The organism is Paraniabella ginsengisoli (genome assembly GCF_022513635.1).
GTDB classification, from domain to species: domain Bacteria; phylum Bacteroidota; class Bacteroidia; order Chitinophagales; family Chitinophagaceae; genus Niabella; species Niabella ginsengisoli.
Genome location: NZ_JAKWBL010000002.1, coordinates 230,143 through 287,813 on the forward strand (window position 1 = coordinate 230,143; position 57,671 = coordinate 287,813).

The following is a 57,671-nucleotide window of genomic DNA, read 5'->3' on the forward strand; positions in this document are numbered from 1 at the left end:
ATTGCCTGCAACGGTTTGGGGCTTTGCGTTCGGGCGGAAAATCGAAGCCGAACGTTCAGCTAATGTACAAAATTTCAATAGCATTACTGTCGTTGAGTTTTGTACTTCAGCCCGCCTGACGCAAAACCCTTGTTATGCGGTCGGCTTTCATTTACTGACGCAGGTTCATTGATTTTCTAATTGTCGTTTTACGTTATTCAAAGCGGTCTTAGTACAAAAAGTCTGATAGGGAACTGAAAAAAATGGTCCAACCAATTTAGCCAAAATGTTTCCTGGTGTCGAAAAAGTCTGAACCTTAAAAAATATTTTGTTATCAAATTGCTGAACTGTAAAAGTCGAAATGCCTTTCTCGACGTGTCCTTCGAGTGTTTCATAACTAAATCCTTTCTTGTCTGCTTGGTCAATAATTTCGTTTATTCTTACTCCAAAAATTATTTTCTGTGAAAAATTCCTTATCGGTGGAATGTAAACTTGTTGAGCTATGGTGTCGCCAATTTTGATTTTTCTGTTCTCATCTGTCCACTGATTCTTGAAGGTCATAATATTGTCTGGAAAAATTTGATAATTAAACAGAAAGTCAACATTTAGTTGTTCAAGTTTTTTGGTCGTGTCTATGTCAATGGTTGTGATTTTCTCTGTCAGCCGAGATTTGTCATAGTCCATAACTTTCTTGGTCTTTAAAAAGTCAAGGTGTTGTGTGAACTTTTTTTTCTGGTCTGTTAGGTAAATTTTCATTGTTGGTTGTGTCGTTCTTTAAGCTGCCGCATAACGAACAGGTATTTGCGATGAGGCGGCAATCCATGTTCATCAGTTCAGTTTTGTACCAAAGATAAATAGAAATCCGAAGTTGAGCATTTGTTGTCCAGCCGCCTTATTGCAAATACCCCGTTAGCGGCATGTGCCTTTTGTCGTCGTTTCGGTGTCTTTGTCTGCCGAAATCCTTTTCCGAAGCAGATTTGAAGCCGTCAAAGTCAATTGTCTTAAAAGCAAAAGCGGTTGATTTCAATTTCCGATAAAACCGTTTCTCTAAAATTGTCGTTTGTGTTTGTCGGCCGAAACCTTTATGCATAAAGCGTTTGAATGTTTTTTGTTTTTGTCTGCTTTAAAACAATGTGTCAAAATTTACAACGAAAAAAGTCTTGCGCTAAAGTTGAGTCTTGTAAATCGTTGCGGCGTTGTCGTCCGATTGTTCGTTATTGTCGTTCGATTGATAAAATTGTTTTCCGTGTCAAACCGTTAAGAGTTGAACGATTGTCCACCGATAAAGTATTTGTCACCCGAATGAAAATTAAGAATGAAGTTTGAGTTTAGAATTGTCCAAAGTCCAGCGTGGACAGTCGTTCAAGTCTTTAAAAGTCTTGTAATTGAAGTCACTTTATTTGTCTGTCGATGTTAGCGAAACAGTCGGATGGCATTGCCGCTAACGAACAGGTATTTGCGATGAGGCGGAAATACATGCTCGTCTGTTCAGTTTTGCACTAAAGATAAATAGAAATCCGAAGTTAAGCACTTGTTCGTCAGCCCGCCTTATTGCAAATACCCTGTTGCAGGCATGTGCCTTGTTCGTCGTTGTTGGTTCGTGTCAGTCCAAACCTTTATCCGAAGCGGATTTGAAGCCGATAAAAGTTAATTGTCTTAAAAATAGATTTTTTCAGCACGCAAGTTTTTGGCGACTGAAAATTGTCCAATGAAAATGTTTTCTAAAAATAGTCGCTGGTTTGTCGGCTGAAACAGTTGTCTGTAAAGCGTTTGACGAGTTTTTCTTATAGGTCTGCTCTGAAAAATTGTGTCAAGGTTTGCTGCGAAAAAGTCCTGCGTTGAATTTGAGTCTTGCGAATCGTTGCGGTGATGTCGTCCGACTGTTTGTTTGTGTCTGCCGATTGATAAAATTGTTTTCCGTGTCAAACCCATAAGAGTTGAACTACTGTCCACCGAAGCAGCAGTCAAATGTCAAAACGAAAGTTGATAATGAAGTTGAAGTTTGGAGTTGTCCGAAGTCCGGCGTGGGCAGTCGTTCAAGTCTTAAAAGTATTGTGATTGAAGTCGATTTATTTGTCTGTCGATGTTAGCGAAACAGTCGGATGGCATTGCCTGCAACGATCAGGTATTTGCGATGAGGCGGAAATCCGTGTTCGTTAGTTGAATTTTGCACTAAAGATAAACAGAAAATCTAAAGATGAGTTTTGTTCGTCAGCCGCCTTATTGCAAATACCCTGTTGCAGGCATGTGCCTTATTCGTCGTTGCTGGTTCGTGTCAGTCCAAACCTTTACCCGAAGCGGATTTGAAGCCGATAAAAGTCAATTGTCTTAAAAATAGATTTTTTCAGCACGCAAGTTTTTTGGCGACTGAAAATTGTCCAATGAAAATGTTTTCTAAAAATAGTCGCTGGTTTGTCGGCTGAAACAGTTGTCTATAAAGCGTTTGACGAATTTTTCTTATAGGTCTGCTCTGAAAATTGTGTCAAGGTTTGCCGCGAAAAAGTCCTGCGTTGAATTTGAGTCTTGCGAATCGTTGCGGTGATGTCGTCCGACTGTTTGTTGGTGTCTGCCGATTGATAAAATTGTTTTCCGTGTCAAACCCGTAAGACTTGAACGATTGTCCACCGATAAAGTATTTATCACCCGAATGAAAATTGGTAATGAAGTTTGATTTTTGAATTGTCAGAAGTCTGGCGTGGACGGTCGTTCAAGTCTTAAAAGTCTTGTGATTGAAGTCGCTTTATCTGTCTGCTGATGTTAGCGAAACAGTCGGATGGCATTGCCTGCAACGTTTCGGGGCTTTGCGATGGTGGGGCAATCGAAGCACAAAACTTCAATTTTGTACAAAAGTTGAACCGAAGAACTACTGTTGAACTTTGCAGTTTCGCCCCACTATTGCAAAACCCTTGTTAGCTGCTGCTTTTGCTTCTGTCGTTATTACTCGAATTCTATCCATTTTTTCTCAAAATAAATAGTTGTCGAGTTGCTTGTTTTGTCAGTTGCCGTTGCTTTAACAAAGTTTCCAGTTGTGGAGATATATTTTAAAGTCAATTCGTCCATTCCTCCTGTTTCGTAATAAGCACCAAGATTACAACCGAATGGATTGTTTTCAACATCATTTGTAAAAACAGATAAAAGTAAAAGTCGTTCTGATTTGATGTCGGGTTTTGCATAACCAAATATTCTATAGTCTTGTCTGATGTTTGCTGTCAAATTTATTGTGCTGTCGCCGTCTTTTAGAAAAACAAATGCTTTAGTGATGTTGTCCCCAGAAGCAACAACACTTTCATTGTTTTCTTTCTCAATGCTGTCAAGTTTGGTTAATATTTCTGTCACTTGGTTTGTTTTGGTCGTGCCTACAGTTGTAATAGTTTGTTCACTATTTTTCTGATTGTCGGCCTTTGGATTTGTCTGTCCGCAAACACCAATAAGCAAAGTCAATATTAAAATGTAAATGGTCTTTATCATATTCCTGGTGCTGTGTCTAAAGTTGCAGCTAACGATCAGGTATTTGCGATGAGGTGGAAATCTGTGTTCTTCTGTTCAGTTTTGTACCAAAGATAAATATAAGTTCCGAAGTTGAGCCTATGTTGTTCAGCCGCCTTATTGCAAATACCCTGTTGGCGGCATGTGCCTTTTGTCGTAGCTGCTGCTGCGTCTGTGTCCGCCTGAAACCTTTGTCCGAAGCGGTTTTGAAGCCGTTGAAAGCAATTGTCTGAATGGCGGAACTGGTCTAGCGTTTATGTTTTTGTCAGGCTGAATGCTTCCTCAATAAAAATCTAAAAAATTGTCGTTTGTGTCTATCGCCCGAAACCTTTACGCATAAATCGTTTGGACGTTTTGTATTTTGTCTGCTTTAAAAACTGTGTCCAAGTTGCAACGAAAAAAAGTCTTTCCATAAAGTCGGGTCTTGCAAAATCGTTGCGGCGGTGTCGTCCGACTTGTTTGTTATTTTCGTCCGATTGATGAAATTGTTTTCCGTGTCAAACCCGTAAGAGTTGAACGATTGTCCACCGATAAAGTGTTTATCACCCGAATGAAAATTAAGAATGAAGTTTGAGTTTCGAATTGTCCGAAGTCCGCCGTGGACGGTCGTTCAACTCTTAAAAGTCTTGTGATTGAAGTTGTTTTATTTGTCTGTCGATGTAAGCGAAACAGTCGGATGGCATTGCCGCTAACGGTTTGCGGCTTGGCGATGTTTTTTGTGAGGGGAATTAAAGCACAAAAGTTCAATAGAAGCACTATCGTTCATTATTGCACTAATGTTGAATAAAGCACTGTCGCCCCCGAACAAAAAATATAGCCAAACCGCTGTTAGCTGCCGTTTTTTTCTTTGTCGTGGGGGAATAGTGGGGTCATTTTCCGTATTTGTCTTTAAGTTCAAGTTTCTTTATTCGTGAGTTAATTGCTCCTACGTTTCGTCCAAAGATTTCTGCAAGTTCTTTCACTTTCTTGCCTTCACAAAATAGCAATTCAAGTTTGTTGTCGTCTTCTGTTGTCCAAGGTAAATATGCCTGTTGATGTGTTTCTCTGATTTTTTCTACTGAATATGTTTTGCCGTTAGTTTGCCTTGGTTCTTTAAGTTCTTTGAATTTTGTCAGCGATTTTTTTAATGCTTCTACGAAGTCTTTTAAATCTTCGTCAAAAACCTTAAGTCGGTGATGTTCAAAACCGCTTTCAGTTCTCTTGCTTTCCGAAATTTTTAAATACAAGTCGCCTTTCTCACTTTTCTTGATGTCAAAAAAGTAAGTTCGTGAACCTTTGGTTATTTTGTCACTATAAATTTCGTTATCGCTCATCTTTCACAAAATTACAAATTTTACTTTTTGGAACGTAGCGTTGATAGCAATTTTCTAAAGTCAGCGTTAATGCTGTTGTGATTGTTTTTTAAATTCAAAGGCGGATTAAAATGGTTGATTAGTTTTATTTCAATGCTATCAAAGTCTGTTGTTGGCAGAAAAAACATAATCAAATTGTCACACATCCATTTAGTCAATTTTTCTTCGTCAGCTTGTCCGAATTTTGTTTTCCCATTACTTGGGTCTTTATCTCTCGGAATTTGTTTGTAGTCGAACAACACACCTAAACTTTTACGAAGTGTTGAACGTCCTGCATTATTGCCTTTGAAATGTTGGCGGTAATCTCTACTTATTAAACTTCCTCCTGCAATTCCTGTGTAAACGACTTTTAGCTCGTCAAAACTTGTCAAGATTGGAATAACTGAAACGGTCGAAAGGTTTGAATTTGGTTTTAGACACACAATATAGTTGCCTGATTGGTCAGGAATAATTGTTTCGCTGTCGTTAGTCGGGTCAAAACGATTTTGTTTGAAAGTTTGCAACAAGGAAGTTAAGTCAGTTGTCTTTAAACTCGGCAAAACCGTAGTTGTTGCAGGTTTGATGGTTGTTGTTGGTTTTGTTGTTAGTTGCTCTGTTGGCTTGTAGTTGCTTCCAATAACTTTGATTTGTCCCGAACGGATAAGTGCTTCAAAGTCCGCAACTGTGTATCCGTCTTTTTTAGAGCTAAAGTCTGAATAATGAAAACCCAATTTGCGAATTTTAGCTCTAATTCCTTTTTGTTTGTCTGCTGTTGCCCGAACCTTGTCAGCAATTAGTTTCTTAATCTCGTCAATTTGAGAAGTTGTAAATGTGTTTTGTCCTTTCATATTTTGTCCGTTAGTTGAAGTTTGCACGGTCGCCCCAAAATGGCAGCTAACGGTTCGGGTATTGCCGAAGTGGCGGACTTTTAGCACGAAAGTTGAATAGAATTACTGTCTTTCAGTTTTGTACAAATGTTCAATAGAAGCCGTTACCCCGCCATTTTGGCAATACCTTGTTATGCGACCGCCCCTTTTTCGGGCTTGATATGTTTCTTCTTTTTGTCTGTCTTTTTGTGTTGCCTTGGTAGCTCTTTTGCATTTTTGTTTGGATTTGTGCGGTTGGTTAAAATGCAAATGTGCTACCAAATGCGTTGGCTATTTTAGTGCTAAGTCTGTCAATATATGTTTTATGTTTAAATGTTTTGCGTCTTGAATTTTTTTGCGTGTTCGGCTACTAAATCTATCCAATCAAAAAGTTTCGTTTTTTCGGTTGTTTTAGTTTCCCAATATTCCGAAAGTTCAAAGGCTGATGTTTGCATAATCGTTTCAACAATATTTGGAACATTATCAAATAAGTTTAAGAATATTCTCGGCACCTTTTGATATGCCTTTTTTCCAATCACGTAATCACTTTTTCCACCTGCGGTAAATAAATCTCGAACGTTTGGACAAACAACTGCTTCACGAGTTACCAACCAAATCGCCAATCTTCCGAATTTGTCGCTACTATTTCCAAACAGTTCAGGAAAATATACCATTGCACGGTTTTTCAATTCCTGCTTCTCTTTTAAAGCAAGATTGTTCCAAATTCTGATAACTATATTGCTTGCTTTACTGTTGTTTTCGGCATCCATCCACCAAAGCTCTTCACCTTGTTTCAGTTTGCTTTTGTAATAATCAACAATCGGTCTAATCGGATTTTCCTTTTTGCGTAAAGTATCATAAGGCATTTTGATTTTATCGAAAATGGTTTTGCCTTGTTCCAAATTCATATCAATTAGATAACGTGGAGAATGAGTTACCACAACTTCCGACAAAACTTCTTCATAAGGGCGACAACGAAACTCAATTGGACTTGCCAATTTTGCAAAAAGCATAAAAATTCGCTCCACATCATCAACTCTTGTACTTTCTAAAACACTATTTCCTGTGGTTTTCCAATGGTTTTGAGTTGTTGTTTTTACTTCAATGCCGTAATATTTCTTAGCGACAATATCGGGGAATTTTTGTCCTCCGATAAGTTCGATAGAATTTTCAAAATCGGTTCCAACTGCCAAATCTGTCATTACATCTCTTACATACGGCTCAAGATTTCTGCCCAAAAGTGTTGCTACTTTCTTAGAAGATTTTTGTGCGTGAACATTCAACTCGTCAATTGTTGAGCCGAGCAAAGCATTAAATTCACTTCTATTTGGGTCTGGATTTAACCTTTGAAATTATGTTTTAAATGACTTTGCAAAAAATCAATATTGGGGTAAAATTTATCCGGTAAAATGAGTGATTTATTTTCGTGTCTTCCAAATAGAGACGAAAAGGTTTGTTTGTCTTTTGCTAGTTTAAGTCCATCAGAAATCAATATTGAATACTCGGAATTTATTCCAATATACCCTAATTCAAATGCTCGGTCGTGAATGTTACATAAGCAAAGTCCATTTGTTGGATTTAAACGATGTTCTTCATTTTCTGACCACTTTAAAATATGGCTTGCAACTAATAAATTTTGAATATCTAAGCTACAAATTGCACAAGAATTAGAATAATTATTGATAACCACTTTTCTAAACAGGGATTGATTTACTCGTGTTTTTACAACTCTTTCTATATATTTACCCTCTTTTCCGCTTAAAATATCTTTTTCAATTTCTTGAATTTCGTTTTGGTCTAAAGCAATTTCTTCAACTTTTTTGTTTTGATATTTTGCTAATAGAACTTCGCTTTGATATAACATTTCATTCCAATTACTTGAAAATTCATTGTACATTTCAATAGCATTTTTTCCAGGATTTGCCAATCCTTTTACTCTGTCTTTATGCTTTGGATCTTGACGAGATAAATGAACTAATTTAAATGCAACAGCACCTGGTGTTTTGCCAATTAATTCAGCAAGTTTTATTACTTCAATATTTCTATAATTAAATTGACCATAACGAAGTTTTGAGTACAAATTCATTACGAGCATAAATTCGTCTCTTGACCACTTACTCATCTTTTGCAAATTCTTTTAAAGCTGTTTCCAATTGTTCAATTACCAATAAGTATTCGTTTTTAAGGTCATCAAATTCAATATTGTCAAGTTCATTATTTAACAATGAAAGGGCTGATAACAAAGCGGTTTCAATTTTTTCAGAGTTCATTAGTTTAATTGTTTTGGTTTTAATTGGGTGAGGGATAGAAGTGGAAAGCCCACAGCGAGGAACGAGCGAGGACTTGGAACGGATAGCCCGACCCGAAGGGGCACGCCCATAAATTTTGCTTTTGAGTAAAATCTTTGAGATAAATTTTCGGTTTTTTCTGGCTCGTCTAAATGTTTAAAAACATCTTTGAGTTGAACAAAATGTTTTAATTCTTCGCCTTTGTTAGTGTAAGAATGTGTTGGATTTGGATAAGGATTATAACGTTCTGAAATCGTTTCTTTTTCTAATTCAGCCAAAGCTGATTTTTTCAAAGCTGATTTTTTGATGCCGATAAAGATTACTCTTTCTCTTGATTGTGGAACGCCAAAATCTGCTGAATGTAAAACTTGCGGGTCGAGTACGATATATCCGTTACCATTGGCAGATGAAAAATCATTTTGGATGATTGATTTTACATCGCCAAGATTGACTAAGCCTTTTACGTTTTCTGCGATGAATATTTTCGGCTGTGTAATTTCAATGACTTCTTTCATCCACATATAAAGCTGTCCGCGAGTTTCAACAGAAGCCATTTTTTCGTCAATCAATTCGCCTTTGTGGTTTTTGTGCGAGTTAAATCCATTGCGTTTCCCTGCCACGCTAAAGTCCTGACAGGGAAAACCACCTGTAACTACATCTACATCTTCAGGAAAAACACTAAATCCGTTACGGTACATTTTTACCAAATCAACAATGCTTTCCTTGTAAAAATCCTCTGCATTGTGTCCACGTTTTAAAAAATAGTTGACCCAAGCATTTCTTGCATCAGTTAAAATATCGTTTGCGAAAACAGTTTTGAACTTTGTTTTTTTGAGTTGAACAAAACCGTTTTTTAGTTTTTTGTCAATAAAATGAGGGGTCAAAATTTCGTTGATTGATTGCGGTAAAACTGAAAAACCGCCCTCAAAACCTAAGTCCATACCACCGCAACCAGAAAAAAGAGAAAGCACATTAAGTGTTTCTTTCTTTTTGCTGTGATGATTTGATTTCTTGTTTTTGGATAATATAAAATGTCCAACTGTGGTTCTTCGACTACGCTGATTTCTGCTTCCATTGTTCCTGTTCGCATAGTTTAATTTTTTACAAGGTTAGACTTTAGGTATTTTACTTTTTGCTCGGCAACTTTCAAAACTTTGTTTGCATAGGCTTCATCTGCAATTTCATAAGCAATTTTTTCGCTCATAAACTGCACTAACAAATCTTCTTCGTCAAGCTTCAATATTTCAGCAAGTTTGATGATGTTGTCTTTGTTCGGTTTTCGTTCGTTTCGTTCGATTTTACTCAAAATTGCTTGGTCAATGTCGAGATACGATGCTACTTGTCGAAGTAACAAACCTAAACTTTCTCGTTTTGCTCTTATGATTTGTCCGACTGTTTCCATATGAATAATTTTACTTGACACCATTTGTCAAAAATAAGTTGTCATTTTTGATTATGCAAATTTTATAGTCGTTTTGTCGAGCGTTACAAAATTCAAGCTCTTTTGGTTTTTGTATGTCGGCTTTGTGTGACTGGGAAAACCAAATGTGCTTGAATGTGCGGTGGCTTTCTGGGGTGTCGCATAACGATCAGGTATTTGCGATGAGGCGGCAATCCATGTTCATCAGTTCAGTTTTGCACTAAAGATAAATAGAAATCAGAAGATGAGCATTTATTGTCCAGCCGCCTTATTGCAAATACCCTGTTGCCTGCTGTGTTTTTCGTTAATGCCAATTCTCGCCACTCAATTTTACAATTAAAATTGCAAGTATTATGTGAATTAGCAAAAGTCCAAGAATGGCAAATTTTGTTTGTTTAGTTAAAATTACTTTATCAATTATGTAACCATAAACTGGATATTGCAAAATTGATATTATGATAAATGGCAGACTTATTTTGTCTTGCCATATTATTCCAAGCATACCAAATGGAAAAAGTCCCACTGCTGGAATATAAGTGCCGTGTCCTGCACCCATTGCAAACACAGCCGCGATTAGCAACAAAGGTGTCAGCAGGCAAAGTCTAAATGTCCATTTATATTGTTTTATCATTGCGTAACTTGTAAAAACGATAAAATATAAATAACATCATCATTGCTCCAATTGTCAACCAACCAAAGAAAATTTTATTAACGTAACCACCAGGTTCATAATACAAGAACTCAAAATAATTTTTCATCTTAGCTCTAATCACCTCTATTGTAATACTAAATGCTGCAAGTGTCAAAAAGTACACAATGCCAAAAGCGAAGGTTTTATCCTTGCCAACTTTTGTTTTATTAGCGAAATAAATAATTGTCGTGAATAGCATTATGAATGCGAAGGGAATTCCTAAGGTTTGTCCACCGTGTGCATAGGCTGTCCATATATACCCCAATCGCAAACAATAATAAAATGAAATTAAGGTCAAAATTGTCAATAGAATTTTCTTTTTCATTGGGGACTGTCAATTAACATTGCAGGCAACGAACAGGTATTTGCGATGAGGCGGAAATCCATGTTCATCAGTTCAGTTTTGTACCGAAGATAAATAGAAATCCGAAGATGAGCATTTGTTGTCCAGCCGCCTTATTGCAAATACACCGTTGCAGGCATGTGCCTTTGTTCGTCGTTGCTGCGTCTGTGTCCGCCGAAACCCTTGTCCGAAGCGAGTTTTAAACCGACAGAAGTAGGTTGTCTTAAAAAAATTGTTCAACATTTATGTCCAGCTAAATTTTATCTAATAAAAAATGTCGAACGAATTTGTCCGCCGAAACCTTTACGAGCAAAGCGTTTGAACGTTTTTTGTTTTTGTCTGCTTTAAACAATGTGTCAAAATTTACAATGAAAAAAAACTTGCGCTAAAGTTGAGTTTTGCAAATCGTTGCGGCGGTGTCGTTCGATTATTCGTTGGTGTCTGCTGATTGATAAAATTGTTTTCCGTGTCAAAGCCGTAAGATTTGAACGGTTGTCCACCGATAAAGTATTTGTCACCCGAATGAAAACCGGTAATAAAGTTTGATTTTTGGATTGTCCGAAGTCTGCCGTGGACGGTCGTTCAAGTCTTTAAAAGTCTTGTGATTGAAGTCATTTTATTTGTCTGCCGATGTTAGCGAAACAGTCGGACGGCATTGCCTGCAACGGGTCGGGTATTGCCGAAGGCGGGGTTTTTAGCACTAAAGTTCAATCGAAGAACGAATGTTGAACCTTGCACAAATGTCAAATCGAAGCCGTTCAGCCCCGCTTTTGGCAATACCTTGTTATGGGCAGTTAATATACTTTTGTTCTCCATCGATTTGTAGGTTTAGAGCAAATAGTTTCAATAAAAGCGTTATAATAGTCAGAGTTTCGCCCTGTCTCTGTTTGTGTCTTTTTAAAAATTAGTCGGTCGTCAACCTTTTTATAAAAGTCACGAAAAATGCCTTTGAGTTGTGCTGAATATTCATTTCTGTATCCGTTTTCTATTTCCAAATATTTTCTTGTCAGGAAAAGCAAAAGGTCAGACAATTGTATCATTGTGTTTTTTCAGAGTCCACAGGGTAACTAAACTCCACAATCCATTTTACTCTTTTGTTTTGTGGTCCCGAAAACCTTCTATAATGCGTAACAGCTTCTATTTCGTCTATGAATGCATCTTTCTCATCAATAATTACTAACGCTCTTGCGCTTCGCCCTAATTTTTCTTTTGTATACTTTTCGTAAGATGTTATCAAATAGTCATAAGCCACTAAATACGGTGTCTTTAAGTCGAAATAGGCTCTATCTCTTACTTGCGTTGTGTCGTAATTATCAAGGCTTCGTTTGTCAATGGCAAAATAGTAGTAATGATGTTTTCTGGTTGCAATTAAATCAAGTAAGTCATTAATTAATTGGTTTCGTCTTTCTCTCGGATGATTAAGAAAATGTCCAGTCCCATTGGGTGAAAATAAGTCTTGAGTGTGAAACTCGAAGTTTTCAGGAATTTGTCCACCGAAATAATTGGCAATGATATTTTGATAGTCAACGTGTGTTTTATTCCAGCCTTCATCACGTAGAATTATTCCTCCAGATACAAAAATTGGTTGTTCTGCTTGTCCCAGGTCTCGTCCGTTACAGCCTGTTTCGTCTATGTAATAAAAGTGCATTGTCGGTTCTGTTTAATTGCCCATAACGTTGAAGCATTGGCGTTGTGGCGGGAATAGAATTCCTTCAGCCGAATATAGCGCTAAAGCTAAATAGTAGTACAAAGTTGAGCCTATATTCGTCAGCCGCCATAATGCTAATGCAATGTTGTACGCAGATTTAGTAGTTCTCCATTCGCCATTCAAGGTCAATGTCGTCTAAGTCTGCGTCGATATACTTAATTTGTTCTTTGCTTATGTCCCTTTTAAGTGGGTCAAGTATTTGCCAAAGAGTTTCGTCAATTTCTATAATATTGGCTTTTATTATTTCTTTTAGTTGTCTCTGCAAATAAAAACTATAGTGCAATCCACTCGAAAAACCCTCCAACATTCCGCCATTAGGAAAAGTAACTTTATAAATTTCCTGTCGAAAATTTAATAAGTTATTGAAGAGCCAACCTATGTCAACTGGTCTTTGATTGATATGTTCAACAAGGTCAGGGTACAAAGCTGATATTTTCAAAAGCACTTTATCTGATAATTCTTTGTTTGCATCTTTTTCTCTGTCGTGAAGAAACTCTCCGCCTAAAACGTATTCAAGGTTCGTTAGCTTATTTAATTGTTGAGCTCTGTTCAATTTTTCATTGTTGCCCGTAAATGAATACTTTATTTGAACAATCGGATTGACATGTTTTTTTGTTAGTCCAAAGGATTCTAAAAGTATTTCAATTTGAGAAAGTCTAATTTTCGCAGGTTTGGAATTTTTTCTGTCCGGCGAAGACCACAAATAATTATAGTCTAAAATTTTGTATAATAAATCCTTTGCTGTCATAGTTTGGTGGTCTGAAAAATTTGCGTACAACGGGTCGGGTATTGCCGAAGGCGGGGATTTTTAGCACAAAAGTTCAATCAAAGAACGGAAGTTGAACCTTGCACAAATGCCCAATCGAAGCCGTTCAGCCCCGCTTTTGGCAATACCTTGTTAGCTGTAGTTTCTTTATTCAAGTCGTATTTTTTGAATGTATTTTGTTGAATTTTCAGCTTCAATTGTGTCTATTTGAAAGTTTAGTTTATTTGCCAATTTCTTTTGTTTTTTATTAAATATTTCCACCATAAGCAGCAAGGAATTCCAATTGTTTTCAATGTTTGAATCGGAATATGTTCTGAGAATATTTTTGTAAAGTGATTCTGTTATAAAATTCTTAGCGAACTTTCCCGATTTTCCGACAGAAATTCCAAAATCATTTTCGCTACCAATATTCCATTCGATAAGTCGCCAAAACATTGGTCTTACAACATTTTCCATCATATCTTTCGCATAGATTATTTCTTCTCTTTTTAAACCTTTTGCAACATTCGTAATAGTCCACCAAAATTCATTACATACTTCAGAAAACTCTTGTTGATTAGGTTCTGTAATATGATAATCTTTATCAGATGGTTTAGAAATGTTTTTAAACAGATTGTCTTTGTCTAGCCAAACTATTGCTAGACTGTCGATTTCAAAATGAGTTTCAAATTTTTCGTATAGAAATAAAGTAAGGTCAATTCTGTTCTCATCTTCAAAAATCATTAAAAATCCGAAAGAAAGGGTTTCTTCGTTCGCATTTTTTCCTAAATCCATTTCATCAGGAAGTTGTTGTAAAATGGGTTTTCCTAAAACATTAATCCAACTTCTATCAGTTAAAAAAGAGTCGAAATCTTTTACGATAAAAACAATATCAAAGTCTTGATACTTGTCGGGATTGACATTAGGGTTTGCTCTTGAACCGTTTAGAATTACAGCTCTAATGCGGTCGTCAGCTTTTGCAAGGTTTAAAATTTTATTTTGGATGTCGTTTTGATTAATCATTGTCGGTCAGAAATTACAGCTAACGTTTTGGGTATTGCCGAAGGCGGGGATTTTTAGCACAAAAGTTCAATCGAAGAACGAAAGTTGAACCTTGCACAAATGCCCAATCGAAGCCGTTCTGCCCCGCTTTTGGCAATACCTTGTTACCTGCTGTGTTGTTTATATTTCACTAATTTCCGTTGTTTTTAAATTCAATTTGTCACCAATACGCTTCCAAACAGTTCCAATTTCTGGATTAGATTTTTCTTTGTCGTTTGTAAACACGCCAACATATTTATAGTTTGTAAGTCCCAAAATGTCTGTGTAATGGAAAAAGCAAATTCTGATATGTGTCCCTTGAGCGTGATGATAATAATGGTCCGATTTTCTCTTTTCGTCAGAATGGGTTTCCGTAATAGTTCCAACAGCCTCGTCAAAATTATTGAGCCAACCACTTCTTGGATGTTCAGATGGCCACCAAATTAATTGGTTTATGTTTTTAGGATTAGCTATTGCACCTTTTCTTAAAAAACCTCTTTTTGTTTTTTGATAGTCTGCGTCAAAAAGCAAACAAATATCTTCAATTGTAAAAAACGAAACTTCATCTGAGATGTTAATGTAACCATTGTTTTTCCAATAGTTTGGATTGTGTTCGTTTTCTGGTCTCCAAGGTTTGAAAATTCCGTTTTCTATTTGTTCTTTTACTTCCGAATTTATTTTACTTAAAAGCTTATCAATTTGTGAATGAATGCCAAGAATGTCCTCCCGACAGTCAATTACGAAAACTTGATGTCCTGTGTTAACTTCAATCTGTTTTTGGCGTTTTAAATCTCTATTTATCCTGTCTTCGCTTTCGTAATGAGCTGGCTCATTTACTTCAACGTGTAGTCCGATTTGCGGAAAATAAACATCAGTAAGTGCATATTGAGAAAGTTCTCTCGAAACGTATTGTTGTGGTGTCATTTTTAAATCGTAGTTGTCAAGTAAATGCCAAATACGAGAAATTACATAATGCTCAATACGTTTACTACTTGTCCTTTGTAACAACCTTGAAATATAGTCAAGTTTATAGCTCATATTAGTTTGTTATTAGCTTATTTTCTCGACCTTAAAGTTTCCCGCACTTTTATATGATTGGGCTTGCTTGTTAAAGCCTAATCTTGCAATTTCCTTCTCAATGTCCTGTGCGTTCGGTGCCGGTGAAGAAGCTACTTGAAATGTATAACCCTTTGGCATATCTCCGAATTGTCTTGGTGCAGTTAATTTATAAGCTGGCATAAATTTTATTTTTTTGCTTTGCTTACTCTGTTCGGTTTTCAGCTTTCCCGTTTTTTGCAAATGTCTGATGTCAATCGGTCAAACCGTGTCGTTCTGTGCGGTCGTCCTAACATAGCAGGTAACGTTCGGGGCTTTGCGATGGTGGGGCAATCGAAGCACAAATCTTCAATTTTGTACAACAGTTAAATCGAAGAACTGCTGTTGAACTTTGCAGTTTCGCCCCACTATTGCAAAGCCCTTGTTAGCGGTAGTTTTTATCTATCTGTTAATTCTAATTCGTCCAAAGTTCCTTTTACGGTTTTTAGTTCAGTGATTTTTTCGTTCTTATCTTTAATTTCTGCATCTAATTGGCTAATATTCGTTTTTGGCATTGTTATTTTTTTCTTTTTGATACATCTTCAATCATATACTCTAAATTATTAACGTCTAATGCTGTCCATCCGCTACTAAAAAAATCTTTAAATTCTATGCCTTCGTTATTTAACTCTGCAATTACTTTCTTATTAAACATATAAACATCATAAACCGGAAAAAAGGTTGCTTTGTCATTATTCCAATCATCCATTGTTAGAAATGCTCCTTCCTCTCCCTCATAAGATATACCAATTATTCTATCTTGATTTTGCCAATAATAATCAAGCTCACTATTATCACTATCTTTACTTTCGTGTTTGATACCACTTTCAGAAGTGGTGTTTATAAGAGTAGTAATAGCTACATTTTCCATAAAGTTGATTGGTTTTCCATATTTCTTTGTTAGATAATCTATGGTTTCTTTTATTTCGGTAGAATCACTAAACATTGAGGAGCCTGCAACTCCGACCATTTTGTTTTCATAGATAATGAATTGTAATCTTCGCAACTTAATTTTATTCAAATAACCGACATTTTGTTCTCTTTTTTCTTCAGCTTCAAGATTATATTGTTTCCATTGAAATTTTTTACCTTCATCAGTTTCCATATCATATAATTCTTTATGTACTATTTTTTCAGCATCTTTTTGCTTGCCATATAGTATTATACTATCAACCTTTAATTGTTTCAAATAGTTATCAGGATTAAGATTTTCCGAAAAATTTTCAATATCAAAATATTTTCTATCGATTTTTTCCTGCCCATTACAAGAAATTATAAATGGCAAAATTGTAAGTAGTACTAATAGTTTTTTCATTTTATTATAGGATATGGTTCAAATAAAGTTCTAATGTGTATATTGCCCCAATTATGATAATTAAAATAATGTTTGTGTATGCAAAATAATTTTGTTTTTTAAAGAACAAAACAATTGTCTCGATAATAATCCAAGCACCCCACAAAAACAGACTTCCAAATCCTAAAATCACTTTAACGAAGTTTATACCTAAAAAGTCATTTCCGCTTTGCTTATCGCTGAAGATAATTAATGCGAATAAAACGATAGGAATAAGTCCTAAAAGAATTCTTATTATGGTATGATTGAATAGAGTATTTTTCATCAGTTATTTTTTGGTTACGGTCGGTCACGAAATTACCGCTAACGATCAGGTATTTGCGATGAGGCGGAAATCCATGTTCGTCTGTTGAGTTTTGTACCGAAGATAAATAGAAATCCCAATGTTGAGCCTTTAGTGTCCAGCCGCCTTATAGCAAATACCCTGTTGGCTGCTGTTTTTTGTCCACCGGACGAAAAACAGCCTTGAATAAATAAAGAAAACTTACATTTTTTTAAACTTTTGTTTTTACGTCAACAGCTTAGTCAATCGGAATAGGACACTTTGCAACATGAAAGGTTTCCTAAAATAGCAGCCAACGGTTCGGGTATTGCCGCAGTGGGGGATTTTTACCACAAATGTTCAATAGATGCACTGCCGTTTGTTTAAGCACAAAAGCTTCATAGAAGCACTTCACCCCCATTGCGGCAATACCTTGTTGGCGGTAGTTGTTATTTCTTCGTCCTGTCTGCAAGTATCTTTTTTATGAAGTCGGGCAGTTCAAGTTTATGTTGGTCTGCAATAACTTTCAACGCATCATAATATTTTACTTCATCCCTGTCCCATTGCAGGTCAAGCCGTCTAACTTCTTTCATGGCAATATGATTGTAGTTTTCAGGACTACCCCAATAACATTCCATGCAAACAGGCGGTTTCTTCTGAACTTTCCAATTGTCGCAATGTTCGCAACTCCATGATTTCGCTCTGTTGCATGAACCGCACAAAAGCATGAAATGGTCAAGTTCCCTGTCGGTTAGGTCGCCACCAACTTCGTAAGGTATTCTGTGGTCAACCTGCAAATAACGTTCTTCAAATTGTCCATTACAGATTTGGCAACGTCCCCCGCATTTGTCGTATAGTGCTTTTTTGAAGTCTTTGGAAAAGAGTATGCGACCTGCAACTCTGTTTGTTTGCAATTGTGCCAAGTCGCCAAACTTATATGCTGCAATAGATTTACCGTCTTGCGATTTGATTTTGTATGTTTCAAGCGGAATACCTGCTTCTCTCACATCTCTTGCTGCTCTTGGCGGATGATTATAACCATAAGTTTTTTCAAGGTCTTCCGTTGTGATGAAGCCGTGTTTAAGAATATGGTCAATTACAATTCTCGCTCTCTTATTGGTTATTGACTGAACATGCTCTAAAAATTCTTTCGGATAAGTTTCTTTTTTCTTCGCCATTAGCTTGCAAATAGTTCTGTTTGATAAGTCGTCTGTTTGCCTGTTATTTTTTGCAAGTCTATTTTGTCAATAAGTGTTGGCGATAAATAAAGAGCTTCATAAGTAATTTCATTCCTGTTTAAAAGAGTTGCTTGCGAAGAACGTCCCGCATTGATTTCAATTTTTGTCAAATTCAGGTTGTCGGGCAGAGGATTGCCGTAAGTTTTATTGCCTGTTCTTCCGTCATAGCTCAAAATAAACGGCACATTCCTGTTATTCAGGTCAAAAAGTGAAACAACAAAGTTGTCAAATTCAATGTTGCCTGAATAATTAAAACCACCGTTTACACCCGTTCCCTGATAGGGTGGATCCATGTACACCAAATCGTTGTCTGTCGCAATGTCAAGAATGTTTTGATAGTCTTGCGAATAGCATTCCGTCTTTCCTTTCAAAAGTTGCGATACACGAAGAATATCATCACGCATCATTTGCGGATTTCTCCCTAAACGCCTTTTGTCTGGACTTTGGTTAAATTGTCCTTGTGTGTTATAGCGAACAGCCGCTTTTACACATTTAGCTAAAAGAAATAAAAGATATTCGGGCTGTCTTGTGTCGTTAAATCGTTCACGGATTTGGTAATAATATTCTTCTTCGTTGCCGTGTTGTCCGTGCCAAATGTCGTGATAATGTTTGATGATTAATTTTGGGTTTTCAATGATGTTTTCCCAAAGATTGATAAGCGGTTCGTTAATGTCGTTGATTACAAAACGATTTGCTTTGAAATAGAAAGCCGAAGCAATAGTCATAGCTGCTGAACCTGCAAAAGGCTCAACTAACCTGTCAAAATTGTCAGGAAAGAACCTTAGAATTTGGTCGGCAAGATTTCGCTTGCTTCCCTGATATGGTATAGGATGTGGTAATTTCATCTCTTTTTTCTGTCAAATATTAATTGTCAAATTTAGCATTTTTATTCAAGTGTTGAGCCGCATACGTGGTTGTACTTTTTCTATCTGTCAAAATAATCATTGATTAGTACTCCTGCGTGTTTGTTAAGAAACTTATTTACCGCTTTACTTTCATGTTTTTCCAAAGCATCATACTTGTCTTGGAAGTTTTTTAAAAAATCGGTTAAAGTGTCTTTGTTGTATAAACCTAAAACTTTTCCCAAGTCCTTTTTCGGGTTCACTTCGCCAATTTTACTGATTAAGTTGTCAAGTCGGTTTTGCGTAATAAGTTTGTAAACTTCTTCGCATAAAAACTTGCTTCTTCGCTAAGTTCTTCGCCTTCGTGAAGCAACTTGCTTAAAATCGTTTTGTCAATGTAGTTGTTGTTTTCTGACCACTTTTCATTTTTGTTTTTTATGATAACTCGTGAGCCATTTCTAAAAAACGTTGCTTGTGTCGGGCGAACAACAACGCCTTCACAAATATTTCCGTCCAATTCAGGAAGTTTGTATTCTGTCGGAATTGTTGTTTTGAATGTATTTGAGTAAGCCAAACAATCTTTCAAATTTCCTTTGTGCAAAGTTTTGGCGTAAACAAACCCAAACTTTTCAAAATAAGCGTTTGCAGTTTCAACGTCTAAATACTTGTCGTTGTCAAGTAAAATGTCAAACGCATAAAAGTCGTTTTGCGGACAATAGTAAATTCCACGCTGAACAAGTTTTGCTGTGTCGTCTTTTGGAATGTCTGGGTGCGGATAACCACCGCCAAAAATTTCGCCAAAGATTGTTACCGTTTTTGTGTCAATGTCGGCTGAAATGGCTTTATACAGATTTAGAATTTTGTCTTTGTAGTTCGCCAACACATATTTTGAGTTGTAAAATTCTTCGCTGTCCAAAATGAGTTCAGTTCGTTTAGCCGAAAGTATGTTTTGTCCGTCTGTTATGAAACTCAAATTTGCACCGTGAACTTTTTCTTGCACAACAAATTCTAAGTCGTCAAAACCTTGTTCAACGATTGAACTGATAAAGTCGTTTTGATATGAATTTTCTATTGAATTGTATTTCTTAAATTCCATTGTCGATCAGTTGTTTTGCTGTTGGTTACAATTACCGCCAACGAGCAGGGCTTTATGCAGGTTGGGAATTGTTATTCGTCCGCCCACAACCGCTGCTGATTGAAAATATAAAGTTGAATTTAAGAACTAAAGTTGAAAGCTATTCGTCCTGCCCGAACCAAAGCCTGGATTTGCAATTAGTTGATGTTATAATGTCTTGCCCAACTTGCATAAAACCCAATGTTATGTGCCGTACTTCTGTCTGCCAGCATTAAAGATTGTTAGATTTTTTTACCTCATTAATAATTTCATCGTTGGTTTTGTCCGTCCACTCAATTGTCAATTCTTCCAGCTTTTCAAGTTTTACATTGTTAGGCTTTTTCTGATACTCATTTTCTTTAAACGTATGAACTTTCGCTTTAAGCATTGATAGTTGCGCTTGTCGATATTTGTCAACCGCTTTTATTAGTTTGTCAGTCGCAACATTTTTTCTAATTGCAAATACTAACTCCATTTCTCTTTTTGTTAGCTCTTCCTGTTTTTTAACTGGCTCTGACCTTGGTGGATAAATCGGCATTGCTGATTATTTGCTTAAATGTTATGTGTCGTGCTGCTCAAAAGTTTTTGTCAAGGTTGAAATGATTGTCAAACCGGGTACTGTGCCCGCTTGCTTTTGACTTGAGCAAAAGTCCATCCGTAACAAATGCCAAATTGAAAAACAAAAGAACAAAATTTGTACAAAAGCTGAACAAAGATTGTCATGCCAATGTGGGCTTTGGGTCAAGTCAAACCTAAATGATAAAGAACATTTTTACTGTCGCCCCAACGCTGGTGAAACTGTTGGGCAGGATGGCACATAACGATTTGGGTATTTGCGATGAGGCAGTCATTCATGTTCTGTCGTTCAGTTTTGTACCAAAGTTACATAGAAGTTCCGAAGTTGAGCATTTGTACTTCAGCCGCCTTATTGCAAATACCCCGTTAGCGGCATGTGCCTTTTGTCGTCGTTTCTGTGTCTTTGTCCGCCTGAAACCTTATCCGAGCAGGTTTGAAGCCAGCAAAAACAAATTGTCTTAAAAATAAAAGTAGTCAATCTTCGGTAAAACCTTTTCTAAAAAATTGTCGTTTGTGTTTGTCGCCCGAAATCTTTACGCACAAAACGTTTGAGCGTTTTCTGTTTTTGTCTGCTTTAAAAACTGTGTCCAAGTGCAACGAAAAAAGTTCTGCGTTAAAGTCGAGTCTTGCAAAATCGTTGCGGCGGTGTCGTCCGATTGTTCGTTATTGTCTGCCAATTGATAAAATTGTTTTCCGTGTCAAACCCCGTAAGAGTTGAACGATTGTCCACCGATAAAGTATTTGTCACCCAAATGAAAATTGGTAATGAAGTTTGATTTTTGAACTGTCCGAAGTCCGCCGTGGACGGTCGTTCAAGTCTTTAAAAGTCTTGTGATTGGAGCCGTTTTATTTATCTGTCGATGTTAGCGAAACAGTCGGATGGCATTGCCGCTAACGAACAGGTATTTGCGATGAGGCGGAAATCCATATTCGTCTGTTCAGTTTTGTACCAAAGTTAAATATAAGTTCTGAAGATGAGTTTTGTTCGTCAGCCCGCCTTATTGCAAATACGCCGTTGCCTGCAGTAACAGTCACTGTCTACATGCAACCTGTTTAATTTTATCGTGTAGTTTCCAACTCTTAAAACCATTATCAATTGTATCTAACTCGGCAAGTGAGCAAAGTTTAAAATTTAAGAATTTATAGCTACAGTCTTTTGAACCTTTTGAACCTGTCTCATGCCACCCAAAGACTTTTAATGTAGTACTATCCTTATTTTCTTCTACGTCTTGCATATATCTATAGGTGGCAATGGGTGTCAGTAGCCCATTTTCACCTTCATAAAAAACTTCTGGTCAACAATTCCCCTTGGTGCTTGTGCTTGCGCTAACAGGATCCCTGAGGTGTCAAACATAAATATCCTTCTTCCATCATTTATTATGGTCGAGACGCCGGTAGTAACGCCAAATGCTATTATTGCTTGTCCATGAAAATTTCTTGAAATATATATGTGTCGCCTTGCGAAACTGATTGATTTTTTAGTTGCCAAAATCCAAGCATTGATGGTAACCAAAGCAAAATCGGAAGAACTGTCCAACTAATTTTAGCCCAAAGGGGTCTGTTAGTAGTGAAGTTTAAAATAACACCAATCAAAAAGAATGGTACTCCAGCGAGTAAGGTGAACCGTCCCCAGATGGCGATCAGAAAACCAAGTAGAATAAAGGCAATTGATAGTGTCTTACGGAGTGTCATGAGTTATTGCAGGCAACTCTCAAATATCCGAAACTATCCCACAAAATAAAAATATTTTTTACTGAAAATCAAACGTTTATTTTAAATAACTTTGAAGATATCTAAAATGCGAAACCTATGGATATTAAAAATGCGAAGGTTGAATTCAACCCCAAACTTTTTCAAATGGCCACCGGCTGGCATCATAATAAAAAAGTCATCTGGCTGCACTTTCGATATGACAAAGCAGTTGCCGCCATGCTTAAAAACGCCGCCGCTGCCGCCCGCTGGTCGCAATCAAACAAAGCCTGGTATTTGCCAGATAATTTGCACCACCGCAAGCTTTGTTGTATCGAGCCGGAGATAGTTGGTAAAGAGGTGCTGTCAAAAATTGCGGAGCAAAATAAAGAGGAGTTTCAAAAATTTCAAAACATACTTACGCTAAAAGGCTTTTCGCCCAATACCATTAAAACCTACACCGTACAATTCGCTCAGTTACTATACGCAATAAAAGATTTTCCGGTTCAACAACTATCAGCGCAGCGCTTGCAAAGTTATTTTTTGTACTGCGCCAATCATTTAAGGTTATCAGAAAATCAAATTCACAGCCGCATTAACGCCGTTAAGTTTTACTTTGAAAAAGTGCTGCACCAGGAAAAAATGTTTTTCGATATTCCACGTCCTAAAAAGCCTTTATTATTGCCCAAGGCATTAAATTTAAAAGAGGTGGGAAATCTTTTTAAGGTTACTGAAAATATAAAACACCGGCTTATTTTACAGCTTTGTTACGGTATGGGCCTGCGTGTTAGCGAAATCATAAATCTGAAAATTGAAGACATAGACAGTCATGCAATGAAAGTAATGATCCAACGCGGAAAAGGAAAAAAGACCGATATGTAAACCTGCCGCAAACAGTGCTGGAGGATCTGCGCAGTTATTATAAACAGTATCGTCCGCAACAATTTTTGTTTGAAGGGCAATATGGCGGACAATACACCGTTAGAAGCGCACAGTTAATATTTAAAACTGCAATGAAAAAGGCGGGCGTTATTAAAACCGTTGGCATACACGGGTTGCGCCATAGTTATGCCACTCATTTGCTGGAGTTTGGTACCGATATTTCTCTTATTCAAAAGTTGATGGGGCACAACGATATTAAAACTACGCTTACCTACACTCATGTTGCCAACACAACAATTAATAATGTAAAAAGTCCGCTCGATAGGTTGCATATAATATAAACCGGGCCTTACAAACTTATCGCACCCATATTATTTTGTGAACCAGCAATCAATATAAATCATCGATTTTGCGACGCTCCCTTCATTGTTCCGATTATAACTCATCCTACATAAACGATGTAGTGACCATCGACCATAGTCCATTGACTATTGACCATTCACTACTTTTCAACTCTTCCTCGCCGCGAACAAATTGCTGCCACTTATTGTTAGTTCATGGGCTGCACGATGCGCAAGGTTTAGCCACGGCGTTAAGCCGGGGCCGTAGCCTGAAGCAGCGTGAACCAAAGTTGAGTCTTTATTCTACAGCCGACAGCCCAAAATTATAGAGATATATATAGTAAAGAAAACATTTAAATACACAAGTTTCATTACCCTTCTCTGTAGGAGATGGGGTTAGGGGATGAGGTATAAAAGCATTATTTTCGCAGCATATGACGGAATTACCTGTTACCACAAGAGTGAAGAAGCCCGATTGGCTACGTGTAAAATTACCGATAGGTGAGGAGTATAGGCATGTACGCGGATTGGTTGATACGCATAAATTACATACCATTTGCGAAAGCGGCAATTGTCCTAACATGGGCGAATGCTGGGGCGCCGGCACGGCAACTTTTATGATTCTGGGAAATGTGTGTACGCGCAGTTGCGGCTTTTGTGCGGTGGCAACAGGGCGGCCATTAGCAGTAGATTATGACGAACCGCAGCGCGTGGCCGAAGCTATTTTTTTAATGAAGGTGAAACATGCGGTTATTACTTCTGTCGACCGGGATGAACTTAAAGACGGGGGCGCTGAAATATGGCATAATACCATTAAAGCGGTGAAAGCACTAAATCCGGGTACAACATTAGAAACGTTGATTCCTGATTTTAAGGGAAAAAAGAAGATATTGAAACTGTAATGGCGGCAGCGCCAGAAGTTATTTCACATAATATTGAAACAGTGGAACGCCTTACGCGTCAGGTGCGCATTCAGGCGAAATACTGGAGAAGTATGGAAGTGATCCGTACCTTGAAGGAAGGTGGCATCCGTACGAAAAGTGGTATTATGCTGGGTCTTGGAGAAACCAAAGAAGAAGTGGTGCAAACCATGCACGATTTAAAAGATAATGGTTGCGATGTGGTTACTATTGGTCAGTACCTGCAGCCTACGCAAAAGCATTTGCCTGTGCAACGTTTTGTACATCCTGATGAATTTGCTTATTATAAAGATGCAGGTTACGAAATGGGGCTTGATTATGTAGAAAGTGGCCCGCTGGTGCGTTCTTCTTACCATAGCGAAAGGCATGTGTTTCCTGGTTTGGGAAGAAAAGAGTGGGAGCAGAGCAAGTTGGCTGTTTATGAGGTGAAAAGTTAGTTAATAGGTTTACAAGTTGATAAGTTGACAGGGCCATATTCCTTGTAAACTTGTCAACTTTTCTGTACCTCCTTCAACAATCCTTCAACATCTAATCTCTTCGTGTACATATCCAGCGTTCCGTTTGGTTTGGCAGGCCATTCTTCTTTAGGTTTGTCCCAATACAGTTCAACACCATTTCCATCGGGATCATCAAGATAAACAGCTTCGGATACGCCATGATCGGCTGCGCCGGTTAATGGGTATTGAGCATCGATCAATCGTTGCAATGCAATTGCCAGATCTTTCCGGGTTGGATAAAGTATCGCCGTGTGATATAAGCCTGGCGCGGTTTCCGGCGCAGGTTTGCCGCCAAGGCTATGCCATGTATTTAATCCGATATGATGATGATAACCGCCGGCGGAGATAAAAGCCGCTTGCGTTCCATAAAGGGTTGTGATTTCAAATCCTAATAATCCGACATAAAAGTCCAGCGATTTTTGCAGATCAGAAACCTTTAGGTGAACATGTCCAATACGTGTTTGCGCCGGGATTTTATAATCGTTCATGGTTGATGGTATTTTGTTCATAGACTATCACCATTATCATTCATCTGACTTACTGACTTACTGACTTCCGATCTTTCCGTCTTTTCATTATTTCTCCCAAACCAATGCGCTGGCGCCTAAAATAGCAGCATCGGCTTCTTTCAATTCACTGAAAACAAGCTTCACCTTATTCTGAAAAATGGGCAACAGGTTTTTTTCCATGTGTTCTTTAGTAGGATGCATCAGGTAATCGCCTGCTTTTATTACGCCGCCAAAAAGAATGATTGCTTCCGGGGAAGAGAACATGATGAAGTTAGCCAGTGCTTCACCTAAAATTTGGCCGGTATATCTAAATACTTCTAATGCAGTTTCATCACCTTTTTGCGCTGCATCAAAAACAGCTTTTGAATCAAGCACATCTTCCGGTATTGCATTTAATATCGAAGAAGGATACTCTGCCCTTAATTTTTTGGCAGTAACAGTTATGCCAGTGGCAGAGCAATAAGCTTCTAAAGAACCATGTGCGCCTGTGCTATAATGTTTACGTCCACCGGGTCGCACAATAATATGGCCCAACTCACCGGCAAATCCGTCGTGGCCATAAACCACTTGTCCGTTGCAAACAATACCACTACCAACTCCTGTTCCCAGCGTGATCATTATAAAATCTTTCATGCCCTGGCCGCACCATACATCATTTCACCCATGGCTGCAGCATTGGCGTCATTGGTAAGCGTACATGGAACACCAAATTTTTTGCTGATCAGATCTGCAATGTTGATCGTTCCTTTCCAGGGAAGATTTGGAGCATATTCAATAGCTCCCGTATAGTAGTTGCCATTAGGAGCGCCTACGCCAATACCCTTTACTTTATACTCTTTTTCAAATTTTTCGATCAATGGTTGAAGCGCGGTATGTATTGCATCAACATATTCTTCTATTGTAGGATAGATATCTGTTTTTATATCACCTTTATCAAAAATCAAACCTCTGTGATTTACTAAGCCATATTTAGTGTTAGTTCCACCAATATCAATACCAATCACCATTTCTCTTGATAAATCGTATACGCCCATTTTTGTTTAATTATTTATAATGTTCTTTATATATAGCAAAGAAACCAATATGGTAAAGTTTCATTTAAGTTACAAAACAAATGAAACTTTCTATATAAAAAGCTTCATCTAAAAAATTTTAAAAACTTATCGATGATAGATGTGGGATTAGCAACTCATTTTTAGTGGCCGCCACCAACTTTTACATCATAATCAATGCCCTGTTGTTTTAAAACAGCTTTTGCCCTAACGGCATAGTATGCAAGATATGCAAAACATGCAACACCTGTAAAGTATGAATATTGAATACCCAAAAGATCAGGCGATGCAAGGTAACCTTGTAATAAACTGATAAAGCCTCCGCCCATGATCATTAATATCAATAAGCTTGATCCTTTATTTGTATGTTTTCCAAGACCGGCGATAGCAAGGGTGAAAATGCAAGGCCATAAAGTAGAGCAAAACAAACCAACACTTATGAATGCAAAAACGCTTACCATTCCATCTGCAAAAATACCGATGAGTAATGCAACGATGCCCATACAGCTAAATATAAGCAGCTGCCTTGCGGGGTTTCCTTTACTTAATACATCACAAATGATCAATGCAATAATAATAAGTCCATAAATTGGGAAAGGCGTAATATCATGATTAGCGATTTTATTCACAAGCAGGAAAACGCCAAATGCGATATACGGCATCAAAAATCGCAAAATGCTTTTTGCACCTTTTGAAATATCAAAAGCACCTACCGATCCGGTCCATCTGCCTATCATCAGGCTTGCCCAGAACAAAGAAACGAAAGGGGCAACTTTGTCGGTAGAAGTACCTAAATGTTCTTTCATGAACTCTGGCAAATTTGCTGCTGTACTTACTTCCACGCCTACATATACAAAAATGGCTATCATTCCCATAACTAATTGCGGATAGGCGAGGGCTGTAGGTTTGTGCGCCACTTTCGCTACATTATCGCTTTCTTCGTCAGCAATCGTATCTACATCAATTTTATTTGGAACAGAAGAGAATTTAAAAATAAGCGCTACCACAATAAAGGCTACGCCTAATATCAAATACGGTGTTTTAATACTTTGAATATCTGCGTGAACATTTCCGCTCGATACCGAGCCGAAAATGGCGAAACTCACAATTAACGGTCCGATGGTGGTTCCAAAATTATTAACACCGCCAGCCATACTTAGTCTTTGAGATCCTAATTTAGGATCACCCATGATGATGGCCAATGGGTTAGCCGCTGTTTGTTGAAGCGAAAATCCCAGACCTACTATAAAAAGACCAGTAATGAATAGCGGAAAAGATGCTTGTTCGGCAGCCGGATAAAAAAGTAAAGTTCCTAATGCAGAAATAATAAGGCCGGTTGCAATACCATTTTTATAACCTAATTTTTCCAAGAGGTCTTTGCCAAGTAGTTTACTGATAAGGAGAAATATTAGCGACCCTATTGTGTAAGCAACATAAAAAGCAAAAGCAACAAGTTGCGATTGCCATTGCTCAAGGTGTAGCTGCTCTTTAAAAACAGGTATCAATATGTCGTTGCTTGCTGCAACAAAGCCCCAAAAAAAGAACACTATAATTAGTGTTCCAAATTGAGACCACTTGGTGGTTTGTGTGCTCATTTCAATCGTTTTAACTATTGCCGGTAAATGTAAAAATATAAACCGTAATTAAAAATTTTAAATTGAAACGATTGTTTTTTGTTTTATATAAAATATCACTACTTTTAAGCGAAGCAATTATTATTTATGGAAATTGTTCATGTATCGGCAGAATGTTATCCTATGGCTAAAGCCGGAGGACTTGGAGATGTGGTAGGAGCGCTGCCAAAATATCAAAACGAATTGGGCCATGTGGCGAAGGTTGTGATGCCAATGTATCGTACCAAATTTTTGTATGACAACGAGTGGGAATTGGTGCACGAAGGTGGACAAGCTTTAGGCAATCATTGGTTTAAGTACAGTGTTATTAAAGAAAAAACAAATAAGCTGGGCTTTGATCTTTATCTCATTGACATTAACGGTGTGTTAGATCGGGAGAAGATATATGGTTATGACGATGATACGGAAAGGTTCATTTCTTTTCAGTTAGCAGTATGCGACTGGATAAGCCGCTGGCAAGATAAACCTGATATCATCCATTGCCATGATCATCAAGCTGGTTTCATTCCTTTCTTTTGCAAACATGTTTATTCATTTCGATATCAGCTGGCCAGTATTCCTACGGTTTTTACTATCCATAATGGGCAATACCAGGGGCAGTTCAGTTGGGATAAATATTATCTGATACCAGCGTATGATACATGGAACTGGGGTTATCTGGATTGGAACAATGATATCAACCCGATGGCCTCGGCTGTAAAATGTGCCTGGAAAGTTACAACTGTTAGTCCTAATTATATGGAAGAGCTGCGTCATTCGGCTGCCGGGCTGGAAGCGTTGTTCGAATATGAACGCGGTAAATGTAGCGGCATTATTAATGGCATAGATAGTGAAGTTTGGGATCCCGCAACCGATTCTTTCCTTGTTGAAAATTACGATAGCAAGACCGTTACTGCGGGCAAGGCAAAGCATAAAGCAGAACTCGTTAAACAGTTCGGGCTTGATCCGCAAAAGCCATTAGTTAGTTTTATTGGGAGATTGGTTGATGAAAAAGCAGCTGACCTGCTGCCCGAAGCCATCAGTCAGTCGGTATATCAATATGGTGGCAAGGCATCTTTTCTAATATTGGGTTCGGAAACACTTATGTAGAAACAGCTTTGGCTGATATGAATAAAACTTTAAGAGGATATGTAAATACTTATATCGGGTATAGCGAATCCTTAAGTCATCTTATTTATGCCGGTTCAGATTTTTTATTGATGCCGAGCAGGGTAGAGCCATGTGGGCTTAATCAAATGTATGCTTTGCGTTATGGAACCATTCCTATAGTTAGAAATGTAGGTGGTTTAAAAGATACGGTGCTGGATTATGGCGAGCCAGGTGGTTTCGGTATTACAATGGAACAATCGAGTGTTGGCGATATTGCCTATTCAGTGGGCCGCGCTATCGATCTTTATGAAAATAAGCCAGGTCAGTTTGAGGAGATCAGAGAACGTATTATGGCTATTGATCATAGCTGGACATCATCTGCTAAAAAATATATTGAGTTGTATGAATCTTTGAAGTAACTGCTTCAAACACCCATTATAACAATCATGAAGAAACGCCCTTAACCATTAACATGAAAAAACTTTAAAAATAAATCTTATGAGTATCTCGCAGGAAGTAATTGCAATGATTTTAGGAGGCGGTGCCGGAACAAGACTTGCTCCACTAACAAGTAGCAGGTCAAAACCTGCAGTACCTATTGCTGGTAAATACAGGTTGGTTGATATTCCTATTTCGAACTGTATTAATTCTGATATTAATAGAATGTTTGTATTGACGCAATACAACTCAGCTTCATTAAACAGACACATTAAAAACACGTATCGTTTCAGTGCTTTCAGCACGGCATTTGTTGATATACTTGCTGCAGAACAAACGCCTGATAATCCTGCATGGTACCAAGGTACAGCTGATGCAGTAAGGCAATGTTTGCGACATCTTTCGGCTTTTCCCAGTGAATATGTATTAATACTTTCCGGCGACCAACTTTACCAGATGGACTTTAATAAGATGTTGGACAATCATAAGGAATGCGGCGCTGATATTTCAATTGCCACCATTCCTGTTGGTGACAGAGAAGCTCCAGAGTTTGGTATATTAAAAGCAGATGAAGAAAGCCTTATAAGCTCTTTTATAGAAAAGCCGGCAAAAGATATTTTAGGAGATTGGATAAGTGACACCGGACCTGCAATGCAGCAAAAAGGTAAAAATTATCTGGCTTCAATGGGTATATATATATTTAATCGACAGTTGCTGCTGGATCTTTTGCTTAAAATTCATCCCGATGCAACTGACTTTGGTAAAGAAATCATTCCATCTTCTATTGAAACTTATAAAGTAGCAAGTTATCAGTATGAAGGCTACTGGACAGATATTGGAAATATTTATTCCTTCTTTGAAGCTAATCTCGAATTGACGATATTCCTGAATTCAATTTGTTTGACAATACTAAATCAATTTACACCCGTCCGCGTATGTTGCCGCCGGCTAAGATCAGCGGCACCACTTTAGAAAAAACGGTGATTGCAGATGGTTGTATTATCAATGCTTCAAGAATAGAGCATAGTGTAATTGGTATACGTTCCAGGATTGGTTATGGCTCAACAGTGGTGAGTTGTTACATTATGGGTAGCGATTACTACGAAACAATTGATGATATCAACCAGGATCAAAATAAAGGTGTCCCTCCAATTGGCATAGGCAAAAGATGTTATTTGCGTAATTGCATTATCGATAAAAATTGTAGAATTGGTGATGATGTAAGACTTAACGGAGGCCCGCACTTGGCCAACACGGAAACTGATCTTTATGTAATTAAAGAAGGAATTATTGTAACCAAAAAAGGTGCGGTATTTCCTAATGGTTATGTAGTATAAAGAAGGAAATACTGAATAGAAATTTCTAAATACTAAACTAAAAAGCTCTTCGTATATGCGAAGAGCTTTTTAGTTTAAGAACAAGTAAGATATATTTCAAAATTATTCCTGTGGCATTTTACTCATGTCCATAAATATAACTTCCCAATTGTGTCCGTCAATATCTTCAAAACATCGTTGCTGCATAAAGCCATAATCTTTAGGTTCTGTATATTCATTACCACCCGCTTTTACAGCTTTATCAACTATTGAATTTACTTCGTCCGCGCTATCTACAGATAACGCATTGATAACGGCCACGGACTTTTTTGTATCAACAATTTCTTTGGAAGAGAAGTCCTTAAAGCGCTCATGTGTTAATAGCATTACAAAGATGGTATCAGTTAACACCATACATGCTGCTTTATCATCAGTAAACTGTGGATTGTTTGTATAGCCTATGGCAGTATAAAAGTCCATAGATTTGTTCAGATCTTTAACCGGAAGGTTGATAAAAATTTGCTTGCTCATGTTGAATTAATTTAAATGTTCAATGATTAATTTGTTTGTGATACAAAAGTATAAACCACTTCAATGAATGAAGCGGTATGAACAAGACAAACTATGGGTGCAATTGCGGCAATAAAGTAGCTAATAACTAAACAAGGGTATATTTTCTTGTTCATCTATCAACTTGTTAATTTTTCGACTTACTCAACTCCAACCGGAACGGTTTGCACCATCTTTTTAGCAACAGGTTTTTCGTGGTAAATTGCCGGTGACCATTTAGGCATCTGTTCCATTTTTTCAACTAAAACAGCATCAAAGTATTCGTCAACGCCTTTAAGCACTTTAAAGTTCACCGGTACACCGTCCTTGTCAATTATAAATTCAACTTGTGCATAAACCCTGGTAACGCTATCAGGAAAAGCCTTTACCATCTCTTTACCTAACTCTTTAAGATAGGCGGCGTAAGCTTCACCTCCTCCCGGGAATTCAGGCCATTTAGCTACCGCATCTGCAACAAAATCTATTTTACGTATAGTTGGTTTATGATTGCTTTTGGGACGAACCTTTGGCTGGAATTTCGGTACTTTGGGCAAAGCATTATTGATCACATACTCTCCGTTATCTTTTATCATAACAATAGGAATCTGCTTATACTTTTCAAAGTAATCATAAGCGTCTTCCATTTTATCTGAAAATTCCTTTAACTCCTTATTCTCTTTGGTCAATTTACCCATGTATTCATAACTCTTTTTCACATCATACTTAATAGGGAAAATGTGAACAGGAATAAAGTCTAGTCCTGCCGATTTGCTACTTGCAGTGAGTACATAGAGCTCATCAATCTGATCATCTTTAATAGGTATGCAACCTACAGTAGCACACCCGCCATGTATATAAATATCGCCGCCTGGTTTTACCTGGTCGCTTAACACACGATCAGAAGCATTAGGATAATTGAGGCCTAAAGACAAATAATAGGAGCTATTCGGATTGAATTCGTTGATATGATAAAATCCTTCCGGAACCTGGTAGTCTCCTTCAAATCTTTTGGGCCCAAGTGTTCCCACCAGCGCACAAACCTTATAAATTTTCAATAATTTGTAAGGCTCCTGCACAGTATTTTTAACCCAAACCTCAAGCTGACTGTCGTATTTGAACGACCTTATATACATGTATCTGGCAGGCCATTTTAAATTTTTAGCCGCAAATAGTGCTTTTAAATTAGCTTCCTTACGTGCAAAAGATTCTTTTGGCCGTTGAAAATTCATTTGATAACTAACAAAAGAAGCGCTGGAAGGAACACTAATTGAGGATGTTTGCGCTTGCAACTGAAAGCTACCTATAAAAACAAGGGTACTTGAAATAATATTTTTAATCATCAGATAATATTTCCTGATTTAAAAAGTTAGAAACGAGCTATTTATATAAAATCGCCTTAAAATACAAAACTCTGACAAAATTAACTGATAGCTAACAAAAATTGTATAAGTAAATGTTATAAATGCTTGTTTTAGGAACTCACAGCATACCTATCTTTGCGCAATGCAAAAAATAGGAATTTTAGGTGGTGGACAATTGGGAAGGATGCTATTACAAGCTGCTGCTAATTATGCGGTAAATACATATGTGCTTGAAAACGATGAACAAAGCCCTGCCGCGCATTTGTGCCACAACTTTGTAAAAGGAGATATAAAGAATTTTGAAGATGTTTATAATTTTGGTAAAAATCTGGACGCACTTACCATTGAGATCGAAAATGTAAACATTGATGCGCTGGAACAGCTGGAAAAAGAAGGTAAAAAAATATTTCCAAGACCCGCCGTTTTAAAGATTATTTGCAACAAAGCCACACAAAAGAATTATTATACTGAATATAAAATTCCAACTTCTGCTTATTTATTAACGCATAACATCGACGACCTTTCACAAAATGAAGATTTTTTGCCTGCTGTACATAAGTTGGCGGAAGGTGGTTATGATGGAAAAGGAGTGCAGGTGATTAATGATAAAGAGGACATTGCAAAGGGCTTCGACACATTAAGCGTGTTAGAGAAGAAAGTGAATATTCATAAGGAAATAGCCATGATGATCGCTGTGGGGATTGACGGAAAGATGGCTCTTTATCCGCCGGTTGAAATGGTATTTGACAAAGATCTTAATTTATTAGCTTACCAGCTTTGCCCTGCAAACATTAGCAAAGAGGTTCATTTTAAGATAGAGGCAATCGCACTTACAACTATTAAAAATTTCAATTCTCCAGGTATTTTCGCTGTAGAAATGTTTGTTACTCCGGAAGGTGATGTGCTCGTTAATGAAACGGCACCGCGCGTACATAATAGTGGCCATCACACAATCGAAGCGCATTATAGTTCGCAGTTTGATATGTTGTGGAGAGTAATGCTTAATTACCCCCTCGGTAATACTGATCCTATTTTGCCCTCTTTAATGCAAAATATAATTGGTGCTGAAGGCTATAGTGGCCAGGCTCATTATGAAGGGTTAGAAGAAATGATGAAAATTGACAACGCTTTTTTCCATATTTATGGTAAGAGGGAAACCAAGCCAGGTAGAAAAATGGGACATGTTACGATTATCAGTAACGAAAAGGCAGACTTATTACATAAAGCCAACAAGATCAAACATAATCTTTCGGTAATCACTGAGAAATAATTTGTTTGGAGTGAATTAGAATGGAAATAACTGCAAGAATTTTAAATTTTTGTCGTCTTATGTTGGTTACCGCTTAATTTTAAGGCATAACGATTTTGGATGACTCTACAACCTTTTTACAAAGCGCTCATAGCAGCAACGATTGTTTTCAGTATTACCGCATGCGGATCAAAAAAAATGAACCCGGAAAAAAGTCAGCACAGCAAAGAGTTTTGCCAAAGCTGGAAGGATATATTGTGGGTGCTGAGCCATTCTCAGAATTAATAGAAGTGCCAGGTTCAGTTGTGGCTAACGAAGTGACAGAGATACGGCCCGAAGTTTCCGGACGATTGGTGCAGCTAAATATTGCTGAAGGTAAAACCGTAAATAAAGGGGCTTTGTTGGCCAAGATTTATGACGGCGATCTTCAGGCGGAACTGAAAAAATTACAATCGCAACTGGCTATTGCACAAACTAACGAAGGACGCGCTTCACGTTTACTGGAAATACAAGGTATCAGCCGAAATGACTACGATCTGACATTGCTCAATTTTAATAATATCAGGGCCGACATTGATGTTGTAAAAACACAAATATACCGCACCGAAATCCGCGCTCCCTTCACTGGAAAATTAGGTCTGAGAAATATTAGTCCGGGTGCTTATGTAAGTCCTGCTGATGTGATAGCAACAATAAATCAGGTAAGTGAATTAAAACTTGACTTTTCGATTCCGGAAAAATATATTGGAAATATAGGAGTTGGTCAGAATGTAAATTTTACCGTGCAGGGCTCCGATGAAGTTTTTGCAGCAAAAGTATATGCAACAGAATCGAATGTTGGTTTAAATAATAGAAGCCTGCTTGTAAGAGCTCGTGTCACAGGAAAAAATGCAGGGCTTGTTCCAGGAACTTTTGCAAAAGTTAAGATCGGCTTTCAGCCCAACGATAACGCCATTTTTGTTCCCTCCCAATCAGTTGTCCCAACGATTAAGGGCAAACAAGTCATTCTTTATAGAAGTGGAACGGCTGTGTTCCAGGATGTAGAAATTGGAGGACGTGATTCAGCCAGAGTAGAGATTATTACTGGACTTAAAGTAGGTGATACAATTTTAACCACAGGAATAATGACTACAGTTCCGGATGCTAAAGTACAATTGGGAAAGATCACGAAGTAGAATAATGAAAATTGGAAAAAAGTGTGTAAGAATGTGTCCTACACATTGATATTTCATCATCTAACATTTCATTTTATCAGTAGTGCAATTCACTCATCTGGAAAGATGACAACAAAAAAGAAATGCTTCAATGAATATTTCTGAATTAAGTTTACGAAGGCCGGTTTTGGCGATAGTAATGAACATTGTTATTGTCGTGTTTGGTATTATTGCCTTTAAATTTCTAGGTGTTCGGGATTATCCTGCCATTGACCCACCTAATATTGAAGTACGTACAACTTATTCAGGCGCTAACGCCGATATTATTGAATCGCAGATCACCGAACCGCTCGAAGAGGCCATCAACGGAATCCCCGGAATCAGAAATATAACTTCAACAAGTAGTAACGGTAGCAGCAGCATTAACGTGGAGTTTGAAGTGGGTGCTGATCTTGAAACAGCTGCTAATGATGTAAGGGATAAAGTATCTGCTGCTCAGCGCCAGTTGCCCGATGACCTGGATGCGCCATCTGCCGTTAGTAAAGCCGATGCTAGTGCCGAACCTATTTTGGCGATGACGGTTCAAAGCGATACTAAAAATCCGATGGAGCTTACTGAGTACGCTACGAACGTACTTATTGATATGCTACAAACCATTCCGGGCGTTAGTAGCATAGACACATGGGGTGAAAAGAGATTTGCTATGCGGCTTTGGTTAGACCCCAATAAAATGGCGGCTTTTGACGTCACACCTTCTGATATACAAAATGCCTTGGCCCGGGAAAACATTGAACTACCGTCAGGGAAACTGGCTGGTGAAAACACTGAATTAACTATCAGAACTTTTGGACGGCTTGATACAGAAGAAGAGTTTGCCAATATTATTATCAAAAATGTTAACGGTGCTGATATCCGTGTTCGCAATGTGGCTTCAGTGGTTTTAGGTCCGGAAAATGAGGAGTCGCAATTGAAAGAAAGCGCTATTCCGATGATAGCATTAGCGATCGTTCCTCAACCCGGCGCCAATTATGTATCTATATCTGACGAATTTTATAAGAGGATAGAAAGCATTCGGAATGAAGTTCCTGCTGATATAAAATTGAATATTGCGCTTGATCAGACAGAGTATATAAAGAAATCCATCACCGAAGTTGAAGAAACTTTATTTATAGCAATCGGTCTTGTCGTACTAATTATTTATCTCTTTTTCAGGGATTGGATTCTTTCGATAAGGCCACTGATAGATATTCCTGTTTCTTTGATAGGTGCTTTTTTCATTATGTACATCATGGGCTATACGATCAATGTCTTGTCGTTGCTGGCAATTGTGTTGGCAACAGGTCTTGTGGTTGATGATGGTATTGTGGTTACGGAAAATATATTTAAGAAACTCGAGCAGGGAATGAGTAAGCGAAAGGCTGCGCTTGAGGGTTCGAAAGAAATTTATTTCGCCGTTATTGCAACTTCCATCACGCTGGCAGTTGTATTTCTACCTATCGTTTTTTTACAAGGATTTGTAGGAAGATTATTCAGAGAATTTGGTATTGTAGTGGCGGGTGCTGTATTAATTTCAGCTTTTGTATCGCTTACGTTAACACCGGTATTAAATGTTTTCGTATCTAAAAAGGACGTTCACAAGAAATCGTGGTTTTATAAAAAAACTGAACCCTTTTTTGTCGGCATGGAGAAAGGCTATGAGCGAAGCTTAAAAGCCTTTATGGGTGTATTTCTAACTATTCGTTCGCGCCATGTTCATTGGCTGGCATGGACATTAGTAGCAATTTGTTTTGGAATTATTTTTCTTGTTGGTATGAATATACAGTCTGAATTGGCTCCCATGGAAGATAAGAGCCAGTTCCGGTTGAGTCTCACCGCACCAGAAGGCACATCCTTTACAGCGATGGACAAATTCACTGATGAAGTGTCTCAATTTATAATTGATTCTGTACCCGAGCATGAAATTGCACTTTCGATGGCAGGATCCAGAAGAAGCGGTGGTGTAAATAATGGCTTTGTCCGGGTAAGATTAGTAAAGCCGGGTGATCGTGATAGAAGTCAAAAAGAAATTGTAGAGTACGTAAATAAAGGGGTTTCCAGGTTTACATCCGGACGTGCGTTTGCTTCACAGGATCAGACCATACAGGTAAATCGGCGTGGTGGCCGCGATGTACAATTTGTTTTACAAAATAATAATTTTGACAAACTATCAGAAGTGCTTCCTAAATTTTTAGCTGAAGCAGATCAAAGTAATGTGTTACAGCAGGTAGATGCAGATTTAAAATTTAATAAACCAGAATTAAGAGTAAATGTTGATCGTTTGAAAGCAGCACAATTAGGTGTTTCAATTGAGGATGTGTCGCGCGCTTTGCAAACCGCATACAGTAACCAGCGATTGGGATATTTTACTAAAAGCGGTAAGCAATATCAGGTTATGGCGCAGGTAGATTTTATTAATCGGGATGACCCTGATGATTTGAAAAAATATTTGTGAAAAACAATGCTGGACAAATGATCAGCCTTGATAATATTACAACTGCAGAGGAATCAACCACGCCGCCATCCATTTTTCACTTTAACCGTTATAAGTCGGCAACCATTTCAGCAAGTTTACAGGAAGGCCATACAATTGGAGATGGAGTTGAGGAAATGAACCGCATCGCTCAAAAAGTATTAGACGAATCTTTCACTACTTCTTTAACGGGTACAGCTCGCGATTTTGCTGAAAGCAGCAGCAATACAAGTTTCGCATTTTTGTTAGCGCTGGGATTAATATACCTGATCCTTGCGGCTCAGTTTGAGAGTTTCAGAGATCCTTTTATCATAATGATCACTGTACCGCTGGCTCTTGCAGGTGCATTGTTATCTCTTTGGATATTCGGACAAACGCTTAATATATTTTCTCAAATCGGTATGATCATGCTGATCGGATTAGTAACAAAGAATGGTATCCTCATCGTGGAGTTTTCTAATCAAACCAGGAAGAAAGGTATTGAGAAAAATGAAGCCGTATTATATGCAGCGGGCCAGCGTTTACGTCCCATCTTGATGACAAGCATGGCTATGGCGTTGGGTGCCTTGCCAATCGCATTATCGTTAGGAGCTGCTGCCACCAGCCGGATACCTTTAGGGATAGTGATCGTAGGCGGTATTATTTTTTCTCTGATACTTACGTTATATATTTTACCTTGTATCTACAGTGATCTTTCATCCCGCAAAAAGAGAAAAGAGTTTGAGGAAATGTTAGAAGAAGAAAATAAAGAAAGCGGGCAGCATAAGCTGGAAGAAGCGCGGATGCAGCATTAATAATAACTGTTGTTATAATTTTTAGTTAATATGATTTCGATAAGAACAGTGTTTTTGGGAGTAGTTTATATTTTATGTCATTGTGGAATGGCTCATGCCCAGCGTGTTTTAACCCTGGATGAAGCCATAGCAACTGCATTACAGAATAACTACAATATACAAATAGCTAAAAATGATTCTCTTGTTGCAGCTATCGATTACAGTTATCGCAATGCCGTTTTTTTGCCTTCTGTAAATGCGGAAGCAACAAGAACATTCAATAATAATAGCCAACGGCAAACGCTTGCGGATGGTACAGAACGCAAGTCGAGCCATATACCGTCTAATAATTTACAGGCAAGTATCGGGTTGGATTGGATTCTTTTTGATGGGTTGAGAATGTTTGCCACAAGAGACAAAGCAAAAGTATTGCTGGAAGCAGGTTCTTACACGGCAAAAGAGCAGGTAATAAACACGGTAGCGCAAGTGGTAAATACTTATTACAATATAGCGCGACAGCAACAGTTAGTTCGGGCTACTGATGTTCAGATTAAATTAAACAAAGACAGGGCAAAGCTAGCTCAATATAAATTAGAAATTGGAAGTGGCGCCAAACCTGATGTACTCCAAAGTAAGGTCGATTTGAATGAGCAAATTGCTTTAAAAATGCAGCAGGAAACATTAATTGGCCAGTTGAAGGAGCAGCTGGTACAGGCTATGAACAGTAGTGTAAGAGAGCATGAGTTTGAAGTTCCTGATACAATTCCGTTAAATAAATTCATAGCATTAGGTGACATACAAGATGGTATTGAAAAAACAAATCCAACTTTGTCGCTGGCGCGCACCAATATAGATGTGGCCCAATATACACTTAAGGAAACTAAAGCAGGACTGTGGCCCACTATTTCTTTTGGAACAGCATATAACTATAACCGAACAGTTAACAGACGTGTGTTGAATAATTTCTCTACGTTATTCAATCAACTTAATGGGTACAATTACGGCTTCACTGCATCAGTACCAATTTTTAATCAGTTTAGAGTGCGCCGCCAGATTCGCCAGGACAAACTAAACGTGAATATGCAAGAACTTAACTATGATAATCAAAAATCGCTTGTTTATTTATCTGTAATTAATGCATTTAAAGATTATCAGCAACAACAAAAACTTTTAAGGCTGGAAGAAGAAAGCATACAGCTTGCAGAAGAAAATGTGGGAATTGTTTTTGAAACATACAAATTGGGTGCGGCAACACTGGTTCAACTTCGTGAAGCGCAATTAAGTCTGGCTATGGCTTACGACAGGCTGATCGCAGCTCGTTATAATCTTAAACTTTCTGAAACCGAACTATTAAGACTGAAAGGCGATATTGTTAAATCCAATTAATCTTCTTCCTTCTCAACATAATCGGGCAGAGTACCTTTTTTAAAAGTGAAATGACGTTGCGCCAGGTAACTTATTATTATCACAATAGCCGTGGTGGCTAATTGTCCAAAAGTTGGATAAATATGCAGTACTTCTACTGCAAGTTTTAATAGCACATAATTCAGCAAAAGGTTAAAAAGACAAACCAGAAGATAACGAAACATCTGCACGCGCCCCCTTATTTTGCTGTCGTCAAAAACAACATATTTCATAAGGAAGAATCCCCAAAAAAAGCAGCGGTAAAAGAGATGATGAGTGAAGCAGTATAAGATTCAAAAGCATAAAAGCCCAGGTTTAAATCTTTTGCTTGTAAAATATAGTGGTAAGAAATATAAAATACAACAAGACCGAACACTGTGTTAGAAGCTCCCGAAACTGCATATCTGAAAGTTTGGAGGGGCATCAACTTTTTAAAGGGAGGATAAAAAAGTCAATGATCGGTAATATTAAATTCCTGACACTGTAAAAATGCTGTCTCATCTACTGCGAAGATAGTAGGAAAGACGGGAAGTCGGAAAGACCGAAAGACGGGAAGTTGGAAAGTAAGAACGGAAGTTCGAAGGACTTCAATAAAATGGCAGCCAATCCAATTGCTGGTTTAAAAATATTCGTGCATATATATCTTCCGGACTTCCGGTCTTCCCGTCTTCCCGACTATCTTTGTACCAAAATTATAAAAAGGTATGAGTATTGTTGCGGAATTGAAGCCGGTTATTGTAGCTACTTTAAATGATTTGTATAAGCAAAATTTTACTGAAGATAATATTGCTATAAATATTACCAAGCCAGAATTTGAAGGTGATTACACATTGGTGCTTTTTTCGTTTATTAAACAATTGAAGAAAAAACCTGAAGAGATAGGGGATGAGATAGGCAAGCAGCTTGTGAGTAATTATCCGCAATTAATAACTGCTTATAATGTCATCAAGGGGTTTCTTAATCTTTCTGTTAATGATAATTACTGGAAGCAGTTTCTTCAACAGCATTATCATCAAACAGAACTTTCAATCCCGGAACATGTGTCAAGAAAGATTATGCTGGAATATGCATCGCCAAATACCAACAAGCCTTTGCATTTGGGACATTTGAGAAATATTTTTTGGGCTGGAGTGTATCTGAAATATTAAAAAACAAGGGAATGAAGTTTTCAAAAGCTCAATTTCCAACGACAGGGGTATCCATATTTGTAAATCGATGGTAGCCTGGCAGCAATTTGCAAACGGGCAAACGCCGCAAGAAGCAAGCATTAAAGGCGATCATTTAGTTGGTGATTATTATGTGCTTTTTGGTGCCAAACACAAAGAGCAAATAGCAGCGTTGATTGAAGAGGGAATGACAAAAGAAGAAGCGGATAAAAATACGCCGATTATGAAAGCAGCGCAGCAAATGCTGGTAGATTGGGAGCAGGGAAAAGAGGATGTTGTAGCACTCTGGCAAAAGATGAACAGCTGGGTTTATGAAGGTTTCGGTAAAACATACACCCGCATTGGCGCCGATTTTGACAAGAATTACTACGAAAGCCAAACCTATCTATTAGGTAAAGAATTTGTGCAGGAAGGCTTGAAAAAAATGTGTTTTATCAAAAAGATGATGGTAGTGTTTGGATCGATTTGACATCAGATGGATTAGATGAAAAAATTGTGCAACGTAAAGACGGAACATCCGTTTATATTACACAAGACCTTGGCCTGGCTGATGAAAAATATAAAGATTTTCCTTATGATGAAAGCATTTATGTGATTGCTGATGAACAGAACTATCACATGAAAGTATTGAAACTTATTTTGCAAAAATTAGGAAAACCTTATGCCGATAGCATTCATCATTTAAGTTATGGGTTAGTAGAATTACCCAGCGGCCGCATGAAAACACGCGAAGGAACTGTAGTTGACGCCGATGACTTAATGGACGAATTGGTAAATGTAGCCGCCGCTAAAACAGAAGAACTGGGCAAAGTAAGTGGCTTTTCAGAAGCAGAACTGAAAGAACTTTATGAAACCATTGCTTTAGGCGCTTTAAAGTTTTTTCTGTTAAGAGTTGATCCTAAAAAGCGAATGGTGTTTAACCCTGAAGAAAGTATCGACTTTCATGGTTTTACCGGACCATTTATACAATACACACATGCCCGCATTAAATCGGTGTTGAGAACTGAAACTATTGCTGATACTTCCATTAACACAGATTTATTGCCTCTCGAAAAAGAATTAGTATTTCTATTGGAACAATTTGGCGTAACGATACAACAGGCTGCGACAGAATTTAACCCGTCGCTGTTAGCTATTTATGCATTCAACCTTTCCAAATTGTTTAATAGCTTTTATGCCGCACATTCTATACGTAATGCAGAAAGCGAAGAGAAAAAGCAATTACGGTTAAAAATCAGTTTGCTTACTGCAAAGACTATAGCAGCAACTATGAAGTTGTTGGGAATAAAAGTGCCGGAAAGAATGTAGGGAATTGCAATATTGATTTGAAAAATAATTACAGGAATATTTTCTTAATGTAAAATCACTGTTCCCAATTGGTCCGTTATTTCACGTTCCATATCTTTTAATGAGCGGTGAATAAAATGCAGCTCGCGAAACTTTTCAAAATTTTTGTCAAGCTCCATGTCCTGCTGGTTTTGCAGCAACATGCGTTTGATTTTTTTAGCTTTAGATAACGAATGGCAGAAATAACAATGTCCTTCGTTCTGTCTTCCGAAATCAGTTTAAAGGCATTCAATTCATCCTCATTTCCATCAGCAACCGTTCGCACAAATTCATCATAAGCTTGTTGAAAAAGTTTTCGTTGATATCCTGTATTTTGGCCTGCTTTTTCTATCCACTTTTTACTTTCTTCATAAGGATGGTTCAATAATGAAATAACAAAAGTGCTTAACGCCTTGTCATCATGATAAATAAAGTATTTATCATTAAATAATTCCGGACGGCTTTGCAACAGTTCTTTAATAGCATGAACCAGTTGATATACATCTTTGTCTTCAATGTCCAGCTCATCAATTTCATTGAAAATGAATTCAGCCATTAATGTTTTATCATCCCAATGTCTGTGGCCATATTCCAATAAGATGCGTGCCAGTTCGCGTTCCTGGAGCTGATCTTTGAACAACATATCGAAAGTTGTATCATCGAAATTAGATGCTTCAGCTTTTGCAGCATTTTCTTTACCAGCACTGGTTACGACAGCTTTTCTTTCCTGCACAGAAATACGATCCCTGATATATTTATTCACTAAAGCATTCAGGCCGGTTTCGTCAATGCCCAAAATGGTTGAAGACTGCTTAATATAATCTTGTTGTTTAGTAAAATCTTCAACCTTATTAACACGCGAAATTGATTCCGCAATTTTATTAACCAGCTCCGATTTTTTTACTGGATCGTTTCCAACGTCTTTCAGCGACAACTCTAACTGGAAAAGTATGAAGTCTTTTTTATTTGCCTGAATAAATTCAATAAATGTTGAGGCGCCAACTTTGTTCACATAACTATCGGGGTCTTCTCCATCAGGAATCAATACCAGCTTCACGTTTAAGCCTTCTTCCAATGCCAGATCAAGTCCGCGCAAAGCAGCTTTCACACCTGCGCTGTCACCATCATAAATAATGGTAAGGTTGTTTGTGTATTTCTTTACAAGTCTTAATTGGTCAATAGTTAGCGATGTACCGCCTGATGCTACTACATTTTCAATACCTGCCTGATGCAATGATACTACATCGGTGTAACCCTCTACCAACAGGCATTCGTCCGCTTTATCAATGGCAGTACGTGCAAAATAAGAGCCGTAAAGGATTTTGCTTTTTACATACAATTCATTTTCCGGTGTGTTAATATACTTTGGCGCTTTTTCGTTTGTTTTTAATATACGGGCACCAAATCCAATTACTTTTCCGCTGTTATTATGAATAGGAAATATAACGCGGCCCCGGTAATTATCCTGTAAGTTACCGTTACGCTCTGCAATCAATCCTGATTTTAAAAGCAGCTCTTTATTATATTGATTGGATAATGCTTCGTCCGTAAAAGCCGTTCTTGCTTCCGGCGAATAACCCAACCTGAATTTTTCAATAATGCCTTCTCTAAAGCCCCTTTCTTTAAAATAACTCAGGCCAATATCGCGCCCTTCTTCTGTTGTAAAAAGCTGATCGATAAAAAACTTTTCTGCAAAGCTGTTAATAATAAAAAGGCTATCTGCTGTTTGAAATTGTTCTTTCTGTTCCGGGCTCACAAATGTTTCCTCTACCTCAACGCTGTACTTATTAGCCAGCCATTTCAATGCTTCTACATAATTATATTTTTCATGTTCCATCACAAAGCTGATGGTATTGCCGCTTTTGCCGCAACCAAAACATTTATATATTTCCTTAGATGGAGAAACCGTGAATGATGGTGTTTTCTCGTTATGGAATGGGCAGTTGCCAAGATAATTGGCGCCGCGTTTTTTCAGTTTTACAAATTCGCCCACCACATCAATAATATCAATGCGCGAAAGAATTTCCTGTATAGTTTGTTGTGAAATCAAGGGCTTCGAAATTAAGCAATTTAAAGAAGAATAATGAAGCCAGCGACAGTGCAACTATTGAGCGAATTTGCGACGCTCCGTTGATTTGAAGTGCTTATGGCATCATCGGGCTCTTCGCAACCTGGTCTGACCGTCCCGGTCTGACCAATAAAAAAGAAGAATAATTCTGCATGAGATTATGGTTAAGGTTTGGCGATGGTATAGGGCATAATATATATCTTCTACCCAAACGTCAGCCCTGCAATGCCCAGTCTACTGTTGTGCGCTCGGCATTTTTACTCTGTCAATTATGTTGTTTATAATGACAAGATTTGCATACTGAAACGATCCATTCAATTGGTTCTTTTCCAATGTTCCTCTTTGCGTATCTTTTGTGATGAACCTGAGTTGCACGTTCTCCACAATATACGCATTACCAATTATCTCGTTTGAGTACTACGTATCGTTTTCGCTGCCATCCATCTGATTTAAGATATACGTTTCTATAATAATCACGTCTTTGTTTACGTCTTCTGTCAAATAGCCAACGATTAAATAGAAATATTGTTATTCCAACAACTATTATGAGGAAACCTTCCATACTCATTTATTTCTTCTTAATTGGAGCAAGTAGCAAATAAAAAATCCATGCGAACCAAGAAACAAAAATCACCGCTAAAATCCAAGCTAATTTTTCGCTTCCCGTAGTTCTACGAGAACAGGCTATACTCAAAATTGGTAAAATCCAAATGAAAGAGATAATTCCTAAAATGATTAATGCAGAGAGTCCTGAATTGTCCATATTTTGCAGTTTAAATCATTTGATTTTAAGGGTGTGTCCCCTCTGCTGACGCACAACATATTTATTTGCAAAATCGTCTTTCAAAGTTTTACTTTCGACAACTGTTTTCCAATATCGTGAAACGCTTTTTCTATTTTCTTTTTCTTAGAGGTGTCAATTTTTTATTACCGCTTATATAATTTGCCATTAAAGGCTGGGGCATACCAACTCTTCTTGAAAAAGCAGAAATATTAATTTCCGGAATATTCTTTAATGCCTTATGCAATGTTGTCTCTTTCTTTTTAGCCGTTTTAATAAATCCTTCAAAACTAAGGTCTTCATCAATTTCTTCCCAATGAACTCCAATATTATCTGTTTCAAAACTTTCTCTTTGTTTTTTTGAGGCAAATTTTAATGTCGGATATTCTTCAAATAGCTCATAATATTCGGCACCGTTCTTTGTTTTTATATGAATGGCCTTATCATCTGTCCAAACCTTTATTACTTCAATTTTCGGCATATTATTATTTATTAAAAAATCTATTCCAGTGATCGATAATTACACTCTTATTGTCTTTTATGACATTTTCTGCAATTTCAAATCACTTATTTTCAAACCGTTATTTTCCAACAACTGTATTTTAGGAACAACCTGAAACTTTGCAAACTCTTTCAATTTTCCTTTTCCCTTAATCACATGAATATGTATTGGCTCGTGATCGTTACTAAAAAACATAAATCGGAGCCCAAAGAATATGAATATGGTTGGCATCGACACAAAGGTAATAAAATTATAACCAAAAATTATTCCAACTTCTTCAACTCAATATTTCTAAAATCTATAGGCTGTCCTTCACTTTGCAAAGCTATGTAGCCGCTTTTCAATGGTTTGCCGTCTGTTTTTTGCTGGGGATCATATCGGTTAGCTACACCACCGCCAATGCTGGGTTTGGAGTATTGCAAAACAGTATCGCCATTAATAATATGAGTAATTAAAGAGTCTTCCAAAACGATCAATTCAGCCGTTACCCATTCGCCGGGTGGATATGTTTTAGAAGTAGAGTTCAGGCAATGGCCATTGTATTTAACCCCTGGTAAACGATCTCTGTTCCAGGTGAACACATATTGCCTGTTGGCCGCGGTTCGCCATCGGGTAATCCTGCTAAAAACTGCATCTCTACAGATATTGGCCAGTCCTGCTCTTTAGGCATCGTGCGCGGGTCCTGCGAATGATACATAACGCCGCTGTTCAAAATAGTGTAGGAGGGAGCGTCCTTCCGCCATTCGCCGGTAAACCGGTATTCAAGCTTTAAATGGTATTTAGAAAAAGGCGTTTTATAATAAAGGTGTCCGTATTTTTCATTAAAAACATCGTAGCCATCATAGCGAACTTTTATCATGCCGTCCTCCACTCTGAAAGTTTTGGCGTAATTATCACCTGTTTCATAATGATGAATTTTTACAAACCAGTCATCAAGGTTTTTGCCATTAAAAAGCGAAATCCATTCAGACTTTTGATCTGATTTTTTTGACGCTTTTGGCGAGCAAGAAGAAATAAATAGGATCGATAATAAAAATGCTGCAACCGATATTTTCCGCATGATAAAAATTTACAGCAAAATAAGCTGTTTTGATTTCAATTCTGCTATTTACAATAGGTAAAATAAAAACAGCTATCAAAGTGATAGCTGTAATAATATTTTTTCAAAAATCTAACTGAGCTTATGCATCAAAGCTCAAACACACTTCCAGTTCTCTGGGCGTATAAGCCATGCCGTATTGCTTCAATACATCATCAGGAACACCATTCCATTGATTGGGCTTATTTCCGGCATACCCCAAATCCTTAACACCCATTTCTGATGTATAAAATCCGGTGGCTGTCAGATCGCGTATCGTTGAAAAGAAAGCAACGCCTTGAGTTAGTTCAGACTTGCCTTTGGCCCTTTCAGGATAAGCGATTAAATCGACCACTTCAATTCTTTGCTGCTCACTGCAATCTTTAAATGATTTGTTGAATTTTTTCAAACAAAACATGTCAAGCCATTTAAGCCCGCCACGCATAGGTACTTGAAATTTAGGTTGATCTTTTACTGTAAACTCAATAAAATCGGGCACCTTAGCTTCGCTGGCGCTGCCGCTTACGGCGTCTTTTGGAATAATAATATCTCCCAATATCGTAATTGTTGCTATTTCATGTTCGTTAAAAAACTTCGGCATATTTTCTAAAGCCTTCAGTTCTTGCAATTCGTCTTCATATCGGTGAACGCCGGGTTTGAAGGCCTCCTTTGCAGCCTCTTCTTTCTTTTCACCAGGTTTACAGCCTGCTGCCAGTGTTGCAGAAGCAAGTGCGCTTGCTGCTATATATTTTAGAGATTCTCTACGTTTCATTTTAATCAGTTGTTGTGATGACAGTTAACAGATGACAGAGACAGTTCTTTCTATCAACTGTCATCTGCCAACCGTCAACTATAAATTTTGTTTTTTCATTTCATCAATAATATATTCGCTGGCTCTCATGCTCAGCGCCAAGATGGTCCAGGTAATATTTTTATCTGCCTGAGAAGTAAACTGGCTGCCGTCTACACAAAACAGATTGTTGCAATCGTGCGCCTGGCTCCACTTGTTCAGGGCTGATGTTTTAGCATTGTCGCCCATACGCGCTGTACCTGCTTCGTGAATGATGTATCCCGGTTTGTCAAGGCCATATTTATTTTCCGGAGTGCCATCGTCTCCCCAGGTAATTACAGCACCCATATTGTGCATCATTTCTCTGAATGTTTCTTTCATGTGTTTGGCCTGCTTAATCTCGTGATCACTTTGGGTTACATCAAAGCGCAACACGGGAATACCATATTTATCAACCGTATTAGGGTCTATTTCACATTTGTTATGTTCAAAAGCTACTGCCTCTCCGCGCCCTGCCATACCCACATTTGCACCATAGAAATAACGCTGATCTTCTTTTAAAGATGCCCCGTAACCACCCGCTTCTTTTTTCTTTCCGTTTACAGCATATTTGCCATTTATACCTTGCATGCCCATTCCAAAGCCATAAGCAGGTTGTCCAAAGCCGCCCCAATATTCAATATGGTAGCCACGCGGAAAATCAAGTTTTTTATTATCCAGCCACCACGGTGTGTAAACGTGCATACCACCCACCCCGTCTTCATTATATCTTTTCCGGCCAAATAATTCAGGAAGATAGCCACCCATTGCGGTACCATTACTATCCTGTAAATATTTGCCCACTACATTGCTGCTATTGGCTAAACCATTTGGATGGCGCTGTGACTTGGAGTTTAATAAAAGTCTCGCTGTTTCGCAGGCGCTGGCTGCAAGTATTACAACTCTGCCGTCAACTTGGTATTCGAGCATATCTTCTTTACTTACATAAGATACGCCAGTTGCCTTGCCATTATCATCAGTAATTACTTCCCTTGCCATCGCATCAGCAATCACTTCTAATTTACCTGTTTTTAAAGCTGGATAAATTAATACGTTTGGAGATGAAAAGTCGGCCTTAGCCATACTACAGTTTCTGCCACACTGCGCACAGAAAAAGCATGCTCCTCGCTCTTTATTTATTGTTTTAGTAAGAATAGACAACCTTGAAGGAATGACAGGGACATTCGACTTCGCAGCTCCCTTTTTTATAAAAAGCTCGTGTAATCTGGCCTTGGGTGGGGAAGAAATATGCCATCTGGCTCATTCGGAAGATTTTCAACACTTCCAAATATCCCGATCAGTTTATCTACTTTATCGTAATAAGGTTTGATATCATCGTAAGTAATAGGCCAGTCTGCACCCACACCGTCATTACTGTAACCTTTAAAATCTTTGGGGCCAAATCGGAGAGAAATGCGCCCCCAGTGGTTTGTTCGGCCACCAAGCATTCGTGCTCTAAACCATTCCCATTCCGTTCCGGAAGCACGCGTGTAGGGCTCACCTTCGATTTCCCATCCACCATAGCAGGCATCAAAATCTCCGAATGGCCTGTATTTAGTGGCGCGTCCGCGACGGGGCGAATCCCATGGATTTTTTAACTGGAAAATTTCTTTTTGAGGATCGTACATGGGACCAGCTTCCAACATACATACACTCAATCCTGCATTAGCAAGTACGTAAGCAGCCATTCCGCCTCCAGCTCCAGATCCTACTATCACTACGTCGTACTTTTTTGGTTGCTTTTTAATTTGTAAATCGGCCATTTAGCAAAGTTATTTTTTCGAGAATTAAAGATACAATGATACAACGATGAAATAAAATGTGCAAAATCTATTTTGCAAAATTTTGGCAAAATGATCATAATCATTAAACTTTGGGGAACAATCAGGAGTTAATGCGCAACAGGTCTTCGTTATTTTTTGTGTTCTTATTGATTATTATCATTGCTTTGCTTGCTTATTTTCTTGGAAAGAAGAGTGCCTCGAAAACAGTCGACAATGTAGTAATGAACGATGTTTTGATCAAGCAGATCGCTGAACTTTCGGCTTTGGAAGTTCAGGGTAATGCGAGTATTAAAAGCAGTAATATAAAAGACGATGGTAGTGTCTCTGACAATTTTAAGAAATTGTTTATGGAAAGAACCTTTAATATTTCAGTACCTTACGTTGCAAAATATGGTATCAATCTGAATAATCAGAAAATAAATATTGAAGAAAAGAATAAGCAAGTATATATCGTTTTACCCAACCCTAAGCTGCTTAGCTATGAACTTCTTTTGAATAGATCAAGTGCCGCATCCCGCAAAGGTTTTTTTGAAACAAGCGACGAGGAAGCTTACAATAAACTGATGCAGAAGCTGTATACGCAATCTAAAGCTCAACTTGAAGCCAACACGGGTTATCAACAACAATCGAAAGAGAAAATAAGAAAAATAATACAGGATTATTACGCTCCTCTAAATTTTAATGTGGAAGTTACATTTGTAAGTGACCTTAAAAGCAGGGTAGTGGATGAACAACGACAATAACAACTAATAGTGGTATTTTTAAAATCGAATTTTATTTATTTATCAACTTTACACGCAGTATGAAAAAAATCTTTTCAATTCTCGTAGAAATTTTATCAGGAATGCAGCCGTAGTTGGAGCCGGTGTAACCATTGTGCCAAGAAGTGTGCTTGGGCGTGGCTTTGTGGCACCCAGCGATAAATTGAACATAGCCGGTATTGGCGCAGGCGGCAAAGGGGAAAGCGATATAGCCGAAATGGCAAAAAGCCCCCATGTAAATATTGTAGCCTTGTGTGATGTAGACGACAGGCAGGCTGTTAATTCTCGTAAGAAGTTTCCCAAAGCAAATTATTACAAGGACTTCAGAGAAATGCTACAAAAAGAAAAAAACAATATTGATGCATGTACCATTAGTACGCCTGATCATACTCATGCTGTAGCCACTTTAGCTGCCATGCAATTAGGGAAACATGTGTACACGCAAAAACCTTTAACGCATGATATTTATGAGGCGCGTATTTTGGCACAAGCTGCTAAAAAATATAAAGTAGTTACTCAAATGGGTAACCAGGGCGCTTCTGGAGATGGAGTTAGACAATCAAAAGAAATTTGCGAAGCAGGTATAATTGGAGATGTTTATGAAGTGCACGCCTGGACTAATCGCCCGATATGGCCACAGGGTGTTCCAAAGCCTACAGGCAACCATCCTATACCGAAAGAACTTGACTGGAATCTTTGGCAAGGCACTGCGAAAGCCGATGATTACAACCCGGCTTATGTACCCTTTAACTGGCGCGGTTTCTGGGCTTATGGAACAGGTGCATTAGGCGATATGGCTTGTCATATTATGGATCCGATATATCGTATTCTACCGATTTTATATCCCGAATCTGCAGAGTGTAGTATCGCCAATCAGTGGACAGGTATGAACCAACCTGCCAATAATAATTTTAGTTGTCCAACTTCTTCTATCATTCACCTGGTATATCCAAGATTAGATAAAAAAGGAAAAATAAACGTATCCTGGTATGATGGAGGTTTATTGCCTCAAAGGCCAGAAGAGTTATTAGCAGACGAAGAACTGGGCAACTGGGATGGCGGTTGCTTATTTGTTGGAACAAAAGGCAAATTGTTGATGGATTGTTATGGTGCTAAGCCACGGTTGTTACCAACAAAGGTGATGAAGGAAACAACAATGCCTAAGGCAACTTTAAAGCGCGTACCCGAAGGGCATTATTTGCAGTGGGTAAACGCCTGTATAGCTGGTTATGGAAAAGGTGAAACCAGCTCTCCGTTTGAATATGCGGGTCCGTTCACAGAAAGCCTTTTAATGGGTAATCTGGCCATTAGAAGTGCGATGTATATGGATCCAACTGTTTCCGGATGGGGTAAAGATCCATTTACTGGTCGTAAAAAATTACTGTGGGATGCCGAGAATATGAAGGTTACCAACTTTGATGTTGCCAACCAATTTGTGAAGAGAGAATACAGGGATGGTTGGGGCACTTTAACGTTGTAATCTATCGTTTTTATAAATACTTATTTAATCTCCCGTTGCAAAGCGGGAGATTTTTTTACTGCTAAAAATAAAGGCTGTCCATAATTGACAGCCTTTAACAATATTATGATTACCTGAAATAGTTACTGTTTTAAATAATAAGCTTTTTGATCATCACCAGTAGTTTGTACCACGTTTTTAACAACAGGTTTTGGGCCTACAGTTACTTCGGATGCTTCTGGAGCGGCTAATTGAGCTAAAGTAGGCGCGATAACTAAAGAAACGATCGACATTAGTTTGATCAGGATATTCATCGACGGGCCTGATGTATCTTTTAATGGATCACCAACTGTGTCACCTGTAACTGATGCTTTATATGGTTCAGAGTTTTTGTAATACATGACGCCATTAATTTCGACACCTTTTTCGAAAGATTTTTTCGCATTATCCCACGCACCGCCGGCATTATTTTGAAACATTCCCAATAATACACCACTAACAGTGGCACCAGCCAGGAAGCCTCCAAGCGCTTCAGCGCCGAGGCCTGGAAGAAACCCTATTACTAAAGGAGAAATAATAGCTATAGTTCCTGGAACGATCATCTTTTTAATAGATGCTTCGGTAGATATTTCAACACATTTATCATATTCGGGTTTTCCGGTACCTTCCATAATTCCGGGAATAGTTCGGAATTGCCGCCTCACTTCTTCCACCATCGCCATTGCGGCTTCACCTACAGCACGAATGGCCAAAGCTGAAAACAGGAACGGAATCATAGCGCCAACAAATAAGCAGGCCAGTACATTAGCTTTGTAAATATCAATTCCATCAATACCCGCAACACCAACAAAGGCAGCAAATAAAGCAAGTGCAGTTAACGCTGCCGAAGCGATGGCGAAGCCTTTTCCTGTAGCAGCCGTAGTGTTTCCAACTGCATCCAGTACGTCTGTTTTTTCACGTACGTCTTTTGGCAGTTCGCTCATTTCTGCAATACCGCCAGCGTTATCTGCTATTGGTCCAAAAGCGTCAATCGCTAATTGCATAGCTGTTGTAGCCATCATCGCCGCGCCGCAATGGCAACGCCATATAAACCGGCACAGGCAAACGAGCCCCAAATACCACCAGCTAAAACAAGAATGGGTAAGAAAGTTGACTCCATACCGAGAGCCAAACCTCCAATTACATTAGTTGCGTGGCCGGTTGAAGATTTTTTAATGATCCTGTTTACAGGGCGCTTGCCCATCGCAGTGTAGTATTCAGTGATGATGCTCATTAGCGCACCAACCAGTAAACCTACGCCAATCGCGCCTAATACACCATATTTTGTAAAGACAAAACCTCGCAGTTCCATTTGATCCGGTAATAGCCAAAGTACAAGACCCACAGATGCCAAAGCTGTAAGTATCATTGATCCCCAATTGCCCATGTTCAAAGCCTTCTGAACGGTTTGAGTTGTAATACTTGCAGTCTCACTGATCCTAACGAACAATGTACCAATTATAGAAAGTAATATTCCAACACCAGCAATCAGCATGGGTAATATAATAGGAGAGAACCCTTCTAAGGCATCGTTTGCGCTTAATATATTGATCTGTTGCCCTAATACAATTGTTGCGAGAACAGTAGCGACATAAGAACCGAATAAATCAGCACCCATTCATTCCTGCTACATCTCCTACATTGTCGCCCACATTATCAGCAATAGTTGCAGGGTTGCGAGGATCATCTTCCGGTATACCGGCTTCAACTTTTCCTACCAAATCAGCGCCTACATCAGCAGCCTTGGTATAAATACCCCCACCAACACGAGCAAATAATGCAATTGATTCTGCTCCGAGAGAAAACCCAGTCAATACCTCAATGGTCTGGATCATTTCTGCAGAGTTTAAAGATGCACCCGGAGCGAAATAATGTTTGAATATGATGTACAGCCCGCCCAGGCCTAAAACTGCCATGCCCGCAACACCAACGCCCATAACAGCACCACCGCCAAATGAAACATTTAATGCTTTTTTAAGCTGCTTCGTGCTGCGTGCGCTGTACGCACATTTGCTAAGGTGGCAGAACGCATTCCTATATAACCGGCCAGTGCACTTAGAACTGCACCTATCACAAACGCTACAGAAATAAGCCAATGTGAATGTGGATTTGTTTGTGCTAATACCGCCAGCAATATACCAACTACTATTACGAAATATGCCAATATTTTCCATTCTGCTTTTAGAAAAGCCATAGCACCTACACTAATATAGTTGCTGATCTCTTTCATTCTCGGTGTACCGGCATCTTGCTTCGAAACCCACTTAAATTTAAAATACGTGTACAGTAAGCCAATGATGGCCATCACGGGAACCAGATAAATGATGTGTTGCATATAATTATAAATCCTGTCTATTTTGGCAAGGTTGCAAATATAAGTGAAGCAATTAAATTGTTATGGTTTATTTCGATGTAACAAAAGAAGGCTTTCGTTTAATTAATTTTAGCTTAAAACCTGGCATGTTTATATTTCTTCGAACTGAATTCTGTTTTCTTTTAATTTCGTTAAAACCGGGTCATATACCTCCTTTATTATGGGTATATGAAGGCCTGTAATGTTTATTTTGTTTTTGATTATCAATTCGGTAGCAATGGCTAATGGGAATCCTACTGTTTTGGCCATGGCTGTATTTTGATCTTCATCACCTTTCACAATCATACAGCTTTTTATTGATTTTTTTGTATTATTCAATTTATAGTCAATTTCGTGCAGCATTACGATCATGTCTTTATCATGCTTATTCAACTTCAGCTTTGTTTCCAAAAGATGTTGAAGAATTGTTGCCGAAGACGAGGATACGGACTTGGGAATTATTATTTCATCGTCAATGCCTAAGTATGAAAACAGCTGTTTAATGAGTTCCTGGTCAGCTGGCTCAACACTTTGGGCAAGAAAACCTGAAAAACTGTTCACTTGTGCGAAACGCTTTAAAGAATAGATAAGCCAATCTACAGACCGCATATTCTCAAAATCTGGCAATATTGAAACGTCTGTCAATCCTGCTTTGGCAATATTGTACCATCCTTTGCAAAAATCAGGATGCCTGAGTGTTGTTCTGATAAATGTATCTGCTTCTTCAAGTCCATACAATGTTGCGTAAGCAGAAGAATCACGATTGGGATAAAAGGCATATTGGCCTAAACCAGGAACCAACACTTCGTCGCAATTTTTAAATATGTCGGGGTAAACAATGTTTTTAAAATTCCCATTCTGCTTAAAAGAGGCACCTGTTTTTCCTGCATTTACAACATTGGCGGGGTTCCATGTTATTTTATAATGCCAGGGATTATCATCATTTTCAGGTGCTATTAAACCTCCGCAATGAGACTTAAAACTGGTGATCGCTCCACCTTCTGCATGAATATTATCGATCAGCAGCATGGCACTCATATGATCTATTCCCGGATCGAGCCCCATTTCGCATAAAAAAAGAAGCCCGTTTTGCTTAATATCATTATCAAGTGCTTTTACTTTTTCATCGAGGTAAGAGGCCGTCAGTAAATTTTTTCTTACAAGCCACACAATCATACGCTACTAAATGATGCAGATTTGGTGGCAACATAGAAATTATAATGTCAGCACTTTGTATTGCTTGTTTTCTTTCCTCATTATTATTGATATTAAAGGAAAGAGCTCTTGCATTGGGGTGGTTTTTTATTTTTGATCGAGCTAATTGTATATCTGCATCTACTACCGTTACTAACCAATCATTTTTTGCTGATTGGGAGATAAGATGGCTTATTAAAACTGTGGCTGATCTTCCTGCACCGAAAATAAGAATATGATGTGAGTAGGTCAATAGTCAATGGTTAATGGTGAATTGTATTTTTCATGATTTAGCGGCGACTATTTTGTTGATGTATAATCGGGACGATAAACCGAGCGTGGCAACGAAGCTGATAGTAGCACCGTAGCTGGTCCACAAAAAAAGCTACCATTAAGGTAGCTTTAATTATTTGAAAAGCAAGTATGCTACTTCTTTTTTTGGATTTCGATTTCGATTTTTTTGCAGGAGCCGATTTGCTTTTTTCATCAGCTAATTGAACGGCTTTGTAAGCATTCACAATACCTCCATACACTGATATGTCCGACATCATGGCCTCACTGTCTTCACCAGGAACAGCAACTTTTGCGGTTGGCTTGCTTACACTATTTTCGATAATTTCTTTAACCTGTACTGCAGTGAGGTCAGGATAATAGCTCATTATAAGCGCTGCCAGGCCAGAAACCACGGGGGCTGCCATACTTGTGCCCTGAAGGTTAGCATAGGAGTTGCCACCAGGTGTTGTAGAATAAATTTTTACACCAGGAGAAAATACATCAACTTCTTTTTTACCATAGTTGGAAAAGCTTGCTGTTAATCCGCCTGCTTTTTTGTCGCCGCTGGCACCAATAGTTATCCAGTTGCTTGGTCTTTGTCCGTCTACGAACGTAGCGGACGGAAAATTGAATGCAGTGTCAATGTTAGCCGCATCGTTACCAGCTGCATGTACCATTAAAACATTTTTGCTTGCGGCATATTTTACTGCTTCATCTACCCATTTTTTTCAGGAGAATAGCCTTTACCAAAACTCATATTAATAACTCTTGCACCATTGTCAACTGCATAGCGTATAGCTAATGCAATATCTTTATCATGCTCATCACCGTCTGGCACAGCTCTTATGCTCATTAGTTTTACATTATCGGCAACACCATCCATGCCAAAACCATTGTTGCGTGCTGCACCGATAATGCCGGCTACGTGTGTTCCATGAAGCGCAGATTCATTATCTACCAGCACGTTTCCATTTCCATAGTATTTATCATTAAAGTCGTTGTAATTATCTCCCACAACATCACTTCTATAGTTTTTCGGTGCTTGCTCTGCGATAGTTGCTTTGTCAAGATCTTTTTGGATCTCTTCCATCAGCATTTTACTACTGATATCGTCGTTGTCGTTGCCTTTGCAAGCGCTCATTAATATTTGCTTAACCTTTGTTGCCGAAGCTGCTAACGGTGTATAAGCTGCTAAATCTTTACATGTGTAAACTTCTTTTTCAAGTCAGCCCTTATTACAGAATCTCCTTCTCTGAACACTTCAGACATTAGTTTTAAGAATTCGGTTTCCTGAGTGTTGGAATTAGTTTTTTCGATTCCTTCTTTTGCCCTCAGCCACATCTTATAATCATATTTATCACTAGCGGAAATTTCACTTTCAGATTTTCCTTCAAATTTTGATTTGAATTTCCAGTAAACTCTTGCTTCTTCAAAGGAGTCTTTGGTTACATTCTGTTTACCGTCTTTACTTCCCAAAAAGTTCCATCCATGTATATATCATCTATATAACCATTTTTATCATCATCGATACCATTTCCCGGAATTTCTTTTTCGTTAACCCAAAGCACTGGTTTTAAATCTTCATGTGTTGTATCAATACCAGAATCCACGATACCAACAATAACTGTTGAACTTTTAAGGCCTTTTGATTTTAGAAAATCATAAGCCTGGTCAACGCTAATTCCATAAAGGCTGTCCTTTTGAAGATCTTTTAAATGCCACCCTTTGGGAACTGACTCCTGAGCTGATGCTAAAGAGAAGGTGCCTGTGGCTAAAACAATACCTAATACACTAAGTAATCTATTCATGCAAAACAATTATTTAAATAAACAAACTACAAAAATATAGCTAACATCTTAAAAATTATCATAAAATGATAAACGGCGGAGTTTGGGTATCAGTGGTTACAGGTCGCTGGTTGCTGGTTTCAAGATAACAACCTTCAACCTAACTTGTAACCAGAAACCTGTAACCAGCAACTAATTCATCATCCAATATCAAACTTAATCCCTTGCGCTAAAGGCAGCTGATCACTATAATTAATAGTATTGGTTTGCCTGCGCATATAATTCTTCCAGGCATCGCTGCCGCTTTCACGGCCTCCGCCTGTTTCTTTCTCACCGCCAAAGGCGCCCCCAATTTCGGCGCCTGATGTGCCAATGTTTATATTTGCGATGCCGCAATCGCTACCGGAGGGAGAAAGGAAATGTTCAGCTTCGCGAAGATTATTGGTCATTATGGAAGAAGAAAGTCCCTGCGGGACAGCGTTCTGGATTTGAATGGCTTCTTCAAGTGTTTTGTATTTCATAAGGT

Annotated in this window: 60 protein-coding genes and 5 pseudogenes (1 of these 65 running past the window's edge); 16 read left to right on the top strand and 49 right to left on the bottom strand. The window is 38.2% G+C overall.

The genetic code is table 11. The annotated features are described in order from the left end of the window. Window positions 1–165 precede the first annotated feature (165 nt). The 25 genes from MKP09_RS12350 to MKP09_RS12470 form a co-directional block, all read right to left on the bottom strand. Entirely contained in the window at window positions 166–735 is a 570-nt protein-coding gene (locus tag MKP09_RS12350) for a DUF1990 family protein (protein ID WP_240830310.1), read from the bottom strand. Between the two features lie 2,181 nt (window positions 736–2,916). Next, complete coding sequence (locus MKP09_RS12355; RefSeq protein WP_240830311.1) at window positions 2,917–3,447, bottom strand: hypothetical protein; 531 nt, start codon at window positions 3,445–3,447, stop codon at window positions 2,917–2,919. 887 nt (window positions 3,448–4,334) lie between these two features. Then, the gene (locus MKP09_RS12360) at window positions 4,335–4,778 is read right to left on the bottom strand and encodes a DUF3276 family protein (protein ID WP_240830312.1); all 444 of its coding nucleotides are present in this window, start codon (window positions 4,776–4,778) and stop codon (window positions 4,335–4,337) included. 20 nt (window positions 4,779–4,798) lie between these two features. Next, a complete protein-coding gene (locus MKP09_RS12365) occupies window positions 4,799–5,644 on the bottom strand; it encodes a GIY-YIG nuclease family protein (RefSeq protein ID WP_240830313.1) in 846 nt (281 codons plus the stop codon). Between the two features lie 347 nt (window positions 5,645–5,991). Continuing rightward, window positions 5,992–6,969: a hypothetical protein gene (locus MKP09_RS12370; protein ID WP_240830314.1), complete on the bottom strand. Its 978-nt coding sequence runs from the start codon at window positions 6,967–6,969 to the stop codon at window positions 5,992–5,994. 32 nt (window positions 6,970–7,001) lie between these two features. Further along, window positions 7,002–7,784, bottom strand: a complete 783-nt coding sequence (locus MKP09_RS12375) for an HNH endonuclease (RefSeq protein ID WP_240830315.1) — start codon at window positions 7,782–7,784, stop codon at window positions 7,002–7,004. After that, window positions 7,777–7,932, bottom strand: coding sequence for a hypothetical protein (locus MKP09_RS12380; protein WP_240830316.1), 156 nt, complete (start codon window positions 7,930–7,932; stop codon window positions 7,777–7,779). Before MKP09_RS12380 ends, MKP09_RS12375 begins: the two co-directional genes overlap by 8 nt. Further along, the gene (locus MKP09_RS12385) at window positions 7,932–8,921 is read right to left on the bottom strand and encodes a DNA cytosine methyltransferase (RefSeq protein WP_240830317.1); all 990 of its coding nucleotides are present in this window, start codon (window positions 8,919–8,921) and stop codon (window positions 7,932–7,934) included. Before MKP09_RS12385 ends, MKP09_RS12380 begins: the two co-directional genes overlap by 1 nt. A 122-nt stretch (window positions 8,922–9,043) precedes the next feature. Continuing rightward, window positions 9,044–9,352 (bottom strand): helix-turn-helix domain-containing protein, encoded by a 309-nt coding sequence (locus MKP09_RS12390; RefSeq protein ID WP_240830318.1) that lies wholly within the window; start codon window positions 9,350–9,352, stop codon window positions 9,044–9,046. A gap of 322 nt (window positions 9,353–9,674) precedes the next feature. Next, window positions 9,675–10,001, bottom strand: a complete 327-nt coding sequence (locus MKP09_RS12395; RefSeq protein WP_240830319.1) for a hypothetical protein — start codon at window positions 9,999–10,001, stop codon at window positions 9,675–9,677. Continuing rightward, entirely contained in the window at window positions 9,985–10,386 is a 402-nt protein-coding gene (locus MKP09_RS12400; protein ID WP_240830320.1) for a hypothetical protein, read from the bottom strand. The genes MKP09_RS12395 and MKP09_RS12400 overlap by 17 nt, the downstream gene beginning before the upstream one ends. An 812-nt stretch (window positions 10,387–11,198) precedes the next feature. Next, window positions 11,199–11,444 (bottom strand): hypothetical protein, encoded by a 246-nt coding sequence (locus tag MKP09_RS12405; RefSeq protein WP_240830321.1) that lies wholly within the window; start codon window positions 11,442–11,444, stop codon window positions 11,199–11,201. Beyond that, the gene (locus MKP09_RS12410) at window positions 11,441–12,052 is read right to left on the bottom strand and encodes a DUF3800 domain-containing protein (protein ID WP_240830322.1); all 612 of its coding nucleotides are present in this window, start codon (window positions 12,050–12,052) and stop codon (window positions 11,441–11,443) included. Before MKP09_RS12410 ends, MKP09_RS12405 begins: the two co-directional genes overlap by 4 nt. 157 nt (window positions 12,053–12,209) lie before the next feature. Beyond that, window positions 12,210–12,860 carry a hypothetical protein gene (locus MKP09_RS12415; protein ID WP_240830323.1) on the bottom strand — a complete coding sequence of 217 codons (651 nt, stop codon included), beginning with the start codon at window positions 12,858–12,860 and terminating at the stop codon, window positions 12,210–12,212. A gap of 165 nt (window positions 12,861–13,025) precedes the next feature. After that, window positions 13,026–13,880: an aminoglycoside 6-adenylyltransferase gene (locus tag MKP09_RS12420; RefSeq protein ID WP_240830324.1), complete on the bottom strand. Its 855-nt coding sequence runs from the start codon at window positions 13,878–13,880 to the stop codon at window positions 13,026–13,028. Between the two features lie 159 nt (window positions 13,881–14,039). Beyond that, entirely contained in the window at window positions 14,040–14,936 is an 897-nt protein-coding gene (locus tag MKP09_RS12425; protein WP_240830325.1) for an AbaSI family restriction endonuclease, read from the bottom strand. Window positions 14,937–14,948: 12 nt separating this feature from the next. Then, complete coding sequence (locus tag MKP09_RS12430) at window positions 14,949–15,137, bottom strand: hypothetical protein (protein ID WP_240830326.1); 189 nt, start codon at window positions 15,135–15,137, stop codon at window positions 14,949–14,951. Window positions 15,138–15,510: 373 nt separating this feature from the next. Beyond that, a complete protein-coding gene (locus MKP09_RS12435) occupies window positions 15,511–16,308 on the bottom strand; it encodes a hypothetical protein (protein ID WP_240830327.1) in 798 nt (265 codons plus the stop codon). Window positions 16,309–16,312: 4 nt separating this feature from the next. Then, complete coding sequence (locus MKP09_RS12440; protein WP_240830328.1) at window positions 16,313–16,612, bottom strand: hypothetical protein; 300 nt, start codon at window positions 16,610–16,612, stop codon at window positions 16,313–16,315. 446 nt (window positions 16,613–17,058) lie between these two features. After that, the gene (locus MKP09_RS12445) at window positions 17,059–17,787 is read right to left on the bottom strand and encodes an HNH endonuclease (protein WP_240830329.1); all 729 of its coding nucleotides are present in this window, start codon (window positions 17,785–17,787) and stop codon (window positions 17,059–17,061) included. Next, window positions 17,787–18,692, bottom strand: a complete 906-nt coding sequence (locus tag MKP09_RS12450) for a DNA adenine methylase (protein ID WP_240830330.1) — start codon at window positions 18,690–18,692, stop codon at window positions 17,787–17,789. Before MKP09_RS12450 ends, MKP09_RS12445 begins: the two co-directional genes overlap by 1 nt. 80 nt (window positions 18,693–18,772) lie before the next feature. After that, complete coding sequence (locus tag MKP09_RS12455; protein ID WP_317235340.1) at window positions 18,773–18,997, bottom strand: hypothetical protein; 225 nt, start codon at window positions 18,995–18,997, stop codon at window positions 18,773–18,775. Further along, window positions 18,970–19,785 (bottom strand): RNA ligase family protein, encoded by an 816-nt coding sequence (locus MKP09_RS12460; protein ID WP_240830331.1) that lies wholly within the window; start codon window positions 19,783–19,785, stop codon window positions 18,970–18,972. The genes MKP09_RS12455 and MKP09_RS12460 overlap by 28 nt, the downstream gene beginning before the upstream one ends. 250 nt (window positions 19,786–20,035) lie before the next feature. Further along, window positions 20,036–20,341 carry a hypothetical protein gene (locus MKP09_RS12465; RefSeq protein WP_240830332.1) on the bottom strand — a complete coding sequence of 102 codons (306 nt, stop codon included), beginning with the start codon at window positions 20,339–20,341 and terminating at the stop codon, window positions 20,036–20,038. 1,296 nt (window positions 20,342–21,637) lie between these two features. Continuing rightward, window positions 21,638–21,916 carry a hypothetical protein gene (locus tag MKP09_RS12470; protein WP_240830333.1) on the bottom strand — a complete coding sequence of 93 codons (279 nt, stop codon included), beginning with the start codon at window positions 21,914–21,916 and terminating at the stop codon, window positions 21,638–21,640. Window positions 21,917–22,308: 392 nt separating this feature from the next. Here MKP09_RS12470 and MKP09_RS12475 point away from each other — a divergent pair. From MKP09_RS12475 to MKP09_RS28100, 3 genes and pseudogenes are all read left to right on the top strand, one after another. Continuing rightward, a pseudogene (locus MKP09_RS12475) lies at window positions 22,309–23,291 on the top strand (tyrosine-type recombinase/integrase). A gap of 434 nt (window positions 23,292–23,725) precedes the next feature. Further along, window positions 23,726–24,193: a lipoyl synthase gene (locus tag MKP09_RS28095; RefSeq protein WP_240830334.1), complete on the top strand. Its 468-nt coding sequence runs from the start codon at window positions 23,726–23,728 to the stop codon at window positions 24,191–24,193. After that, window positions 24,193–24,648, top strand: a complete 456-nt coding sequence (locus MKP09_RS28100; protein WP_240830335.1) for a radical SAM protein — start codon at window positions 24,193–24,195, stop codon at window positions 24,646–24,648. The genes MKP09_RS28095 and MKP09_RS28100 overlap by 1 nt, the downstream gene beginning before the upstream one ends. 53 nt (window positions 24,649–24,701) lie before the next feature. On the opposite strand, the gene MKP09_RS12490 is transcribed toward MKP09_RS28100, so the two are convergent. From MKP09_RS12490 to MKP09_RS12500, 3 genes and pseudogenes are all read right to left on the bottom strand, one after another. Continuing rightward, the gene (locus MKP09_RS12490; protein ID WP_240830336.1) at window positions 24,702–25,196 is read right to left on the bottom strand and encodes a VOC family protein; all 495 of its coding nucleotides are present in this window, start codon (window positions 25,194–25,196) and stop codon (window positions 24,702–24,704) included. A gap of 87 nt (window positions 25,197–25,283) precedes the next feature. Then, a pseudogene (locus tag MKP09_RS12495) lies at window positions 25,284–26,251 on the bottom strand (ROK family protein). Between the two features lie 161 nt (window positions 26,252–26,412). Then, the gene (locus MKP09_RS12500) at window positions 26,413–27,864 is read right to left on the bottom strand and encodes an MFS transporter (protein ID WP_240830337.1); all 1,452 of its coding nucleotides are present in this window, start codon (window positions 27,862–27,864) and stop codon (window positions 26,413–26,415) included. 126 nt (window positions 27,865–27,990) lie between these two features. Here MKP09_RS12500 and MKP09_RS12505 point away from each other — a divergent pair, with 126 nt between their 5' ends. From MKP09_RS12505 to MKP09_RS12520, 4 genes are all read left to right on the top strand, one after another. Next, a complete protein-coding gene (locus MKP09_RS12505) occupies window positions 27,991–28,992 on the top strand; it encodes a glycogen synthase (protein WP_240830340.1) in 1,002 nt (333 codons plus the stop codon). 17 nt (window positions 28,993–29,009) lie between these two features. Then, the gene (locus MKP09_RS12510) at window positions 29,010–29,411 is read left to right on the top strand and encodes a glycosyltransferase (RefSeq protein WP_240830343.1); all 402 of its coding nucleotides are present in this window, start codon (window positions 29,010–29,012) and stop codon (window positions 29,409–29,411) included. Window positions 29,412–29,490: 79 nt separating this feature from the next. After that, a complete protein-coding gene (locus MKP09_RS12515) occupies window positions 29,491–30,402 on the top strand; it encodes a sugar phosphate nucleotidyltransferase (protein WP_240830346.1) in 912 nt (303 codons plus the stop codon). Next, complete coding sequence (locus tag MKP09_RS12520) at window positions 30,366–30,767, top strand: glucose-1-phosphate adenylyltransferase (protein WP_240830347.1); 402 nt, start codon at window positions 30,366–30,368, stop codon at window positions 30,765–30,767. Before MKP09_RS12515 ends, MKP09_RS12520 begins: the two co-directional genes overlap by 37 nt. Before the next feature lie 102 nt (window positions 30,768–30,869). On the opposite strand, the gene MKP09_RS12525 is transcribed toward MKP09_RS12520, so the two are convergent. Both MKP09_RS12525 and MKP09_RS12530 read right to left on the bottom strand, forming a co-directional pair. Then, complete coding sequence (locus tag MKP09_RS12525) at window positions 30,870–31,277, bottom strand: VOC family protein (protein WP_240830348.1); 408 nt, start codon at window positions 31,275–31,277, stop codon at window positions 30,870–30,872. Between the two features lie 179 nt (window positions 31,278–31,456). Next, a complete protein-coding gene (locus MKP09_RS12530) occupies window positions 31,457–32,635 on the bottom strand; it encodes a L,D-transpeptidase family protein (RefSeq protein WP_240830352.1) in 1,179 nt (392 codons plus the stop codon). 163 nt (window positions 32,636–32,798) lie between these two features. On the opposite strand from MKP09_RS12530, the gene MKP09_RS12535 reads away from it, so the two are divergent. From MKP09_RS12535 to MKP09_RS12550, 4 genes and pseudogenes are all read left to right on the top strand, one after another. Continuing rightward, a complete protein-coding gene (locus tag MKP09_RS12535; protein WP_240830353.1) occupies window positions 32,799–33,926 on the top strand; it encodes a 5-(carboxyamino)imidazole ribonucleotide synthase in 1,128 nt (375 codons plus the stop codon). A 95-nt stretch (window positions 33,927–34,021) separates the two neighbouring features. Continuing rightward, complete coding sequence (locus tag MKP09_RS12540) at window positions 34,022–35,080, top strand: efflux RND transporter periplasmic adaptor subunit (protein ID WP_240830357.1); 1,059 nt, start codon at window positions 34,022–34,024, stop codon at window positions 35,078–35,080. Window positions 35,081–35,258: 178 nt separating this feature from the next. Further along, window positions 35,259–38,362: pseudogene (locus MKP09_RS12545) on the top strand (efflux RND transporter permease subunit). Between the two features lie 54 nt (window positions 38,363–38,416). Continuing rightward, the gene (locus MKP09_RS12550) at window positions 38,417–39,727 is read left to right on the top strand and encodes a TolC family protein (protein WP_240830358.1); all 1,311 of its coding nucleotides are present in this window, start codon (window positions 38,417–38,419) and stop codon (window positions 39,725–39,727) included. On the opposite strand, the gene MKP09_RS12555 is transcribed toward MKP09_RS12550, so the two are convergent. Next, window positions 39,724–39,978, bottom strand: coding sequence for a GtrA family protein (locus MKP09_RS12555; protein ID WP_240830360.1), 255 nt, complete (start codon window positions 39,976–39,978; stop codon window positions 39,724–39,726). The genes MKP09_RS12550 and MKP09_RS12555 overlap by 4 nt on opposite strands. Before the next feature lie 471 nt (window positions 39,979–40,449). Between MKP09_RS12555 and MKP09_RS12560 the strand changes: the two genes are divergently transcribed. From MKP09_RS12560 to argS, 3 genes are all read left to right on the top strand, one after another. Continuing rightward, on the top strand, window positions 40,450–40,893 hold the full coding sequence (locus MKP09_RS12560) for a DALR anticodon-binding domain-containing protein (RefSeq protein WP_240830361.1): 444 nt from the start codon (window positions 40,450–40,452) through the stop codon (window positions 40,891–40,893). 67 nt (window positions 40,894–40,960) lie between these two features. Continuing rightward, complete coding sequence (locus tag MKP09_RS12565) at window positions 40,961–41,380, top strand: hypothetical protein (RefSeq protein ID WP_240830363.1); 420 nt, start codon at window positions 40,961–40,963, stop codon at window positions 41,378–41,380. Beyond that, on the top strand, window positions 41,338–42,219 hold the full coding sequence (gene argS / locus MKP09_RS12570) for an arginine--tRNA ligase domain-containing protein (protein WP_240830365.1): 882 nt from the start codon (window positions 41,338–41,340) through the stop codon (window positions 42,217–42,219). The genes MKP09_RS12565 and argS overlap by 43 nt, the downstream gene beginning before the upstream one ends. Window positions 42,220–42,316: 97 nt before the next feature. Here argS and dnaG read toward each other — a convergent pair whose 3' ends face one another. The 10 genes and pseudogenes from dnaG to MKP09_RS12600 all read right to left on the bottom strand — a co-directional run bounded on the left by dnaG (window position 42,317) and on the right by MKP09_RS12600 (window position 49,258). Then, on the bottom strand, window positions 42,317–44,287 hold the full coding sequence (gene dnaG, locus MKP09_RS12575; protein WP_240830368.1) for a DNA primase: 1,971 nt from the start codon (window positions 44,285–44,287) through the stop codon (window positions 42,317–42,319). 283 nt (window positions 44,288–44,570) lie between these two features. Then, window positions 44,571–44,687: pseudogene (locus MKP09_RS28105) on the bottom strand (HNH endonuclease); the annotation flags it as partial. Window positions 44,688–44,873: 186 nt separating this feature from the next. Further along, window positions 44,874–45,068, bottom strand: coding sequence for a PLDc N-terminal domain-containing protein (locus tag MKP09_RS28110; protein ID WP_394801059.1), 195 nt, complete (start codon window positions 45,066–45,068; stop codon window positions 44,874–44,876). 130 nt (window positions 45,069–45,198) lie between these two features. After that, window positions 45,199–45,567: a DUF2442 domain-containing protein gene (locus MKP09_RS12580; protein WP_240830369.1), complete on the bottom strand. Its 369-nt coding sequence runs from the start codon at window positions 45,565–45,567 to the stop codon at window positions 45,199–45,201. A 57-nt stretch (window positions 45,568–45,624) separates the two neighbouring features. Beyond that, window positions 45,625–45,819 (bottom strand): DUF4160 domain-containing protein, encoded by a 195-nt coding sequence (locus tag MKP09_RS28115; RefSeq protein WP_394801060.1) that lies wholly within the window; start codon window positions 45,817–45,819, stop codon window positions 45,625–45,627. A 32-nt stretch (window positions 45,820–45,851) separates the two neighbouring features. Beyond that, the gene (locus tag MKP09_RS27395; protein ID WP_317235313.1) at window positions 45,852–46,169 is read right to left on the bottom strand and encodes a 3-keto-disaccharide hydrolase; all 318 of its coding nucleotides are present in this window, start codon (window positions 46,167–46,169) and stop codon (window positions 45,852–45,854) included. Next, window positions 46,112–46,648 (bottom strand): 3-keto-disaccharide hydrolase, encoded by a 537-nt coding sequence (locus MKP09_RS12585; protein ID WP_262915347.1) that lies wholly within the window; start codon window positions 46,646–46,648, stop codon window positions 46,112–46,114. The genes MKP09_RS27395 and MKP09_RS12585 overlap by 58 nt, the downstream gene beginning before the upstream one ends. A 121-nt stretch (window positions 46,649–46,769) precedes the next feature. Further along, complete coding sequence (locus MKP09_RS12590) at window positions 46,770–47,438, bottom strand: gluconate 2-dehydrogenase subunit 3 family protein (RefSeq protein ID WP_240830370.1); 669 nt, start codon at window positions 47,436–47,438, stop codon at window positions 46,770–46,772. Between the two features lie 78 nt (window positions 47,439–47,516). Further along, window positions 47,517–48,656, bottom strand: coding sequence for a GMC oxidoreductase (locus MKP09_RS12595; protein WP_394801061.1), 1,140 nt, complete (start codon window positions 48,654–48,656; stop codon window positions 47,517–47,519). A gap of 44 nt (window positions 48,657–48,700) precedes the next feature. After that, window positions 48,701–49,258: an FAD-binding protein gene (locus tag MKP09_RS12600; protein ID WP_240830372.1), complete on the bottom strand. Its 558-nt coding sequence runs from the start codon at window positions 49,256–49,258 to the stop codon at window positions 48,701–48,703. 110 nt (window positions 49,259–49,368) lie between these two features. Between MKP09_RS12600 and MKP09_RS12605 the strand changes: the two genes are divergently transcribed. Further along, complete coding sequence (locus tag MKP09_RS12605; RefSeq protein ID WP_240830373.1) at window positions 49,369–50,022, top strand: DUF4230 domain-containing protein; 654 nt, start codon at window positions 49,369–49,371, stop codon at window positions 50,020–50,022. A gap of 133 nt (window positions 50,023–50,155) precedes the next feature. After that, the gene (locus MKP09_RS12610) at window positions 50,156–51,520 is read left to right on the top strand and encodes a Gfo/Idh/MocA family protein (RefSeq protein ID WP_394801062.1); all 1,365 of its coding nucleotides are present in this window, start codon (window positions 50,156–50,158) and stop codon (window positions 51,518–51,520) included. Window positions 51,521–51,642: 122 nt separating this feature from the next. Here MKP09_RS12610 and MKP09_RS28120 read toward each other — a convergent pair. The 8 genes and pseudogenes from MKP09_RS28120 to amaB form a co-directional block, all read right to left on the bottom strand. After that, window positions 51,643–53,873, bottom strand: a pseudogene (locus MKP09_RS28120) (sodium-translocating pyrophosphatase). A gap of 129 nt (window positions 53,874–54,002) precedes the next feature. Further along, entirely contained in the window at window positions 54,003–55,067 is a 1,065-nt protein-coding gene (locus MKP09_RS12635; protein ID WP_240830377.1) for a saccharopine dehydrogenase C-terminal domain-containing protein, read from the bottom strand. Then, the gene (locus MKP09_RS12640; RefSeq protein WP_240830378.1) at window positions 55,015–55,338 is read right to left on the bottom strand and encodes a saccharopine dehydrogenase NADP-binding domain-containing protein; all 324 of its coding nucleotides are present in this window, start codon (window positions 55,336–55,338) and stop codon (window positions 55,015–55,017) included. The genes MKP09_RS12635 and MKP09_RS12640 overlap by 53 nt, the downstream gene beginning before the upstream one ends. A gap of 37 nt (window positions 55,339–55,375) precedes the next feature. After that, on the bottom strand, window positions 55,376–56,035 hold the full coding sequence (locus MKP09_RS26100) for a S8 family serine peptidase (protein WP_262915348.1): 660 nt from the start codon (window positions 56,033–56,035) through the stop codon (window positions 55,376–55,378). Between the two features lie 38 nt (window positions 56,036–56,073). Next, window positions 56,074–56,499 (bottom strand): S8 family serine peptidase, encoded by a 426-nt coding sequence (locus MKP09_RS26105; protein WP_262915349.1) that lies wholly within the window; start codon window positions 56,497–56,499, stop codon window positions 56,074–56,076. Between the two features lie 50 nt (window positions 56,500–56,549). After that, the gene (locus MKP09_RS12650) at window positions 56,550–56,834 is read right to left on the bottom strand and encodes a hypothetical protein (RefSeq protein WP_240830379.1); all 285 of its coding nucleotides are present in this window, start codon (window positions 56,832–56,834) and stop codon (window positions 56,550–56,552) included. Next, window positions 56,804–57,166 (bottom strand): hypothetical protein, encoded by a 363-nt coding sequence (locus MKP09_RS12655; protein ID WP_240830380.1) that lies wholly within the window; start codon window positions 57,164–57,166, stop codon window positions 56,804–56,806. Before MKP09_RS12655 ends, MKP09_RS12650 begins: the two co-directional genes overlap by 31 nt. A gap of 179 nt (window positions 57,167–57,345) precedes the next feature. Next, window positions 57,346–57,671: the 3' portion of an L-piperidine-6-carboxylate dehydrogenase gene (amaB, locus tag MKP09_RS12660; RefSeq protein ID WP_240830381.1), read on the bottom strand. It continues 1,177 nt past the right edge of the window; only the last 326 of its 1,503 coding nucleotides appear in the window; the start codon falls outside the window, past its right edge — the gene reads right to left on this strand; its stop codon occupies window positions 57,346–57,348.

Bases quoted from the DNA above. Each gene is read 5' to 3' on its own strand.
- MKP09_RS12460 (WP_240830331.1), bottom strand. From the start codon at position 19,785: ATGGAATTTAAGAAATACAATTCAATAGAAAATTCATATCAAAACGAC.
- MKP09_RS12520 (WP_240830347.1), top strand. From the start codon at position 30,366: ATGTTGCCGCCGGCTAAGATCAGCGGCACCACTTTAGAAAAAACGGTG.
- MKP09_RS12415 (WP_240830323.1), bottom strand. From the start codon at position 12,860: ATGACAGCAAAGGATTTATTATACAAAATTTTAGACTATAATTATTTG.
- MKP09_RS28100 (WP_240830335.1), top strand. From the start codon at position 24,193: ATGGCGGCAGCGCCAGAAGTTATTTCACATAATATTGAAACAGTGGAA.
- MKP09_RS12425 (WP_240830325.1), bottom strand. From the start codon at position 14,936: ATGAGCTATAAACTTGACTATATTTCAAGGTTGTTACAAAGGACAAGT.
- MKP09_RS12560 (WP_240830361.1), top strand. From the start codon at position 40,450: ATGAGTATTGTTGCGGAATTGAAGCCGGTTATTGTAGCTACTTTAAAT.
- MKP09_RS12420 (WP_240830324.1), bottom strand. From the start codon at position 13,880: ATGATTAATCAAAACGACATCCAAAATAAAATTTTAAACCTTGCAAAA.
- MKP09_RS12405 (WP_240830321.1), bottom strand. From the start codon at position 11,444: ATGATACAATTGTCTGACCTTTTGCTTTTCCTGACAAGAAAATATTTG.
- MKP09_RS12375 (WP_240830315.1), bottom strand. From the start codon at position 7,784: ATGAGTAAGTGGTCAAGAGACGAATTTATGCTCGTAATGAATTTGTAC.
- MKP09_RS12435 (WP_240830327.1), bottom strand. From the start codon at position 16,308: ATGAAAAAACTATTAGTACTACTTACAATTTTGCCATTTATAATTTCT.
- MKP09_RS26100 (WP_262915348.1), bottom strand. From the start codon at position 56,035: ATGGTACATGCAGCTGGTAACGATGCGGCTAACATTGACACTGCATTC.
- MKP09_RS12535 (WP_240830353.1), top strand. From the start codon at position 32,799: ATGCAAAAAATAGGAATTTTAGGTGGTGGACAATTGGGAAGGATGCTA.
- MKP09_RS28095 (WP_240830334.1), top strand. From the start codon at position 23,726: ATGACGGAATTACCTGTTACCACAAGAGTGAAGAAGCCCGATTGGCTA.
- MKP09_RS28115 (WP_394801060.1), bottom strand. From the start codon at position 45,819: ATGCCAACCATATTCATATTCTTTGGGCTCCGATTTATGTTTTTTAGT.
- MKP09_RS12350 (WP_240830310.1), bottom strand. From the start codon at position 735: ATGAAAATTTACCTAACAGACCAGAAAAAAAAGTTCACACAACACCTT.
- MKP09_RS12600 (WP_240830372.1), bottom strand. From the start codon at position 49,258: ATGGCCGATTTACAAATTAAAAAGCAACCAAAAAAGTACGACGTAGTG.
- MKP09_RS12395 (WP_240830319.1), bottom strand. From the start codon at position 10,001: ATGATAAAACAATATAAATGGACATTTAGACTTTGCCTGCTGACACCT.
- MKP09_RS12490 (WP_240830336.1), bottom strand. From the start codon at position 25,196: ATGAACGATTATAAAATCCCGGCGCAAACACGTATTGGACATGTTCAC.
- MKP09_RS12655 (WP_240830380.1), bottom strand. From the start codon at position 57,166: ATGAATAGATTACTTAGTGTATTAGGTATTGTTTTAGCCACAGGCACC.
- MKP09_RS12525 (WP_240830348.1), bottom strand. From the start codon at position 31,277: ATGAGCAAGCAAATTTTTATCAACCTTCCGGTTAAAGATCTGAACAAA.
- MKP09_RS12580 (WP_240830369.1), bottom strand. From the start codon at position 45,567: ATGCCGAAAATTGAAGTAATAAAGGTTTGGACAGATGATAAGGCCATT.
- MKP09_RS12450 (WP_240830330.1), bottom strand. From the start codon at position 18,692: ATGAAATTACCACATCCTATACCATATCAGGGAAGCAAGCGAAATCTT.
- MKP09_RS12355 (WP_240830311.1), bottom strand. From the start codon at position 3,447: ATGATAAAGACCATTTACATTTTAATATTGACTTTGCTTATTGGTGTT.
- MKP09_RS12635 (WP_240830377.1), bottom strand. From the start codon at position 55,067: ATGATTGTGTGGCTTGTAAGAAAAAATTTACTGACGGCCTCTTACCTC.
- MKP09_RS12505 (WP_240830340.1), top strand. From the start codon at position 27,991: ATGGAAATTGTTCATGTATCGGCAGAATGTTATCCTATGGCTAAAGCC.
- MKP09_RS12365 (WP_240830313.1), bottom strand. From the start codon at position 5,644: ATGAAAGGACAAAACACATTTACAACTTCTCAAATTGACGAGATTAAG.
- MKP09_RS12430 (WP_240830326.1), bottom strand. From the start codon at position 15,137: ATGCCAGCTTATAAATTAACTGCACCAAGACAATTCGGAGATATGCCA.
- MKP09_RS12565 (WP_240830363.1), top strand. From the start codon at position 40,961: ATGGTAGCCTGGCAGCAATTTGCAAACGGGCAAACGCCGCAAGAAGCA.
- MKP09_RS12465 (WP_240830332.1), bottom strand. From the start codon at position 20,341: ATGCCGATTTATCCACCAAGGTCAGAGCCAGTTAAAAAACAGGAAGAG.
- MKP09_RS12515 (WP_240830346.1), top strand. From the start codon at position 29,491: ATGAGTATCTCGCAGGAAGTAATTGCAATGATTTTAGGAGGCGGTGCC.
- MKP09_RS12440 (WP_240830328.1), bottom strand. From the start codon at position 16,612: ATGAAAAATACTCTATTCAATCATACCATAATAAGAATTCTTTTAGGA.
- MKP09_RS12500 (WP_240830337.1), bottom strand. From the start codon at position 27,864: ATGAGCACACAAACCACCAAGTGGTCTCAATTTGGAACACTAATTATA.
- MKP09_RS12585 (WP_262915347.1), bottom strand. From the start codon at position 46,648: ATGCGGAAAATATCGGTTGCAGCATTTTTATTATCGATCCTATTTATT.
- MKP09_RS28110 (WP_394801059.1), bottom strand. From the start codon at position 45,068: ATGGACAATTCAGGACTCTCTGCATTAATCATTTTAGGAATTATCTCT.
- MKP09_RS12400 (WP_240830320.1), bottom strand. From the start codon at position 10,386: ATGAAAAAGAAAATTCTATTGACAATTTTGACCTTAATTTCATTTTAT.
- MKP09_RS12390 (WP_240830318.1), bottom strand. From the start codon at position 9,352: ATGGAAACAGTCGGACAAATCATAAGAGCAAAACGAGAAAGTTTAGGT.
- MKP09_RS12445 (WP_240830329.1), bottom strand. From the start codon at position 17,787: ATGGCGAAGAAAAAAGAAACTTATCCGAAAGAATTTTTAGAGCATGTT.
- MKP09_RS12380 (WP_240830316.1), bottom strand. From the start codon at position 7,932: ATGAACTCTGAAAAAATTGAAACCGCTTTGTTATCAGCCCTTTCATTG.
- MKP09_RS26105 (WP_262915349.1), bottom strand. From the start codon at position 56,499: ATGAGCGCTTGCAAAGGCAACGACAACGACGATATCAGTAGTAAAATG.
- MKP09_RS12510 (WP_240830343.1), top strand. From the start codon at position 29,010: ATGAATAAAACTTTAAGAGGATATGTAAATACTTATATCGGGTATAGC.
- MKP09_RS12530 (WP_240830352.1), bottom strand. From the start codon at position 32,635: ATGATTAAAAATATTATTTCAAGTACCCTTGTTTTTATAGGTAGCTTT.
- MKP09_RS12590 (WP_240830370.1), bottom strand. From the start codon at position 47,438: ATGAAACGTAGAGAATCTCTAAAATATATAGCAGCAAGCGCACTTGCT.
- MKP09_RS12555 (WP_240830360.1), bottom strand. From the start codon at position 39,978: ATGAAATATGTTGTTTTTGACGACAGCAAAATAAGGGGGCGCGTGCAG.
- MKP09_RS12410 (WP_240830322.1), bottom strand. From the start codon at position 12,052: ATGCACTTTTATTACATAGACGAAACAGGCTGTAACGGACGAGACCTG.
- MKP09_RS12360 (WP_240830312.1), bottom strand. From the start codon at position 4,778: ATGAGCGATAACGAAATTTATAGTGACAAAATAACCAAAGGTTCACGA.